Consider the following 57,457-nt stretch of genomic DNA (forward strand, 5'->3'; position numbering starts at 1 on the left):
GCACGCCTCCTGCTGCGCCGCCGTCAGCGGTGTTGCAAGCAGCTGTGGCGGCGGAACAGACCGCAAGCCTGCAACGCAGCGATGCGCTGGCATCCTTACGCAAGCTGCGCCAGCGCGATGAGCCCGGCCCACAGGGCCTGCCATCGCCGCCGCGGCCTGCGCAGACGCCACTGGAGCAGCTGTTCCAGCGCCTGCTGCAGGCCGACGCCCGCAGCAACGCGCATAGCCCGCTCAAGCGCCTGCGTTCGCGTTGATGCCTGCCCACCCGTAACGCCCGGCACGCGTAGCGCGCGTATCCCGCTGCCGTACCGCACGTCTGCCATGTTATTTTTTTGGATTGCCCGATGACCGTTGCCCACCGTCGTTCCGTCCCGCCGCTGCCCACGCTGGCAACCTGGGCGCTGTGGCTGCTGGGCGCCCTGCTGCTGATCTTCGTGGTAGCCGTGCCGATGGACGTCACCCAGCAGCTGGTGTTCTCCGGGGTGCTGTTCGCCGTGGCGCTGGCGGTGCGCAAGCGCGGCGGGCGCGTGGTCGTCCTGATGATGATGGGCATGTCGCTGGCGGTGTCGTGCCGCTACATCTGGTGGCGCATGACCCAGACCATGGGCCTGGGCAGTGCAGGGGACTTCATCCTCGGGCTGGGCCTGCTCGGCGCCGAGCTGTATGCCTTCGTGATCCTGGTGCTGGGTTACTTCCAGGTGCTGTGGCCGCTCGATCGCAAGCCGGTGCCGCTGCCGGCCGACCAGCGCCTGTGGCCGAGCGTGGACGTGTTCATCCCCACCTACAACGAGCCGTTGTCGGTGGTGCGCACCACGGTGCTGGCCGCCAGCGTGATCGATTGGCCGGCCGGCAAGATCACCATCCATCTGCTCGACGACGGCCGCCGCGACGCGTTCCGCGATTTCTGCGCCGAGGTCGGCATCAACTACGTCACCCGCACCAACAACGCGCATGCCAAGGCCGGCAACATCAATGCCGCGTTGAAGAAATGCAGCGGCGAATATGTGGCCATCTTCGACTGCGACCACATTCCCACCCGCAGTTTTCTGCAGGTGGCGATGGGCTGGTTCCTGCGCGACACCGGGCTGGCACTGGTGCAGATGCCGCACTATTTCTTCTCGCCCGATCCATTCGAGCGCAACCTCGACACGCACGGCAAGGTGCCCAACGAGGGCGAGCTGTTCTACGGGCTGCTGCAGGATGGCAATGACCAGTGGAACGCCACGTTTTTCTGCGGTTCGTGCGCGGTGATCAAGCGCAGCGCACTGGAAGAAGTGGGTGGGGTGGCGGTGGAAACCGTCACCGAAGATGCGCACACCGCGCTCAAGCTGCAGCGCCGCGGCTATCGCACCGCGTATCTGGCGGTGCCGCAGGCCGCAGGTCTGGCAACGGAGAGCCTGTCCGGGCATGTGGCGCAGCGCATCCGCTGGGCGCGCGGCATGGCGCAGATTGCGCGCATCGACAATCCCTTGCTGGGGCGCGGGCTCAAACTGTCGCAGCGGCTGTGCTATCTCAACGCGATGCTGCATTTTTTCTACGGGCTGCCGCGCATCATCTATCTCACGGCGCCGCTGGCCTATCTGTTCTTCGGTGCGCACGTGATCCAGGCGTCGGCGCTGATGATCCTGGCCTACGCGTTGCCGCACCTTCTGCAGGCCAACCTGACCAACCTGCGCGTGCAGAGCCGCTTTCGGCACCTGCTGTGGAACGAGGTCTACGAGACCACGCTGGCCTGGTACATCTTCCGCCCGACGCTGGTGGCTTTGCTCAATCCCAAGCTGGGCAAGTTCAACGTCACCCCCAAGGGTGGGCTGGTGGCGCGCAGTTATTTCGATGCGCAGATCGCCAAGCCCTATCTGTTCCTGCTGCTGCTCAACGTGGCCGGCGTGGTGGCCGGCGTGCTGCGTCTGGTGTATGTCGGCGGCAGCGGCGAGCAGCAGACCATCTGGTTCAACCTGGCCTGGACGCTCTACAACATGGTGCTACTGGGCGCCACGATCGCCACCGCCAGCGAAACCCGCCAGGTGCGCAGCGCGCATCGGGTGCCGTTGAATATCCCGGTCACCCTGTATCTGCCCGACGGCAGCGTGTTGCCGAGCCGTTCGGTGAATTTTTCCACCGGCGGCATGGCGATCAAGCTCGCGCAGCCGCAGCCGATCGAGCCCGGGTCGGCGGTGCAGATCGGCCTCAGCCACCGCGGTGTGGAGCAGACCTTGCCGGCGGTGGTGCGCCAGGACCGCGATGGCCAGGTCAGCATCCAGTTCACCGCGATGTCGATGGAACAGGAGCGCTGGCTGGTGGCATCGACCTTTGCGCGCGCCGACATCTGGCTGTCGCAATGGGGCCAGCACGACCGCGATTCGTTCTGGCGTTCGATGGGCCAGGTGCTGGCCGCCAGCGCGCGCGGGTTCGGGCGCCTGGGCCGGCATATGGCCGACAGCGCACGCCAGGGCTTCCGCCCGGCACGTGCAGTGGATCTGGAGTCGTGAGCGTGATGCCTGGTGTTTCCCTTTCCCTTGCCAAGAAACCACTGATGCGAATTTCTTCGCCGCTGTTGACCTGCGCGCTGACGTTGCTGGCGGGCCTGGCGCAAGCGCAGCAGGCTGCGCCCACCTCCACCGACGGACCGGCCGGCAGCACTGCACAGACCACCACCGCAGCGCCGCTGGCACCTGCCGCACTGGCGCCGCTGCCAGGCGGCAGCACGCGCGCGGCCTCGCTGCGCGATCTGGGCATCGACTACGAAATCACCTTGCGTGGTGTGCAGGGCAGTGCCGGCGTGCCCTTCAGCGTGCGCAGCGACGAGATCGTCACCGCCGCCACGCTCAATCTGCGATACAGCTACTCGCCGTCGTTGTTGCCGGACCTGTCGCACGTCAAGGTCACCGTCAACGGCGTGACCGTGGCGACCTTGCCCGCCGACAAGGCCAATGCCGGCAAGTTGCTCTCGGTCGATTTGCCGATCGACCCGCGCCTGATCACCGACTACAACCAGCTCAACCTGCAGCTGATCGGCCATTACACGCGCGAGTGCGAAGACCCCGACCACAGCAGCCTGTGGGCGAATGTGGATGCGGCCACCAGCCTGTCGCTGACGACCACGCCGCTGGCGCTGGCCAACAACCTGGCGTTGCTGCCGGTGCCGTTCTTCGATGTGCGCGACACGCGTCGGCTGGAACTGCCGTTCTACTTTCCGCAGCAGCCGGACCTGGCCACGCTGCAGGCGGCCGGCACGGTGGCCTCGTGGTTCGGCACCCTGGCCGGCTATCGCGGCGCGGTGTTTCCGGCATCGACCACCAGTCTGCCGGCAACCGGCAACGCGGTGGTCTTCGCCACGCCCGACACCTTGCCTGCGCAGTTCGCCACCGCCGACAGCGGTGTGGCCGATATCCGCGGCGCGACGGTAGCGGTGGTGGTCAACCCCACCGATCCCAATGGCAAGTTGTTGCTGGTGCTAGGCCGCAACACCGAGGACCTGCAACGCGCGGCCGCGGCGCTGGCGCTGCACGCGCCGTTGAGTGGTGCGGTGGCGCGTATCGGCGAGCTGTCCGCGCCGGCGCCGCGCCAGCCCTACGATGCGCCCAAGTGGGTCTCCAGCGAGCGCCCGGTACGCTTCGCCGATCTGGTCAGCCAGCCCGGCGCGCTCAACGTCACCGGCTATCACCCGGACCTGATCCGGGTCGGCCTGCAGCTGCCGCCGGACCTGTTCGTGTGGGAGCGCGACGGCATTCCGGTGGCCTTGAAATACCGCTACACGGTGCCGGAGGCAGACAACAAGTCCGCGCTCAATGTCAGCATCAACCGGTCGTTCGTGACCACGCTGCCGCTGACCGGCCGCCCGTTCGCCGAATCCACGCCGATGCGCTGGTGGAACAGCCTGGGCACGCGCGGCAGCATGCCGGTGCATCAGGACCTGACGTTGCCGGTGGGCGCGTTTTCGGCCAATAGCCAGCTGCGTTTCCACTTTTTCTTCGATCGCCCGCAGGGCGAGGCGTGCAAGAACTCCTTCCCTGATGTGTCGGGCGCGATCGATGCCGATTCCACCATCGACCTGAGCGGCTTCCATCACTACATGGCGATGCCCAACCTGGCGGCCTTCGCCAATGCCGGCTACCCGTTCACGCGCCTGGCCGACCTGTCCGAGTCGGCGATCGTGCTGCCCGACAATCCGGGCGACCAGGATCTGGGCAACGTGCTGACCCTGCTCGGACGTTTCGGGGCCTCCACCGGCTACCCGGCGCTGCATGCGCAGATCATCGCCGCCAGCGCCGTGCAGCAGCACGCCGACCGCGATCTGCTGCTGCTGGGCAGCGCCGAGTCGCAGCCGTTGTTCAAGCAGTGGCGCGCGCAACTCCCGGTGAGCCAGGACGGGCAGAGCCGGCGCATCGGCCTGACCGACTGGCTGTTCGAAAAACTGCCCGGTTTTCTGTCCTTCGATGCGCGCCGCACCGACTTGCCCACCACCAGCGAGATCGCATTGCAGCCGCAGCCCGACGACGTGCTGTTGATGGGCTTCGAATCGCCGCTCAAATCCGGTCGCAGCGTGGTCGCGTTCCAGACCGAAGACCCCGCCAACATGGGCCGCCTGTTCGATGCCTGGTTCGACCCGACCTTGCTCAAGGACTTCCAGGGCAGCGTGGTGGTGCTGCAGCAGAAGAAGGTCACCAGCCTGGTCGGCAACCAGACCTATTACGTGGGCCACCTGCCGCTGCCGACCTGGCTGCGCTGGTATTTCTCGCACCATCCGGTGTGGCTGGCCTTCACCGTGGTGCTGCTGGCGCTGCTGCTGGCCCTGGCCGCGCGCGTCCTGCTGCGCCGGCACGCCGCCGAGCGCCTCAGCGAAGGCGGCAGCGCATGAAGACCGGTGCCCACGTCACCACGATGACGCGCCGCTCCCTGCTGCGTGCCGGCGCACTGGCCGGCCTGGCCGCGGCGCTGCCGGCCGGCGCCAGGCCGGCACCTGCGCAGTGCGGCAGCTGGCCGCTGTGGAATGCCTTCGTGTCCAGGCACATCCAGCCCGATGGCCGGGTGGTGGATTTCCTCAACGCCGATCAACGCTCCACCTCCGAAGGGCAGTCGTACGCACTGTTCTTCGCCCTGGTCGCCAACGACCAGGTGCTGTTCGACAAGGTGCTGGGCTGGACCCGCCATAACCTGTGCGGCGGCCGCCCGGACCTCAACCTGCCGGCCTGGCTGTGGGGCCGCGACGACAGCGGCAGCTGGCGCGTGCTCGATGCCAACACGGCCAGCGATGGCGAGCTGTGGATTGCCTACGCCCTGCTGGAAGCCGGCCGGCTGTGGAACCGCCCCGGCTACGTCAAGGCCGGCCAGCAGATCCTGCAACTGATGCGCACCCAGGAAGTGGTTGCGCTGCCCGGCCTGGGGCCGATGCTGTTGCCCGGCCGCAGCGGATTCGTCGAGCCGGGCCGCTGGACCCTCAATCCCAGCTATCTGCCGATCCAGCTGCTGCGCCGTTGCGCCAATGCCGATCCCAAGGGCCCGTGGGCGGCGATCGCCGGCAACGCGGCGCGCGTGCTGCGCGAGAGTGCACCGGTCGGCGTTGCGCCGGATTGGACGGTGTGGGACGGCAAGGCCTTCGGTGCCGATCCCAAGCGCGGCAACCTCGGCAGCTACGACGCCATTCGCGTGTACCTGTGGGCCGGCATGCTCGATGCCGGCGAGCCGCTGCGGGCGCGGTTGTTGCAGGACCTGTCCGGCCCGTCCGACCTGCTCGCCGCCGGCACCGGCTTTGCCGAAAAGACCGACACCGCGCGTGGCGTGGGCAGCGGCACGCTGCCGGTCGGGTTTTCCGCCGCGCTGCTGCCATACCTGAGCGCGCGGGGGCAGCCGGCACTGCTCAAGGCGCAGGCGCAGCGCATCCCCGCGGCCGCCCAGCCCGCGGCCGCCGCGCTGCCGTATTACGAACGCACGCTGGCCCTGTTCGGACAGGGCTGGCTTGAGAACCGCTACCGCTTTGCCGCAGACGGGCGCCTGCTGCCCGCCTGGAGAACCCCTGCATGCTCCGCAAACACCTGACGCCGCTCTACCTCGCCGGCATGCTCGACCTGTGCCTGCTCGCCTGCCCGGCGCAGGCGCAGACCAGCGCCACCCAGCAGCTGGTGGGGCAGGGCAACTACTGGCACGACCAGGGCCGCGACGATCTGGCCGCCGATACCTGGAAGAAGCTGCTCGGCATCGACCCGGACCAGCCCGACGCCCTGCTCGGCCTGGCGCAGATCGATCTGGCACAGGGGCGCCAGTCCGAAGCGCGCAAGCGCCTGCAGCAACTGGACGCGGCCCACCCGCAATCGCCGCAGGCCCAGCGCCTGCGCGTGGCGATCGGCGCGCGCGGCAGTGCCGCCGCCGGCGAAGACCCCAACCTGCGCAACGCCCGCCGCGCCGCCGCGGCCGGGCGCTACGTGGACGCGGCGCGCAGCTACGAGGCCGTGTTCGCCGGCAAGCCGCCGCCGCCGAACCTGGCGCTGGAGTATTACCAATCGCTGGCCGGCACGCCCACCGGCTGGGAACGCGCCCGCAACGGGCTGCGCACGCTGCAAGTCAGCGAACCGGGCAACCCGTCGCTGCAGCTGGCCCTGGCCCAGGTGCTCAGCTACCGCGAGCCCACCCGCCGCGAGGGCATCGCGCAATTGCGCACGCTGGCCCAGCGTGCGGACGTGGGTGGCCCGGCGCGCAGCAGTTGGCGTCAGGCGCTGCTGTGGCTCAATGCGAGCAGTGCCGATGCGCCGCTGTATCAGGCCTTTCTCGCCGGCTCCCCGAACGATGCCGAAGTCACCGCCAAACTCGGCCAGCTACGCGAACAGCGCGCCGCTGCGGCCGCGGCACCCGCCGATCCCAATGGCATCGCGCTGGGCGAGGGCTTTCGCGCGCTGAGCGCCAACAATCTGAGCGTGGCCGAACAACGCTTCACCCAGGTGCTGCGTGCCCGTGCACGCGACCCGGAAGCGCTGGGCGGGCTGGGCTCGGTGCGCCTGCGTCAGCAGCGCTTTGCCGAAGCGCAGGAATTGCTGCGCCCGGCCGCGGCCAGCAACGGCAAATGGAAAAGCGGACTCGACAGCGCCCGCTACTGGCAGCAGCTGCAGCAGGCCGAGGCTGCGCGTGCGCGTGGCGACATCGCCCAGGCACGCCAGCTGGTGGAGCAGTCGGTACAGTTGCTGCCCAACGAACCGGCCGGCCACGTGGCGCTGGGCGGCTTGCAGGCCGCCACCGACCCGGACGCGGCCGAGGCCAGTTATCGCAAGGCGCTGTCGCGCGATGCCGACAACGCCGGCGCCTTGCAGGGCCTGGTCGGGCTGTACAGCCGCCAGGGCCGCATGCAGGAAGCCAGCGACCTGTTCAATCGGCTGCCGGCGGCCGAACGCGCCAAATCCGGCGGCCAGGCGCTGTTGCGTTCCAACGTGCAGCGCGCCCGCGCCCGCGCGTCGCTGGAGGCCGGCGATGTCGTCAGCGCGCAGGCCGAGCTGGAAACGGCCATGGTCGAACGCCCGGGCGATGCCTGGATCCGCCTGGATCTGGCGCGTCTGTACCAGCAGGCTGGTCGCCCCGACCAGGCCCGCAGCGTCATGGATGGCCTGCTTGCCGTGCATGGCGAGCAACCCGAGGCCCTGCATGCCAACGCCTTGCTCGCACAGGAAAGCGGTGACTGGCAGGGCGCCTATGACAGCCTGGAGCGCATCCCGGCCGCCGCGCGCACGCCGGAGATGACCCAGCTGCGCACCACCGCCTGGATCGAACTGCAGGCGCGTCAGGCGCGCCTGCTGGTGGAACAGGGCCGGGTGGGCGAGGCGCAGCAGTTGCTGGCGCGTACCGAAACTGCGCTGGGCAATCAGCTCGACGATCCGCAATTGCTGGCCGCCCTGGCCGGCGCGCACGCCGACGCTGGCAACACCCAGCGCGCGCTGGTGCTGGCGCAACGCCTGGTCACCGGTGCCAATCCGCGCACCGAAGACCGCCTGCACTATGCGGACGTGCTGCTGCGCGCACATCAGGACGCCGAGCTGTCGGCCGTGTTGCGCCAGCTGCAATCCATCACCATGACGCCGGCGCAGCTGCGCCGCGCCCAAGCGCTGCGCAGCGCCTACACGCTGCGTCAGGTAGATGCGTTGCGCGAGCTGGGCAATCTGGAAGCTGCCTACGATGCGCTGTCGCCGATCCTGGCGCAGCAGCCGGACAACCGCGATGCGCAGGCCGCGTTGGCCCGCCTATACGCGGCCTCCGGCGATCAGCGCCAGGCCCTGGCGATCTATCAGCAGATCCTGCAGCGTCATCCCGACGATCTGGACACGCTGACCGCCGCCGCCAACAGCGCGGCCGCGCAATCGGATCTGCGCACTGCCGAGGGCCATCTGCAACGCGCACTGGCGCAGGCACCGCAGTCGCCGGACGTGCTGGCGGCTGCGGGCCGGGTGTATCGCAGCGCCGGCAAGAACCGCAAGGCCGAGCAGTATTTCCGCGCGGCGTTGGCCGCACAGCAACGCCAGGCCGGGCAGCTCGACAACGGCCTGCCGGCCGCGCGCGGCTTGGCTGCAGTGGCCAGTTCCGGCCGCCCGCTCAATCCGTTCTCCGGCATGACCGGCGCCATGCCGCGCTCGCCGGCGGTGGTGTCCGAGCGCATGGACGCCGGCAGTGCCTATCCGCAGACCGCATTGGCGCTGCCGCCCGCGCAACCAGCCGCTGCCCGCTTCGCTGCGCCCGTACCCGCGCCTGTGACTGCCGACGCGGATGCCTACGCCGGCAACAGCGCCGATCCCCTGCCGCCGGTGAGCGCCAGCGTAGCGCCGGCCAGCCGTTCGCACCTGCCCGCACGCAGCACGCCGACGCTGGCACCGGCCGACGACCTGCGCCCGCGCGGCGCTGCGGTGCAGGCACTGCTGCCGGCCAGCAGCGGCAATAGCGTGCTCGACGAATTGCGCGCGGTGCAATCGGAAAACAGCGACAACCTCGCCGGTGGCGCGTTGTACCGTTCGCGCGATGGCGAAGATGGCCTGGGCCGCCTGGACGACATCGAAATGCCGCTGCAGGCCGAGTTAGCGGTGGGCGAGGGCAAGCTCGGCGTCACGCTCACGCCCACTGTGGTCGATGCCGGCACGCTGACCACCGACTACGCGACCGCCAGCCGCTTTGGCGCCGGCCCGCAGAGTGCAGTGAACGATGCGCTGGCCGCCGATCGCAGCCCGATCGATGCATTGGTCAGCTCGTCGGTGTACCAACTGCTGGCCACCCAGGGCGACACCGCGGCCACGCGCGAGCGCCTGCGCCGGTATGCCTTGAGTACCGGCCTGTTCGGTGAGCTGCTCACCGAGAACAACAACAGCACACCGGCCGCCCTGGCCGCACTGGCCAATCAACCGTTGCCGGCGTATCTGCTCAGCGTCAACGCGTCCAACACGTCGATCGCGCAGCTGGCACGCGACATCCTCGGCAACACCGCCATCAGCGCGCAACTGGCTGCTGGCGATGGCGCCGCACTGCAGGCGCTGGCCAGCAGCAGCGCCGCCGCGCAGCAGACGCCCACGGCGCTGGCGGCCACCCTCAACAGCATGGCCGCCACCGGCAACGGCGCGCGCCGGCTCAGCCAGGACGACACCGGCGTTGGCGTCGGCGTGCGCTACCGCAATGGCGGGTTCAGCGCCGACGTGGGCAGCACGCCAATCGGCTTCCAGGAGCAGAACGTGGTGGGCGGGCTTGGCTATCGCGGCGAACTCGGCGAGGCGGCGGGCTGGTCGGCCGATGTATCGCGGCGCGCCGTCACCGACAGCGTGCTGTCCTTCGCCGGCGCGCAGGATGCACGCAATGGTCGCGAGTGGGGCGGGGTGACCAGCAACGGCATCGCCCTGTCGGTCAACGCCGACAACGGCCTGCTGGGCGGCTACGCCAATCTTGCCGCGCATCGGGTGACCGGCAATCGCGTGGCCGACAACGACCACCGTCAGGCCGATCTCGGTTTCTATGTGCACGCGCTGGAAACGCAGAATCAGTCGCTCACTGCCGGCGTCAATCTGACCGCCATGCAGTACGACAAGAACCTCAGCGGCTTCACCTACGGCCACGGCGGTTACTTCAGCCCGCAGGAGTACCTGGATCTCGGTTTCCCGGTGCACTGGAGCGGACGCAGCGCGGGGCAGAGCGTCAACTGGAAGCTCGATGCCAGCATCGGCGTGCAGCATTTCAAGGCCGACCCCACGCCGTACTTCCCCACCGACCCAGGCCTGCAGCAGGCCGCCTACGACGCCGCATCGCTGGCCGCGCTGCTCGGTCTGGTCGACCGCTACACCGACCCGGTGTACGCGGGCGAAAGCCGCACAGGGGTGTCCTACAACCTCAGTGGCGCTGCCGAATGGCAGGTGGCCCCGCAGTTGTTCCTGGGCGGGCGCATGACCTTCAACAACGCACGCGACTACAACCAGTTCAGCAGCAATCTCTATCTGCGCTTCGTGATGGATCGTCTCGGCGCTGCGCTGGGCCGCGCACCGCAGGTGCTGACCTCGCCATATGCTGCGGATCGCTGAGTCAGGCAACGAGGTAAGGCGAGTGAGGCCAGGCGTCTTGTGATGGCATGCAACCGGGCGTGTGTGCATCAGTGAAGCGCGCATCGGTTGCCGTCGCGCAGCCGTATCGCATCGCGGCCCGGAGGTGACCTGCCATCAATGCCGTGCATCGGCGCGCGTTGCCGCAGGCAATGCCGTTCTGATTGCGGATAAACGAACGGCGCCTCCCGGCGCCGTTCGCATCTTCTCCAGCCACATGCGCCTGCGTTACGGGCGCACCTTGGTCGCGCAGACGAACGTGGCAGCCTGCTGCACACGACTGATCGCACCCTGGTCTTCCAGCTCGCGGATGTGGTCGTTCATGCAGGTCAGGTAACCGAGGCGATTGCCTGCGTTCTGCGTCTTGCACAGGCTGCTTTCGGCCGTCAGGTTCGCGCCGACGATCAAGCCGCCCGGCTCCACGGTGGGCACCAGCGTATTGCAGCTGCCCAGCCGGGTCAGGCCACGGTTCAAGGTCCAGCCGATATCGGCAAACATCGCCGGGGTCAGGTCGATGTTCAGATGTGCCTGCACCTCCGGTGTGTCGAACGGCTCCATCAACGCATTCGGCTGCAGGTCAGTATCGAAGTGCGAGAACGTCGACCCGCCGGCCACCACGCTGGGGGCGTAGAGGCGGGTGCGCCCCGCGGTGTCGGTGCCCTGCAGCAGCTCCGGGTCCTCGTACAGTCCGGCCACCACGGCGGTGCTGCCCTTCAAGCGTGCGCCGTCGGCCTGCGAGACCATGATCGCCGGAATGGTGATGTCGGTGATCGGTGGCGCGGCATTGCCCATGGTTTGCACGCCGGCGACGTTGTTGGCCACGATCACGCCCACTGCACCGTTGAGCTGGGCGTTCTTGACCTTGATGGCGAAGGAGCAGGTGCCGCGGTCGATCAACGCCACCTTGCCGGCCACCGCCGCCGCATTGACGAATGGCGTTTCGCAGCCATCGCTGCTTGATGCGGCGGCAACGCCGTCATCGACCGTGACGACCGCACGCGCCGGGAAGTTGCCCGCGGTGGCCAGCGGCCCGAAGCTGGCAAAGCCCACTTCGAACTTGCCCGCCGCAGCGCTGGGCGCGGTCACCCGCAGCAGGGTGCGCGGATCCAGGATCAAGGCCGCCTCGCGATTGACGCCGGTCCCGGCCCACACCGTGCGGCCCGGCGTGCGCATCGCTTCGGCGCGCAGGGCATTGGTCATGGCCGGGTCGTCGAAGCGCTTGTTCTGCACGTTGTCGAAGGCCTGCGAGGTGTAGACGTCGGTCAGGCCGCTGCCCGAGCCGAGCACACCGGTGGTCTTGTTGAGGAAACCGGCAGCACCCAGGCCATGGCCGATCTCGTGCATCACCACGTTGAGGAAGTTGATCTGGCCTTCCGGCGTCTTGCCGTCCAGACCCAGGTACCAGCCGGAGCCGGCCAGGCAGTCGTCCTTGCCCAGGTCGCCGTTGAACTGCGAGAACACGTCGGCCGGATCGGCCGGGTCGGGTACCAGGTCCTGTCCGGCGATTGCATCGCCAAGCGCAGACGGGTACAGCGTGTTCGGCTTGGCGCCGGGGAAATTGTTGACGATCCAGTTTGGGCCGGCCTGGCCCAGCGTGCCGCCGGTGGCAGTGCAGTTGAGGCGCGCGAACGAGGCATAGACCTTGATCTCCACGTTGCTCTGCAGCACCGCACCCCACAGGTCCATCGCGTACTGGTAGGCGATCCGGCGCTGCTCGCCCACCGAGCGCCCGGGATTGCCGCCCAGCGGCGTGGCGGCGGTCGGGTCGTTCAAGCCGACCACGGTGCCGGCATCGCCATTGATCAGCGTGACGGTGGCAGCCGAGGCCTGCAGCGGAGCGAGCGCCGCACCCACCGCCAGGGACAATAGCAACAAGGGCTTATTCATGCGGCAGCGCTCCGTGCTCGGCGTGGGCAGGTTGGGTCTGGGCGTCATCACTGTGTTCGATCACGACACGGCCATCTGCCTGGCGGGTGGCGGTCAGCGAACTCATTTGCGTGGCCGGCAACTTGCGCGCCACGGTGCCGTTGGGCAGGCGGCGTTCGGTGGCGCGGGCGGCCGCTTCGGTCTGCGGCAGCGTCGGGCCGGTCGTCGCACGACGGGACGCCGCACCGGTCTGCTGGGCCTGTTGATCCAGCGCCGCGCTTTCGGCATCGGTCAGTGGGCGCAACTTGCCGGTGACCGGGTCGATGCCGACCTTGGAACTGGCGGCGACGTCCTGCGCCCCGGCCACAGCCGGCAGGCAGGCAACGCACAAGAGGCCGGACAACATCCATCCGGGCTTGCGAAAGCTCATCATTGTTGGGGTTTCCTTGGGGTCCAACCAGAGAAAGAACGCCGTGCAACAACCGGTGTTCGGGAGAATCCTTCCGATTTAGTCTGTTCATGACTGAATCATGAATCCGTGACTTGTGTCAATCTTTTGACAGCCGGGGCGCTGGAAGCGAAGGTGTGGCCTGAAAAAGTCAGCTTGCGGCTTGTGTTTTGCTGGTTTCAAAGTCAAGCAAGCAATGCTGGGCGGGCCGGGTCAGAAATTTGGCGCCAAGGCCGGCCGACGCGCGCGTGTTACCCAGGTGCAAGACGGCTGCGCGGTGGCTCTGGCACTTTTACGGATCAGGCTGATCGCGGCGTGTGGTTTTCTGAGAGGGCGCCAGGAGCACTCCGAGCACGACCCGGAGGATGAGTGAAGAGCGCCGGAGCAGGGGGCGCGAACTCCGCCGGCGCCCCGTCTTCAACTACGCGAAGACGGGAGAGGAGCAAGGGCGAAAAAAGGAGGGCGCCCGGCGCATCAACGGATCCGCAACGGCTCCCTTCTCCCATCGGGGAGAGGCGCCCCGCATGGCATCAACGGATCCGCAACGGCTCCCTTCTCCCATCGGGAGAAGGTGCCCCGCAGGGGCGGATGAGGGTACGGGCGAAGCACTATTGGAGTTCGGGGACACGTGGGCTTCGCCCCGTACCCTCACCCCAACCCCTCTCCCGCAGGAGAGGGGCCTGCAGTCCTGCTGCATCGAGACCGTCGGCATTGAGGCAGTAGGCTGGAAACAGCAAGCAGCAAACAACTACTAACCAACGAGCTAAAAAGCGAAAGCAGGCTTCATAACGCAGACAGCAACAGCAAAGAGCAAGCAGCAAAGAGCAAAGCGATCAAGTCCCAAGCTGACAATCGTGCAAGTGCCCTTAAAAAGTGTTGGTGTTGGCGCTAAGCGCTACGAGATACGAGATACGAGCTAAGAGCTAAGAGCTAAGAGCTAAGCGATAAAAAGCGATAAGCGATGGTGCTGAGTGCTAACTACTGAGCGCCAGTGCGCGTAGCTCACGCATCCCCGTACACTGCGCGTTGAGCGTGTCGCTGCGTCATCAGCGATCGCAAATCCAGTCTTTATCGAACCAGTCAAGCCGCGCATGCACGTCGTCATCTATCACAACCCTGCCTGCGGCACGTCCCGCAATACCCTGGCCTTGATCCGGCATGTCGGTATCGAACCGCAGATCGTCCACTACCTGCAGCAGCCGCCGGACCGGCAGACGCTGCGTTCGTTGATTGCCGACGCTGGTCTGTCGGTACGCGAGGCCATCCGCCAGAAGGGCACGCCGTATCTGGAACTGGGGCTCGACGACCCCGAGCTGGACGAGGCGGCCCTGCTGAGCGCCATGCTGGTGCATCCGATCCTGATCAATCGCCCGTTCGTGCAGTCGCCGCTGGGTACGCGCCTGTGTCGTCCATCCGAGCAGGTGCTGGAGGTATTGCCGCCGGCCACCAGCCCCTTCATCAAGGAAGACGGCGAGGGCGTGCTGGACGACACCGGGCAACGGATCGTGCGCTGAACGCTGCGGTGCCCGGCAAGAGCGCGCAATCGAGTCGCGGCGTTGACGCCCAGGCCGTCATGTACCTCGCCGTGGCATAGCAGCGCGGCATGCAGCACTGTGGTTCGGCAACGGCCGCTGGATATGGCGGTACCTGTGCCTTGAGGGGCAGGCCGCTACGCTCACCTCAAGGTACGCCACACGCCCTAAGATCGCTGCATCGTTTATCAGGAGCATCCGCATGATTCGCGAGATCATCCGCATGGGCGACAAGCGCCTGCTGCGTGTCGCGCCCCCGGTGACCAACCTCGGCAGTGCCGAATTGCAGGCCTTGGTGGCCGATATGTTCGAGACCATGGACGATGCGCGCGGCGTGGGCCTGGCCGCGCCGCAAATCGCGGTGGACCTGCAGTTGATGGTGTTCGGTTTCGAGGCCAGCGAGCGTTATCCCGAGGCACCCGCGGTGCCGCGCACGGCGTTGGCCAATGCGCAGATCGAGCCGTTGTCCGAGGAGATGGAAAATGGCTGGGAAGGCTGCCTGTCGATCCCCGGCCTGCGCGCGGTGATCCCGCGTTACCGCTACATCCGCTATCGCGGTTTTGCGCCTGACGGCAGCCCGATCGCGCGCGAGGCCGAGGGCTTCCATGCGCGCGTGGTCCAGCACGAGTACGACCATGTGGTCGGCCGCCTGTACCCCTCGCGCATCGAAAACTTCGACACCTTCGGGTTCGAAGATGTGCTGTCGTACGAGCTGTAACACCTGGCGACGGCCGCAGCTTGCGGTGTTGCCGCAGGCAGCACCTGGGGGCCGGCTGCATCGCTCCAGGCGCGCAGCATCCACACCCGCGCAGCCGCCGGGACGGAAAACGACAAGGGCGCCTGACGGCGCCCTTGTTGTGCTTACTTCAGCGCCTTGAAGCGCAGGCGTTTCGGGCCGGCGTCATCGCCCATGCGGCGACGCTTGTCTTCTTCGTACTCGCGGTAGTTGCCCTGGAAGAACTCCACGTGCGAGTCGCCTTCGAACGCCAGGATGTGCGTGGCAATGCGATCCAGGAACCAGCGATCGTGCGAAATCACGAAGGTGTTGCCGGGGAATTCCAGCAAGGCGTCTTCCAGCGCACGCAGGGTTTCGATGTCCAGGTCGTTGGACGGTTCGTCGAGCAGCAGCACGTTGCCGCCCTGCAACAGGGTCTTGGCCATGTGCAGGCGACCGCGCTCACCGCCGGACAGCGAGCCGACCATCTTCTGCTGGTCCTGGCCCTTGAAGTTGAAGCGGCCGATGTAGGCACGCGACTGGATCTCCACGCCGTTGATGTTGAGGATGTCCAGCCCGCCAGCGATCTCCTGGAAGACGTTGTGGTTGCCTTCCAGCGCGTCGCGGCTCTGGTCCACGTAGGACAGCTGCACGGTGGGGCCGACCACGATCTCGCCGGAATCGGGCTTTTCCTGCCCGGTGATCATCTTGAACAGGGTCGACTTACCGGCACCATTGGGGCCGATGATGCCGACGATGGCGCCGGGCGGCACGATCATCGACAGGTTGTCGATCAGCAGGCGGTCGCCGAACTTCTTGGAGACGTTCTTGAACTCCATCACCGAGTTGCCCAGGCGCTCGCCCGGCGGGATGAAGATTTCATTGGTCTCGTTGCGGCGCTGGTAATCCACCGACTGCAATTCTTCTAGGCGCGCCAGGCGTGCCTTGCCCTTGGTGCGGCCGCCCTTGGCGTTCTGCCGCGACCATTCCAGTTCCTTCTGGATCGCCTTCTGGCGTGACTTTTCCTGGTTGTCTTCCTGCTTGAGGCGCTCGTCCTTCTGGGTCAGCCAGTCGGTGTAGTTGCCCTTCCACGGAATGCCGCGGCCGCGGTCCAGTTCCAGGATCCACTCGGCGGCGTTGTCCAGAAAGTAGCGATCATGCGTCACCGCCACCACGGTGCCGGTGTAACGCGCCAGGAACTGCTCCAGCCATTCCACCGACTCGGCATCGAGGTGGTTGGTGGGTTCGTCGAGCAGCAGCATGTCCGGCTTCTGCAGCAGCAGGCGGCACAGCGCCACACGGCGCTTCTCGCCGCCGGACAGCTTGCCCACGATCGCTTCCCACGGCGGCAGGCGCAGCGCGTCGGCGGCCACGTCGAGCTGGTTTTCCAGGGTGTGCGCATCGCCGGCGGCCAGGATTGCTTCCAGGCGCTCCTGTTCCTTGGCCAGCGCGTCGAAATCGGCGCCTTCCTCGGCATAGGCCAGATACACCGCATCCAGCGCGGCCTGGGCCTGCAACACGTCGCCCACGCCTTCTTCCACCGCTTCGCGCACAGTGTGCTCGGGGTTGAGCTGGGGTTCCTGGGCCAGGTAGCCGACCTTGATGCCGGCCTGCGGGCGGGCTTCGCCCTCGAAGTCGGTGTCCACGCCGGCCATGATCTTGAGCACCGTCGACTTGCCCGCGCCGTTCAAGCCCAGCAGGCCGATCTTGGCGCCCGGGAAAAAGCTCAGCGAGATGTCCTTGATGATCTGCCGCTTGGGCGGGACCACCTTGCTGACGCGGTTCATGGTGTAGATGTATTGCGACATGGGTGCTCCGTGGACGCAGGCAGCCCGCCGGCCGAGGCCGGAGGCAGCGGAAAAGGGATTGCGCCGATTATACCGGCAAGTGTCGCGAGACCGGCAGGCGACAGCGCAGCTAAACGGCAGCCTACCTATTACCTGAATAGGCGTTTTCGTAACCGATTCCAGCAAGAATGCGTTAAGGCTGGCGGCGTCTTAATGAAATTGCGACATCGCAAACAGGAGCTGGGCCATGAACCGCAAACGCATCGTTACCGCTGTGCTTTCCTCCATCCTGGCGCTGGGCTGCGTGGCCCCGGCGGCGTTTGCCGGCGACTGGGACCGCGACCACGACCGTCGCGGACATGACCGTGGCCATCGCGATCACCGGGGTGACCGCGGTGACTGGCGCAACGATCGCCGCGAGTGGCGGGATGACCGCCGGGCCGACCGCCGCGAATGGCGCGACGACCGCCGCCACTACAGCAGCGGCTACCGTGAAGGTTATCGCGACGCCCGCTACCAGGACCGTCGCTACAACCGCAACCGGGTCTATGTCTACGACCGCCCTGCGTACTACCGCGCCGGCCCGCCGCCGCGTCCGTACTGGGCGCGCGGTCAGCGCTATCACGGCCCGGTCTACGTGATCAATGACTACGACCGTTACGATCTGCGCCGCCCACCGTACGGCTACCGCTGGCAGCGCGACGACCGCGGCAACCTGCTACTGGTCGCGATTGCGTCCGGCATCATCGCCGACCTGGTGCTCAACAACTAAGAGCCGCCAACAACGCTGCTGCGCGGCCGTCAGGCGGGCGCGGCCGGCGCTCGGACTCCTCGTGTACCACGCGTACACTCCGGATCCGGCGCGCCGTCCACACCCCCAGACGACTGCCCGCGACGCTCCGTTAGCCGCTCTAAGCCGGCAGTGCCCGGTTCGCCTGTTGGGTAATCGGACCGGTCATCACACAAGGGCGCACGTCGGTGCGCCCTTGCTGTTTCGCGGCGCACGCCTGGCGCCGGCCGCGCGCCAGGCGCCAGGCATGCGATTGGTCACCCGTGCGGCGGGGGCTTACAATCGGCGGCCCTACTGGCTGCAGCTGCTCCGGAGCTTTGCATGTTCTCGCGCGACGTCCGACTGGAAACCTACGACCCCGAACTGGCCAAGGCCATCGCCGCTGAAGTCGGCCGCCAGGAGGATCACGTCGAGCTGATCGCCAGCGAAAACTACTGCAGCCCGCTGGTGATGGAAGCGCAGGGCAGCCAGCTGACCAACAAGTACGCCGAAGGCTATCCGGGCAAGCGCTACTACGGTGGCTGCGAATACGTCGACATCGCCGAGCAGCTGGCGATCGACCGCATCAAGCAGGTGTTCGGCGCGGGCTCCACGGAAGATATGTATGCAAATGTGCAGCCGCATAGCGGCTCGCAGGCCAACCAGGCGGTGTATCTGGCGCTGCTGCAGCCGGGCGACACCATCCTGGGCATGAGCCTGGCCCACGGCGGCCACCTGACCCACGGCGCCAAGGTCAATGTCTCCGGCAAGCTGTTCAACGCCGTGCAGTACGGCGTCAACGAGCAGGGCCTGATCGATTACGACGAGGTGCAGCGCCTGGCCACCGAGCACAAGCCGAAGATGGTCGTGGCCGGTTTCTCTGCGTATTCGCAGAAGATCGACTGGGCGCGCTTCCGTGCCATCGCCGACAGTGTCGGTGCCTACCTGTTCGTGGACATGGCGCACATCGCCGGCCTGGTGGCTGCCGGTGTGTACCCCAGCCCGATGGAGCACGCGCACGTGGTCACCTCGACTACCCACAAGACCCTGCGCGGTCCGCGTGGCGGCATCATCGTGGCCAAGGGCGCGAGCGAAGAGTTGCAGAAGAAGCTGCAGTCGATCGTGTTCCCCGGCATCCAGGGCGGCCCGCTGATGCACGTCATCGCGGCCAAGGCCGTGGCCTTCAAGGAAGCGCTGGAGCCGGCCTTCAAGACCTACCAGCAGCAGGTGGTCAAGAATGCCCAGGCCATGGCCAACACGCTCATTGCGCGCGGCTACAAGATCGTTTCCGGCGGCACCGAAAATCATCTGATGCTGGTGGACATGATCGGCCGCGATGTCTCCGGCAAGGAGGCAGAAGCCGCGCTCGGCAAGGCCCACATCACCGTCAACAAGAACTCCGTGCCCAACGACCCGCGCTCGCCGTTCGTGACCTCGGGCCTGCGCCTGGGGACCCCGGCCATCACCACGCGCGGCTACAAGGAACAGGACAGCATCGACCTGGCCAACTGGATCGCCGACGTGCTGGACGCACCAACCGACGAAGCAGTGCTCGCCAAGGTCCGCGATGCGGTGACCGCGCAGTGCAAGAAATATCCGGTGTATGGCTGAGATGCCGGGATTGGAGATTCGTGATTCGGGATGCGCTAACCGCACGTCCTTGCTTGTGCTGTTGCCAATCCCGAATCCCCAATCCCAAATCCCGGACGTCTGATGCACTGCCCCTTCTGCCAGCACAACGACACCCGGGTGATTGATTCGCGCGTGTCCGAAGACGGCACGACGATCCGTCGGCGGCGCGAGTGCGAGGCCTGCGGCGAGCGTTTCAGCACCCTGGAAACGATCGAACTCAAGCTGCCCACCGTGGTCAAGAGCGACGGTGGACGCGAGGCGTTCGATGCGCGCAAGTTGCGCACCAGCTTCGACCGCGCGCTGCAGAAGCGCCCCGTCGCCGAAGAACAGATCGAAGCGGCGGTGCGGGCGGTCGTGCATCAGCTGCGCATGTCCGGCGAACGCGAAGTGGGTTCGCTGCGGGTAGGCGAATACGTGATGGTCGAGCTGCGCAAGCTCGATCACGTCGGCTACGTACGCTTTGCCTCGGTGTATCGCAGTTTTCAGGACGTGGCGGATTTTCGCGAAGAGATCGAAAAGCTCGAACGCGAACTGCCGGTCGGCAGCGAACAACTGCCGCTGCTGGAAGCGGCACTGGAACGCGCCGGCAAACCCGGCAAGCGGTGAGCGCGATGCGCATCGCCTGCGCTGCAGAAACACCGGACGATCTGCCTGCGATTGCGCAAGCGCATCTACAGGCCTTCGGCGCGTTGTTGCCGGAGTGGAACCTCGATGAGGCGCTGAGCGAACTGCGCAGCCATACACGTGATGGCGTCATCCCGACGACCTGGGTGGCGCTGGATCGGGCGCAGTGGCTCGGCTCGGTGAGCCTGCTCGAAAACGACGACGCCCGCATGCGGCAATGGTCTCCCTGGCTGGCCTCGTTATACGTGCGGCCGCAGGCGCGCGGGCAGGGCATCGGCGAGGCACTGGTGGCGCATTGCGTGCAGGCCGCCGCGCGTCTGGGCGTGCCGCTGCTGTACCTGTATTGCCAGCCGGCCCTGGTGCCGTTTTACCAGCGGCTGGGATGGCAGACGCATACCGAATTCTCGCTGGGGCCGATGCAGATCGTGGTGATGTGCATTGCGCCGGGAGTGCAACGCAATGACTGAGACCACGACGGGCGCGAGTGCCGACGACCACCGCTGGATGGCGCAGGCCTTGCGCCTGGCCGAGCGCGGCGCCTACACCACGCGCCCCAATCCGATGGTGGGCTGCGTGATCGTGCGCGACGGCGTGTGCGTGGGCGAAGGCTTCCACCAACGCGTCGGCGGCCCACATGCCGAAGTGTTCGCATTGCGCGCAGCCGGCGAGCTGGCGCGCGGGGCGACCGCCTATGTCACCCTGGAGCCGTGCGCGCATTACGGGCGCACGCCGCCGTGTGCGTTGGCGTTGATCGAGGCAGGCGTCACGCGTGTGGTCGCGGCGATGGCCGACCCGTTTCCACAGGTCAATGGCGGCGGTTTCGCGCTGCTGCGCGAGGCTGGAATCGCGGTGCTGAGCGGGGTGATGCAAGCCCAGGCGCGCCTGCTCAACCAGGGCTTCCTGTCGCGCGTGGAGCGTGGCCGGCCGTGGCTACGGGTCAAACTCGGCGCGACTCTTGATGGACGCACCGCCCTGGCCAGCGGCGAATCCAAATGGATCACCGGAAGCGACGCGCGCGCCGATGTGCAGCGTTGGCGCGCACGTGCCGGCGCGATCCTGACCGGTGCCGGCACCGTGCTGGCCGACGATCCGTCGATGACGGTGCGGCTCGGCGACGACACTCCGTTCGTGCCGCCGTTGCGGGTGGTGCTGGATGCCGGCCTGCGCAGCTTGGCGTGCAGGAACATTCGCCACGGCGATGCACCGACGTTGTATCTGCATGGCGATGCCGTCGCGCCGACCGCGGTGGATGGTGCGGAGTGCGCGGCATTGCCGCTGCGCGCTGGTCGCTTCGATCTGGCTGCGGTGCTGGCGTTGCTGGCCCGGCGTGGCATCAACGAAGTGCACGTGGAAGCCGGCGCCACGCTGGGCGGTGCGCTGTTGCAGGCCGGGTTGGTTGATGAGCTGTTGGTCTACCTGGCCCCGGTGTTGCTGGGCGACACCGCACGGCCGCTGCTCGCTGGGCTTGGCGTCGAAACGCTGGCGCAGCGGCATGCATTGCAGCTACGCGATGTGCGTCAGCTCGGGCAGGATCTGCGTCTGCGCTACGCGCCGCTCGCGATGGCGTGAGCGCCGCAAAAAGAAAGGCCCCGCATGCGGGGCCTTCAATTGCCAGCAACGCGCGTGATCAGAAGCTGGCGCGGACACCGACGCGGTACTGGTTGGCGTTGTCGATGAACTCGACTTCGCCGACCAGGCCCCAGGTGGTGGTGAAGTTGACCTGGCCGCCGAGGGTACCGACGAATTCGCCTTCGTCCACGTCGCTGCCGTCGATGTAGCCGGCCTTGATCCAGGCTTCGGTACGCGGCGAGGGCTTGCCACGCAGGCCCAGGTTGCCGAAGCCCAGGGTGCTGGTATCGGACGAATCGCCAAGCGAACGGCCGCCGCGACGCAGATCGGATTCGACCTTGGAGCGCAGCACGCTGATGTCGGCGGTGAATTCGACGCGCTCGGTCATTTCCTGGCGGTAACCGATACCCAGATTCGCCTGCTGCAGTGTGCCTTCGAGCACGAAGCCCGCGCCCAGGTTGAAGTCCTTCTCGGCACGCTGGTAGCCAGCGAACACGTAGACGGGCTCGGCGATCTGCCAGGAACCGCGGATGTAGCCGCCATCCAGGTCGTCCGAATCATCGTTGACGCTGATCTCGGTACGGTTCCAGCCGCCTTCGATGTAGCTATAGCTCAGGCCTTCCGCATAGGCGGCAAACGGGGCGGCAGCCAGCAGGGCGGCCAGAATCAGGGTGTTGCGCATTGGATGGTTCTCTCCGAAGTGATGTCCGTGTCTCCGCCCCATTGCGGGGAGGAAAATGCGACGTCTCCCGTCGCGGTGCGTAATTTAACAGATCCTTCACAAAACTAGCTATGGGGGATTTCCCGACATGACGCAGCGTCCTGCCAGCTATGGCTTTCAGACAGCTAAGGGCAGAACAGGCACTGCTAAACTGCGCGAGCCGGTTCGCCGGCACTTACGAACGTCTTCAGGGCGGGGTGCGATTCCCCACCGGCGGTAGGCACGCGCAAGCGTGCGAGCCCGCGAGCGCTTCGCCGCGATGGTTGGCACTGCATGTGTCGGGCATCGCGCGAAGGTCAGCAGATCCGGTCCAATGCCGGAGCCGACGGTATAGTCCGGATGAAAGAAGACGGCCACCGCGCAGCCTTGCGGCTGTGCGCGCGCCTGTTTGCTTTGCCTTGTGGCGTTTTTCGCTCAACTCCTGCGAGAAACGACTATGTCTTTGCATCACCCGCTGCGCTGTAATGCACCTGTCCACCGCCCGACTTCCGCGCAGCGCTCGCTGCAGAAGGGGGCGCGCTGATGTTCACCGGAATCATTGAAGGCGTCGGCCGCCTGGCCGCGCGCCAGCCGCAGGGCGGCGATGTGCGTTTCACCTTCGCCACCGGCAGCCTGCCGTTCGACGCCGTGCAGCTGGGCGAGAGCATCGCGGTCAATGGCGTGTGCCTGACCGTGATCGCGTTCGACGCAACCAGCTTCCAGGCCGATGCGTCCACCGAAACCTTGTCGCTGACCACATTGGGTGCGTTGCCCGAAGGCGCGGTGCTCAACCTCGAACGCGCGATGCGGCCCACCGACCGGCTCGGTGGGCATCTGGTCAGCGGGCATGTGGATGGTCTGGGCCAGGTGCAGTCGGTGCATGGCGATGCACGGGCGCAGCGCTGGCGCTTTGCCGCCCCGTCCTCGGTATTGCGCTATGTGGCCAAAAAAGGCTCGATCTGCGTGGACGGCGTCAGCCTGACCGTCAATGAAGTGGACGAAGACGGGTTCGAGGTTGCGCTGATCCCGCATACGGTGGCGAACACGGCGTTTTCCGCAACCGCGGTGGGCGCGGCGGTGAATCTGGAAATCGACCTGGTGGCGCGCTATGTCGAACGCCTGCTCGACGCGCGGGGTGCGGCATGAACTTCGCACCGGTTCCCGAGCTGATCGAAGAGTTGCGTGCCGGACGCATGGTGGTGATCGTCGACGACGAAGACCGCGAAAACGAGGGCGACCTGATCATGGCCGCCGAGCTGGTCAAGCCGTCGGACATCAACTTCATGGTGACCCACGCGCGCGGGTTGGTGTGCCTGTCGCTGACCCGCGAGCGCTGTGCGCAGCTTGGGCTGGCGCCGATGGTGCGCAACAACACCGCGCAGTTCCAGACCAACTTCACCGTCAGCATCGAGGCGGCCGAGGGCGTGACCACCGGTATTTCGGCCTACGATCGCGCGCACACCGTGCGTACCGCAGTGCGCCCGGATGCCCGGCCGCAGGATCTGAGCCAGCCGGGCCACATTTTCCCGCTGATTTCCCAGCCCGGGGGCGTGCTGACCCGTGCCGGCCACACCGAGGCCGCCAGCGACCTGCCGATGCTGGCCGGGCTGGAGCCGGCCGGCGTGCTGGTGGAAGTGCTCAACCCGGACGGCAGCATGGCGCGTCGCCCGCAGCTGGAAGTGTTCGCACGCGAGCACGGGCTGAAGATGGGCTCGATCGCCGACCTGATCGCCTACCGCCTGGCCAACGAGCACACCGTCGAGCGGGTGGATGCGCGCGAGATCAGCACCGAATTCGGCCCGTTCCAGCTGGTGACCTACCGCGACCGCATCGCCCACGACCTGCACTTTGCCCTGGTGCGCGGCGCTGCTGATCCGGCCACGCCCACGCTGGTCCGGGTGCAGGTGGAAAACCCGCTGGCCGACCTGCTGCACTGGCAGCGCGAGGATTTCGGCGTGGCCGCCACCGATGCCTTGCGCGCGATCGCCGCCGAAGGGCAGGGGGTGATGGTGGTGCTGTCGGCCCCGCGCGACAGCGAATCGTTGTTGGCACGGCTGCGCCAGCAGCCCGAAGCTGCGGCCAACGCCAAGGATGTAAGCCAGTGGCGGCGCAATGGCGCCGGTGCGCAGATCCTGGCCGAGCTAGGCCTGGGCAAGCTGCGCGTGCTCGGCACCCCGCGCCGGCAGGTGGGTCTGGCCGGGTTCGGGCTGGAGGTGGTGGAGTACCTGGAGTGCCATCCCGGCGAAGGCGTGCGCTCAGTGCCGCCGTCCGCGGTCCCCTGAGCTGACGGCGAGCCATTGCCGCCGTCAGCTGATCCGCCCCGAAGACCCCGGCCGCTGCCGGTGCTGAGGCCGGGCTGGCGGCGCGCGCCGTCAGTCGTGTCCCGGCCCGGTGTCGGCCGCCGGTTCCCGCCGTGGGCTGCGCCAGCTGGCGCACCGGCGGCGAGTCGCCGCCCCGTCTGTGTCTTGAACCGGATGGCCGGGTCTGCTTGTGCGGGACCCGGCCTGCACGCGGCGGCCGGGCCTGGCGCGGCAGCTGTTAAACTTCCCGCCCCCTCGAGGTTCCGACCCGCATGACCCACTACGAAGGCGATCTCCGCCCCACCACCGCGCGCTTTGCGATCATCGCCAGCCGCTGGAATGCCCGCATCACCGACGTGCTGGTTGCCGGCGCGCGCCAGAGCCTGGCCGGCAACGGCATCGGCGAGGACGCCATCGACGTGATCCGCGTGCCCGGCGCCTGGGAAATCCCGATCGCCGCCAACCGCGTGGCGCAGTCCGGCCAGCATGGCGCGATCATCGCACTGGGCTGCGTGATCCGTGGCGATACCCGCCACTACGAGCACGTGGCCGACCTGTGCGCCGAAGGCCTGATGAGCGTGCAGTTGCAGACCGGCGTGCCGGTGCTCAACGGCGTGCTGGCGGTGGAGCGCGTGGAGGATGCCGAGGCGCGTGCCGGCGGCAGCCACGGCAACAAGGGCGAGGAATGCGCGCTTGCGGCGCTGGAACTGGTGAATCTGATGGAGTTGTTGCCATGAGCAAGTCCGGTGGACATGCCCGCCACGGCCGTCGCGACGGCATCGACCCGGTGCTGCGCTCGCGTGCGCGCCGCCGCGCCCTGCAGGCAGTGTATGCGTGGCAGATTTCCGGCGGATTCGCCAAGCAGGTGATCGCGCAGTTTGCGCACGAGCAGGCGCACGAGGTGGCCGATCTGGCGTACTTCGAAAGCCTGGTTGATGGCGTGATTGCCAATCGCGCGGAGCTGGATACCGCGCTGACGCCGTACCTTGACCGCGGCGTGGAAGAGGTCGATGCGATCGAGCGTGCGGTGCTGCGCCTGGCGGCCTACGAGCTGCTGTACCGGCAGGACGTGCCGTACCGCGTGGTGATCAACGAAGCGATCGAAACCGCCAAGCGCTTCGGCTCCGAACATGGGCACACCTACGTCAATGGCGTGCTCGATCGCGCGGCGGTGGAGTGGCGCAAGGTGGAGTCGGGTGCCTGAGGCGCCGAGATTCGGCATTGGTGATTCGGGATTGGCAGGGAGCGACGGTGCCCGTAATGCAAGGTGCTAGCGCCTTCGCTTGAGCGGCCCAGCCGTGGCTTGAGCGATGCCACCCCGCCCTGCCGCATCCATCGACGGTGCAGCTGGTCGGCTGTCGTTCCGCACCTCGCAAAGCCCGCTGTCACCAATCCCGAATGCCCAATCCCAAATCCCGGCCCTTCAAATGCCCGAATTCGATCTGATTGCCCGTCTGCGCGCGCGCATTGCCACGCGGGCCGACGTGCCGTTGGGCATTGGCGACGACGCGGCATTGCTGCAACCGCCGGCAGGCGAGCAACTGGCCATCACGGCCGATACGCTCAATGCCGGGGTGCATTTTCCGCTTGAGACGCGCGCCTACGATCTCGGCTGGAAAACGCTGGCCGTCAATCTGTCCGATCTTGCCGCGATGGGCGCGCAGCCGCGCTGGTGCACCTTGTCGCTGTCGTTGCCGCACGACGATCTGGCCTGGGTGGAGGCATTTGCCGATGGCTTCTTCGCGCTGGCCGATGCGCACGAGATTGCCTTGGTCGGCGGCGATACCACGCGCGGGCCGCTGTCGTGTGCGGTGACTGCCATCGGCAGCGTGCCGCCAGGTGCGGCGCTGCGTCGCGATGGCGCGCGCGTGGGCGATGACGTGTGGGTGACCGGTGCGCTCGGCGAGGCGGCGGCGGCGTTGTCGTTATGGCAGGGGGGCCAGTTGGATGTCACGCGCGTGGCGGCTGATCCGGTGCACGAACGCTGGCGCGGCCGGCTGCTGCGTCCGCAACCACGGGTGCAGGCCGGCCTGCGCTTGCGGGGTCTTGCGCACGCCTGCGTGGATGTCTCGGACGGTCTGCTGGCCGATCTGGGCCACTTGTGCGAGCGCAGCGGTGTGGGGGCACAGTTGGCGTCAGCGGCCTTGCCGGCGATGTCGCGCAACGCGGGAATCAGCGCACTGCAATGCACCGGCTGGCAATTGGGCGGCGGCGACGATTACGAGCTGTGTTTCACCGCCGCGCCACAGCACCGCGACGCCGTGCTGCAGGCGCTGGCATTTGCCGACGTCGCGGCCACGCGCCTCGGCCGGATCACGGCCGCGCCGGGCGTGGTGGTGCACGACGCCGAGGGCCATGCCTGGCAACCGCCGCAGCGCGGATACCAGCATTTCGTCGGCTGACCCGTAAGGATTGCTGCAGGGCGAATGCTGCGCTGCTCGATGCGGCAGCGGCGGCGGGGTGATGCGGCGCGCCGCATCGGGTGCTTCGATCATCGCACCGAGTGACATTATCTCGACGATTTCGTGGCCCTCACCGCGCGGCTGCAGCGCCAATTTCTCCGCTGCTTGCGCAGCAACCGCAGGCACGATTGCCCGGCAGCGACGCGCTTGCGAGTAGAGTCGGCTCGGCATTCGAGAATTGCGAATGCCGTGTTCGCCACATCCGCTCGTTGACACTTCTCCCGCAGGCAAGAAGTGGACGTGCCCCGCCGTGCCGATCCGGATCTGAGGCAGGCGATTGCCTGCGCCAATGAGGACCAGGCTGGCACCTATCTTCGCCTCCCCATTCCCCATTCCCGACTCCCGACTCCCGACTCCCGACTCCCGACTCCCGATTCCCGATTCCCGATTCCCGATTCCCGATTCCCGATTCCCGATTCCCGATTCCCGATTCCCGATTCCCGGCCCTTGAGCCCCACCGTACCGTCTGGTACGTTCGCTCGGCGTTCTCCCCCGAACCACGGATGCATGGCAATCGCCGCTGGGCCATCCCGGCCCTGCCTCGCGTGGGAGAGAGCAGCATGAACAGGGTTTGGATCCGAGGCATCGCCGCCATCGCGTTGCTGGTGGCGGCGGCGTCAGCAACTGCGGGCGCTTTCAGCAAGACCTACGAGCGCATCCCCGGCTGGGATGGGGCGCCGATGGGCGCACTGGTGCTGGTGCCGCAAGGGCAGGGGAGCGGGCCGTTTCCGCTGATCGTGATGCCGGCCAGCTGGTCGTTGCCCAACCTGGAATACCTCGGCCGGGCCACCCAGCTGGCCAGCGATGGCTACGTGGTCGTCAGCTACACCTCGCGCGGGTTCTGGGACTCGGCCGGGCAGATCGACATTGCCGGGCAGGACACCGTGGAAGACGTCAGTGCGGTGATCGATTGGGCATTGGCCCGCACGCCCTCCAATCCCGAGGCGATCGGTGCGTCGGGCATCTCCTACGGCGCGGGCATCAGCCTGGTGGCCGCCGGGCGCGACCCGCGCATCAAGGCAGTGGCGGCGCTCAGTGGCTGGGCGGACCTGGAGGCGTCGCTGTACTCCAATCGCACCGTCAGCCAGCAGGGCGTCGGTCTGTTGGTGGGCGCAGGCGCGCTGACCGGGCGACCGGGGCCGGATCTGGCGCAGATCGGCACACGCGTTGCGCAAGGCGATTACGACGGCGCGGTGCAGGGCTTCCTGCCGCAGGCGGCCTCGCGCAGCCCGGCCACCGAGGTGGCGGCCCTCGACGCGCGCGGCACCGCCGTGCTGCTGGGCAATGCCTTCAACGATGGGCTGTTCCCGCCGAACCAGACGATTGCCTTCTTCAATCAGCTGCGCGGCCCCAAGCAGTTGCTGCTCAGCCAGGGCGATCACGCCACCACGGAGTTGCCCGGCGCGCTGGGGCTGCCGAACGAGGTCTATACGGCAGCCACGCGCTGGTTCGATCGCCATCTCAAGCAGCTGCGGAACGGCGTGGACGCCGAGGCACCGGTGCGGCTGTCGCCACGCGCCGGACAATGGCTGGCATATGCGGATTGGGCGGTGGTGCAGCAGGGCAGCACGCGCCTGGGACTATCTGCACCGACCGGCGTGCTCAGTCCGACCGGTGGGTTGATCGGCGGCACTGCCAGTGGCTGGCAGTCGCGCATCGCCACCGATGTGCCGACGGTGGCAGACTCCGGCGTGGTGCTGGTCAGCGGCCTGCTTCAGGGCATCGGCGTGCCGGTGACCACCTCGATTCCGCTGGTCAACCGCGCCGGTGCTGCGGTGTGGGTGGGCTCGCCATCGAGCAGTACGCGGCGGCTGGCGGGCAGCCCGTCATTGCGAGTGACCGTAGTGCCCAGCCAACCGAAGGTGAGCCTGTTCGCGTATCTGTATCGCATGGACGCCCTGGGCGTGGCGCAACTGATCACGCATGCGCCGTATTCGCTGCGCGATGCAACGCCCGGCCGCGCGGTGACGCTGGACTGGCAACTGCAAGCGGCAGCAACAGAGATTCCTGCGGGGCAGCGGCTGGTGCTGGTGATCGACACCCGCGATGCGCGTTACGCGGATGCCAGCGACGGCGGCGGCACGGTGACATTCTCCTCGCCGGTGGCGACGCCTTCGGTGTTGAACGTGCCGCTGCGTTAATGCGTCGACCAGCGTGCGGCGCATAGCATTTTCGAGGAGTGGGATTGCCTGGGTTCCGCATGCGGAGGTACCGGATGACACGCCATGGTTCGGAGCCAAGCAATGCCATGACCTCAAGAACCTGCCGCTGGCGAATGATTGCTAGCCTGGATGATTGAGCTTCAGAGCTTCAGAGCTTGAGAGCTTCAGAGCTTCAGAGCTTTTAGAGCGTCAAGGCTGCAGCTCTGCACCGTTGCTGCAGGGCCCTTGCCCGCCCACCATCGCGGGACACGCTGCAAGTACGTCCATGTAAGCTCCGTGGCGGCATCCATGCCGCCAAGGGTCCCGCGACGGTGGGCGGGCAAGGACCAGTCAAGTTGTTCGGTGTGCAGGCTTTCAACAGAGCAACCAGCCAACCGTGCGACGCGGTGTCTTCGCTCTTCAGTGAAACCACCAACCAACTGTCTGGCGTGGTGTCCTCGCCGCTTGCGGGACCGTGTGGCGGCATGGATGCCGCCACCGAGCCTCCACGGACGGATTCACGGCGTGTCCCGCGAGCGGTGAGGGCACCGCGCGCTCGACCAGACTTGAAGATCGCCAAGTGATCGCGATAGGCGCGATGCAGTTGTCGCTACCTGATTGCTCAATAACGGCAGATCAGGCGGAGAGCGGATCATCTGCGCCTTTACTGCAGGGCCCTTGCCCGCCCACCATCGCGGGACACGCTGCAAGTACGTCCATGTAGCTCCGTGGCGGCATCCATGCCGCCAAGGGTCCCGCGACGGTAGGCGGGCAAGGACCAGTCGAGACGGTCGGTGCGCAAAGTTTTTCAACGAGCAACGGCAAGCCGCGACACGCTGGGTTGATTCTTCAACAAAACCACCAGCCAACTGTCTGGCGTGGTGTCCTCATCGGTTGCGGGACCGTTAGCGGCATGGATGCCGCCAACGAGCCTTACTCTGTTCGGAATGTGGCAACGTAGGTGTCTAGGGCCGGCGTAGGCACCGCACGCTCGCAGGCCTCGGCTCGACCTGGCAGGAACGTCCTGCAGCGCATCCGCATTGCATCATTTATGCGGAATTTACGCGGCGGCCAATTCAGGTCCATAGCGACTTTACGCCGGGCAGGCAGAGACTGCGCGCAGTGGCGGAGCGGTTCCGCCGTGGACGATCCTGATGCATCCCTTGACCTGTCTGCTCCATCGGCGCGGCGCGCACGGTGCGGCAGCGCTTTGCCGTATTGGCACGTACCCGTTGCCTGCGCCGTCGCATCTCGCATCCATCGCGCCGCGCTGTGCGCGTCTTGGGGAGTAGCCCATGCCTGCCTGGATGTCCCTGTTGTGCGGCGTGGCCGTACTCGTTGCTGCGGCCTACCTGTTGTACGTGGTGCTGCGGCCCGAAGACTTCTGATGCGAGTGCGCTCCAATGAGTGAAACCTTTCTTGTCTATGCGCTGGCCATCGTGCTGGCGTGGCCCCTGGGCCATTATCTGGCTGCGGTGATGCGCGGCGCGCCGATGCGCGGCGATACGTTATTCGGCTGGATCGAGCGTCCGGTGTATGCCTTGCTCGGCACGCGTCCGCAGCAGGGCATGTCCTGGCGCGGTTACAGCGTGGCCTTTCTGCTCAGCAATCTGGCCGTCGGCGTGCTGACCTGGGTGGTGTTCATGACCCAGGCCTGGCTGCCGTTCAACCCGGACGGCATCGCGAACCTGCGCTGGGATACGGCGCTGCACACCATGGTGTCGTTTGTCACCAACACCAACCAGCAGCATTACTCCGGCCAGGCGCAGCTGTCGTACCTGTCGCAGATGACGGGGATCGTCGGCCTGCAGGTGGTGACGCCGATGATGGGCCTGGCGTTGGCGGTGGCCACCTTGCGCGCGTTGTTCGGTGGGCGAGTGGCCGCAGGTTTGCCCGATGCCTTGCCGGCATTGGATACGACGGCGAGCACACGGATGCAGATGGTCGCTCAGCCCGATCCGGACGCAGCACCGATGCGGCAGGGATGGCAGCAGCCGACGCCTGACGCAGTGCTTTCGCCTGACGCCGACGTGGGCAATTATTGGGCCGACGTCATCCGCGCCAGCGTGCGCGTGCTGTTGCCGCTGTGCCTGTTGTGGAGCGTGCTGCTCGGCTGGCAAGGCGTGCCGTCGACCTTGCAGGGCGCGGCAACCGCCACGCCCCTGGATGGTAGTGCCAGCATGCCCAGCCAGACCATTCCGGTCGGCCCGGTGGCGGCGATGGTGGCGGCCAAGCAGCTCGGCACCAACGGCGGTGGCTGGTATGGCCCCAACAGTTCGGTGGCGCTGGAAAACCCCACGCCATTGAGCAATCTGCTCGAAACGCTCGCATTGGTGTTGCTGCCGATGAGCGTGGTGTTCATGGTCGGCTCCCTGACCGGGCGCAAGCGCCTCACCGCGTTGGTATTCGGCACCATGTTGACGATGTCCGCGGCGTCCACTGCATTGTTGCTGTGGTCCGAAGCGCACTCGGCCAGCGCGGGCTCGCCCGCACTGATGGAAGGCAAGGAAGTGCGCATCGGTGCGGATGCTTCGGCGTTGTGGGCGGCATTGACCACGCAGACCTCCAACGGCTCGGTCAACGCGATGCACGATTCGCTGGCGCCGTTGAGCGGCCTGGTCACGTTGGTCGACATGCTGATCAACGCCATCTGGGGCGGCATTGGCTGCGGCTTGCAGCAGTTCGTGGTGTATCTGTTGCTGAGCGTGTTTCTGGCCGGTCTGATGACCGGACGTACGCCGGAATTGTTCGGCCGCAAGATCGAAGCGCGCGAAGTGCAGTTGCTGGCACTACTGATCCTGCTGCAACCGCTGGTGGTGCTGGGCTTCACCGCAGTGGCGCTGGCCGTGCCGGCATTCACGGCCAATTCCAATCCTGGTTTCCATGGCATCAGCCAGGTGTTCTACGAGTACACCTCGGCGTTCGCCAACAACGGGTCCGGTTTTGAAGGCCTGGGCGATGCCACGTATTGGTGGAATCTGAGCTGCTCGGCGGTGTTGGCGCTGGGGCGCTATCCGGCCTCGATCCTGCCGCTGATGGTGGCCGCGCGCATGGCAGTGAAGCGGCGCGCGCCGGAGTCGGCCGGCAGCCTGCAGGTCGAGACGCCTACCTTTGCGCTGACCCTGCTGGCCATCGTGCTGGTGCTGACCGTGCTGCAGTTCATGCCGGCACTGGTGCTGGGCCCTATCGCTGAACACCTCGCCCTGGCGGCGTCCTGAGAGTCTTGAGCAATGTCTACGATCGATACGACTGAAAAACGCGCGCGCGGCGACGCGGCGTTGTTCGACGCTGCCGTGCTGGTGGCGGCGATGCGCGCGGCCTTCATCAAGCTGTCGCCGCGGCATCTGCTACGCAGCCCGGTGATGGCGGTGGTGATGGGCGGCACGGCGCTGGCGGCGGTGATCACCGCCAGCGGGCATGGCAATGCAGGCTTCGGTTGGGCGGTGACGGCGATCCTGTTCGTCACCGTGTTGTTCGGCAATTTCGCCGAGGCCATTGCAGAAGCGCGTGGTCGCGGCCAGGCCGCCTCGTTGCGGCGTGCGCGCAAGGATCTGGTGGCACGCCGGGTGGAAACCGCCCTGGGCGGGCGCGAGACGCGCGTGCCCGCCGCCGAGCTGCGGCCGGGCGATTACGTGATGGTGTCCGAAGGTGAATTCGTGCCGGCCGATGGCGAAATCGTGCGTGGCGTTGCAACGATCAACGAAGCGGCGGTGACCGGCGAATCGGCGCCGGTGCTGCGCGAGGCGGGCACCGACCGCAGCGGCGTGATCGGCGGCACGCGCGTGCTCTCCGACGAGATCGTGTTCAAGGTCACCGCCGAGCCGGGGCATAGTTTCCTGGATCGCATGATTGCGTTGGTGGAAGGCGCCAACCGGCAGAAGACGCCCAACGAAATCGCGCTGACCTTGTTGCTGGCCGCGATGACGCTGACCTTCCTGATCGTGGTGGCCTCGTTGCCGGCGATTGCCGGATTTGTCGGCGTCACGCTGGATCCGTTGCTGCTGATCGCGCTGCTGGTGTGCCTGATCCCGACCACCATCGGCGGCTTGTTGCCGGCGATCGGCATTGCCGGCATGAACCGCGCGCTGTCGGCCAATGTGCTGGCCAAATCCGGCAAGGCCGTGGAAGTGGCCGGCGACGTGGACGTGTTGCTGCTCGACAAGACCGGCACCATCACCTACGGCGACCGGCAGGCCACCGCATTCCATCCGCTGGCCGGCATCGACCGTGCGCAACTACGCGATGCGGCCATGCTGGCCTCGTTGGCCGATCCGACGCCGGAAGGCAAATCCATCGTCAAGCTGGCACGCCAGCAGGGTGCCGTGGCGGTTGAGCCGGATAGTGCACATTTCATCGGCTTCACCGCGCAGACGCGCATGTCCGGCGTGGACCTTGTCGGGCGCAGTATCCGCAAGGGGGCCGGCGATGCGATCGTGGCCTATGTGCAGGCGCAGGGCGCCACGGTGTCGCCGGAATTGCAGGGGCGTATCGAAGAAGTCGCGCGTGGCGGCGCCACCCCGCTGGTGGTGGCCGAAGGCCGGCATGTACTCGGTGTGGTCGAACTGAGCGATGTGGTCAAGCAGGGCATCAAGGAAAAGTTCGCGCAGCTGCGTGCGATGGGCATCAAGACGGTAATGATCACCGGCGACAACCCGCTCACCGCCGCTGCCATTGCCGCCGAAGCCGGCGTGGACGACTACATCGCCCAGGCGCGCCCGGAAGACAAGCTCGCGCGCATCCGCGCCGAGCAGGCCGGTGGGCGGCTGGTGGCGATGGTCGGCGATGGCACCAACGATGCACCGGCGCTTGCCCAGGCCGACGTGGGCCTGGCGATGAACTCCGGCACGCAGGCGGCCAAGGAGGCCGGCAACATGGTCGACCTGGATTCGGATCCGGCCAAGCTGCTGGCGGTGGTGGAAGTGGGCAAGCAGCAGTTGATCACGCGTGGCGCGTTGACCACGTTTTCGCTGGCCAACGATGTGTCCAAGTATTTCGCGATCCTGCCGGCGCTGTTTGCGGCAGCGATTCCATCGATGGCCGCGCTCAACGTGATGCAGTTATCGAGCCCACGTCATGCGGTGCTGGCAGCGTTGATCTTCAATGCCTTGATCATCCCGGCGTTGATTCCGCTGGCATTGCGCGGCGTGCGCTTTCGTCCGTCCAGCGCCACCGCCTTGTTGCGCCGGAACATGCTGATCTACGGGCTGGGCGGCGTGCTGCTGCCGTTTGCCGCCATCAAATTGATCGACCTGGCGCTTGCCGCCACCCTGGGTGCCTGAGCCATGACCACATCTTCCATCACCACTGCCACCACGCCAGCGTTGCGTGATGATGGCGCAGTACGCGCCTCGGTCGTGCTGGCGCTGTTTATCTTGTTGGGATTGGGCCTGGCCTACTCGCTGATCGCCACCGGCATCACCGGTGCGCTGTTTCCGGCCCAGGCGCACGGCTCGCTGCTGCGCCAGGACACGCGCGTGATCGGGTCGGCCCTGGTCGCCCAGCCCTTCAGCGATGCGCGCTACTTTCAGCCGCGCCCGTCAGCGGCCAAGTACGACCTCACCGCCGCCGCCGGCAGCAACCAGGCGCGTTCCAACCCGGACCTGCAGGCGCGCATTGCCGCCACCCGTGCCGAGGTCGCTGCGCGCGACGGCATCGCCCCGGACGCAGTGCCCGGTGAATTGCTGACCCAGTCCGGCAGCGGCCTGGACCCGCACCTGAGCCCGGCCGGGGCCCAGGTGCAGGTCCGCCGCGTCGCCGCCGCCCGCGGCTGGCCGGAACCACGCGTCAGCGCGCTGCTGCAGGCGGCTATCGAGCCACCCCAGTTCGGCCTGCTCGGCCAGCCGCGGGTGAATGTGCTCGCGCTGAACCTCGCATTGGATGCGGCGGGAAGCGGGGAAGCTGGAAGCGACGGCAAAGCAAAGCACCCGCATTAGAAGCGATGCTTGTAGCCTTTACGAATCTCCAATCCCCAATCTCCAATCCCGGCCTCCATGCCCGACGCCCGCACCCAGCAAGCCGACGCGCTGATCGGCGAATTACAGCGCGAACACGGCGGGCGCCTGACGGTGTTCCTGGGCGCAGCCCCCGGCGTCGGCAAGACCTACGCCATGTTGTCGCGGGCGCGCGAGCGGCTGCGCCAGGGCATGGATGTGGTGGCCGGGGTGGTGGAAACCCACGGGCGTAGTGAAACGGCCGCCTTGCTGGACGGCTTGCCGCTGCTGCCGCGCGCCCGCGTGAGCTATCAGGGGCGGCTGCTGGAAGAACTGGACCTGGATGCACTGCTGGCGCGCAAGCCGCAGCTGGCCCTGATCGACGAGCTGGCCCACCGCAATGTGCCGGGCAGCCGGCATGAGCGCCGCTGGCAGGACATCGTGGAACTGCTCGATGCCGGTATCGACGTCTACACCACGGTCAACATCCAGCACCTGGAAAGCCTCAACGACATCGTGCTGCGCATCACCGGCGTGCGCGTGTCCGAAACGGTGCCCGATGCGGTGTTCGACCGCCTGCGCGATATCGTGCTGGTGGACCTGCCGCCGCGCGAACTGATCGAGCGCCTGCAGCAGGGCAAGGTGTATCTGCCCGAACAGGCCACGCAGGCGCTGCAGGCGTTCTTTTCGCCGTCCAACCTCACCGCATTGCGCGAGCTGGCGATGCAGACCGCCGCCGACCGTGTCGACAGCGATCTGCGCAACACCCAGGCCGCACGCGGCCTGCCCGGCACCGCTGCGTTGCGGCGACGCGTGGTGGTGGCGATCGATGGGCGTGGCAGCTCGGATTATCTGGTGCGGGTGGCGCGGCGGTTGTCGGAGCGCCGCGATGCACCCTGGACGGTGGTGACGGTGCAGACACGCACCGTGGCCGATGCCCACTGGCAGCTGGAGATCGACCGCGCCTTCGCGCTCACGCGCCGCCTCGGCGGCGATACCGCGCTGCTGCATGGCGCCAATGTCGCCGACGCCTTGCTGGATTTCGCCGCGCAGAACGGCATCTCCACCCTGGTGCTGGGGCGCACCCGCGAACGCCCGCTGGCGCGCATGTTCAACCGCACTCTGACCCAGCAACTGCTGCAACGTGGGGCGCATTACGAACTGGTCATCGTCAGCTCCGCCGATGCGCGCGCACGTGCGCGGCAGCGCTGGCGCAACCCGCGCCAATGGCTGCAGCGGTACGACCTGGCGTTCGCCGCAATCGCTGCGGCGGGCGCGGTGGCGGTGGCGTGGTTGCTGCAACGCTGGACCGACATCGACGACCTGTCGATGGTGTTCATCGTGGCAGTGGTGCTGGTGGCGTCGCGCACACGCATGGCGGCCGCCGTGATCGCCGCGCTGCTGAGTTTTGTCGCTTACAACTTCTTCTTCATCGAACCGCGCTTCACCCTGCACATCAGCGCGCGCCAGGGCGTGGTGACGGTGTGTTTGTTCCTGATTGCCGCGCTGGTCGCCGGCCGGCTGGCCTCGCGCCTGCGCAGCCAGGTGCTGGCCTTGCGCGCGGCCAATGCGCACGCCAACGCGCTGCAAGCGCTGGGCCGCCAGCTCAGCACCGCCGCCGATCTGGGCCAGGTGCTCGAAGCCGGCCGTCGCGCCCTGGCCACCGCGCTGGATGCCGAGGTCTGGCTGCGCCTGGAACAGCGCGAGAGCGACGCACCCACCAGCTTCGGTGCGCTCGATCGCAGCGCAGCGGACTGGGCCCAACGCCATGGCCAACCGGCCGGCCGTTTCACCGACACCCTGGCCGGTGCGCAGTGGTGGTGCCTGCCGGTGCGCCACGAACGCGGCACTCTGGGCGTGGCCGCGCTGCGCTTCCGCCAGAGCGTGCAGCGGCCCGGCCTGGAGCAACGCCGCCTGGCCGAAGCGATGGTGGAAGACATCGGGCAGGCCGCGCTGCGCACGCGTCTGGTCGCCGATCTGGAAGGCGCACGCGTCAGTGGCGAAACCGAGCGATTGCGCTCTGCCTTGCTGTCGTCTGTCTCGCACGATCTGCGCTCGCCGCTGGCCTCGATGATCGGCTCGGCCAGCAGCCTGGCCAGCTACGGCGATGCGATGGACGCGCAGGATCGCCACGCGCTGCTCGACACCATCCAGCTCGAAGGCGAGCGGTTGGATCGCTACATCCAGAACCTGCTCGACATGACCAAGCTCGGCCACACAGGGCTCACCTTGAATCGCGACTGGATCGGCGTGGACGAATTGATCGGCTCGGCCACCCGCCGCCTGCAGCGCTACCAGCCGGAAGTGCGCCTGCAGCTGGAACTGGCGGCCGAGCTGCCCGCCATCTGGGTCCACCCGGCGCTGGTGGAACAGGCCATCTTCAACGTGCTGGAGAATGCGGCGAAATTTTCGCCAGCCGGTGCGGCAGTCACCGTGCACGCGCGCCTGCAGGCCGGCGCCTTGCAGATCGATATCGGCGACCAGGGCCCGGGCATTCCCGAAGACGAGCGTGCGCGCATCTTCGACATGTTCTACAGCGTGGAGCGCGGCGACCGCGGGCGCAACGGCACCGGGCTGGGCCTTGCCATTTGCCAGGGCATGATCGGCGCGCATGGCGGCAGCGTGCAGGCATTGGCCGGCGCACATGGTCACGGCACCACGATCCGCATTACGCTGCCGTTGCTCGTCCCTGCCGCGCCACCTCGCCCCGATGCCGACTGACCCTACTGCCATCCCGCCCGCCCGCGTGCTGATCGTCGACGACGAGCCGCAGATCCGCCGTTTTCTCGACATCAGCCTGCGTGCACAGGGTTACCGCGTGCTGCAGGCCGGCACCGCCGAAGAAGGCCTGACCACGCTGGCCGGGCAGGGCGCCGAACTGGTGGTGCTGGACATCGGTCTGCCCGACCGCGATGGGCACGAGGTGCTGCGCGAAATCCGCCAGTGGTCCAACGTGCCGGTGATCATGCTCACCGTGCGCGCCGGCGAAACCGAAAAGGTCGCCGCCCTCGACGCCGGGGCCAACGATTACGTGACCAAACCGTTCGGCGTGCAGGAACTGATGGCACGCATCCGCGCGTTGCTGCGCCAGGCCGGCGCTGGCAGCACGGTGGAAGAAAGCGTGTTCGACGATGGCCGCCTGCATATCCATCTGGGCCTGCGCGAAGTCACGCTGGCAGGCGAGCCCGTGCCGCTGAGTCGCAAGGAATACGCCTTGCTCGCCCTGCTGCTCAAGCACGCCGGCCGCGTGGTCACCCAGCCGCAACTGCTACGCGAAGTGTGGGGCCCCACCCACGAAGAAGACACCCATTACCTGCGCATCCTGGTCGGTAAACTGCGCCAGAAACTGCACGACGATGCCGCCGACCCGCACTACATCGTCACCGAACCCGGCGTCGGGCTACGCTTTATCGGTGTGACGCGCTGAGGCAGGTGTACTGCCATCCTCGCCGCACCACGCTGTTGCAAGCAGCAAGGTGGCGTCTTTCCCGGTGCTGTCATTGCGAGTGAGCCGATGCGAGCGGCGCAGTGCGGTGCGTCGATAGCCGCATCAACGCAGACGCCGTGTGCATCGCGAGCGCATAGCTCCGCGCTTGCCAGTACGCGTTGCAGTGTCGCAGGCGCGCAACCTCACTCCAACGGCGGCAGCACCTTGCCCGGATTCAGGATCCCATCCGGATCCAGCGCGGCCTTGACCGCGCGCATCGCCGCCAGCGTGGGCGCGCTGAATGCCTGCGTCATGAAATCGCGCTTGGCCACGCCAATGCCGTGTTCGCCGGAGAGCGTGCCTTCCAGCGACAGCACCAATGCGAACAGCCGCGGCAATGCCGCGTGCGCGCGTGCGTCTTCGCTGGCATCAGCCGGGTCGTACATGATGTTGACGTGCAGGTTGCCGTTGCCTGCGTGGCCGAAGGCGACGATGGGCAGCGCGAATTCTGCAGCAAGCGCTTCCACGCCGGCCACCAGCGCAGGAATGCGCGACACCGGCACCACCACGTCTTCGTTGATCTTGCCGGGCTTGATCGTGCGTAGTGCGGGCGACAGCGCGCGCCGCGCGGCCCACAACTTGTCGCGCGCGCTGCCGTCGGCGGCGATGTCCAGACTCAGCACGCCCTCGCCATTGGCGGCGTCATGCAGTGCCTGCAATGCGTAGGGCAGGGTGTCGTGATCGCCATCGGCTTCGATCAGCAGCATCGCGCCGGCCTCGGGCACATCGCTGCCATTGCGGCGTAGCAGTGCAATGGCACTGGCATCCATGAATTCCAGCATGGTCGGCGTGGTCGGCTGCGCCATGATGCGCGACACCGCGGCCGCAGCGCTGGCGGCATCGCGGTACAGCGCGCGCAAGCCGGCCTGTGCGATGGCGCGTGGCGTCAGTTTCAAGGTCGCTTCGACGATGATCGCCAGGGTGCCTTCGCTGCCCACCAGCAGATGGGTGAGGTCGTAGCCGGTGGAATTCTTGGTGTATGCGCCGCCGCAGCGGATCACCTCGCCGGTGCCGGTCACCGCCACCAGGCCGAGCACGTTGTCGCGGGTGGCGCCGTACTTCACCGCGCGCGGGCCGCCGGCATTGGTGGATAGATTGCCGCCGACACTGCAGATCTCGGCACTGGAGGGGTCCGGTGGCCAGAACAGGCCGTGCGGCTGCAACGCCTGTTGCAGATCGCCATTGAGCACGCCGGGCTGCACCACCGCGCAGCGGTCGTCCGGACGCAACGCCACGATGCGGTTCATACGCGCCATCGACACCACCACGCCGCCGGAAAACGGCACTGCCGCGCCGGTGGTGCCGGTGCCGGCGCCGCGCGCCACGATCGGCACGCCGTGCGCGCGGCAGGCCTGCACAATGGCCACCACATCTGCGGTATCGCGCGGCAGGGCGACGGCGGCGGGCAATGCCCAGCGGCGCGAATCGTCTTCGCCATAGCGGCGGCGCGCATCGTCGCCGGTCAACCAGCCCTCGGCACCGAGGCGCGTGGCCAGCAGATCGGCCAGTGCAGCGGGAAGTACGTCGGTCATCGCATCTGATCCTGTGGTGGCGTGCGCTGGATGCATCTCCAGCCCAGCACGGCGACGGTGAGCGGCAGCCAGACCCAGCGCAGCTCGGAGCGCAGCGTGTCCAGGCCGCGCGCATTGAAAAAGCCGCTGGCGAACGGCGACACGCGAATGGGCCGCCACGGTGCAAACCAGCGTGTCTGGTCCCACGGCCAGCCCAGTGCCACGCCCAGGCCGCCGGAGGTCATTGCATCCAGCAGCGGGTGCGATGCGGCGCAGACGAACAAAAACACAGCCGCCTGCACGGCCTCGGCACGCAACAGGCGATGCGCCGCGCCACCGAACAATGCCATCACTGCGGCGAACAACAGCGAGTGGCTGGCACCGCGATGACCGAACGCGTCGGCATACGGAATGTGCAACGCAAAGGCCGCCACGTCGGCGTCGGGCAGCATCGCCGCCAGCACACCGGCAGCCAGCAGGCGTGGCGAGATGCGGCCGCGTTCACTGGCGCACCAGAGCGCCAGCGGCACCGCAGCGTGGGTCATGATGGTCGGCATCGAATGTCGGTAATGGCGTGGGTAGCGAGCGTCGGGCGTGGTCAGCAATCGTCGGCGCGGAACGCGTCGCGGATCCAGTGCAACACCGGCGGTTCGCCACGGGCGTCGACCACATCGAAGCGGCACGGCAGCGCCGCAAGCGCGGGGTGATGGACAAGAAACAATTGCGCGGCCAGTACCAGCTTGCGGCGCTTGCGCACATCCACCGAAGCCGCGCCGCCGCCGAACCGGTCGTCGCGCCGGTAACGCACTTCCACAAACACCAGCGATTGCCCGTCGCGCATCACCAGATCCAGTTCGCCGCCGCGGTAGGTGGCATTACTCACCACCAGCCGCAAACCGGCCTGCTCCAGCATGACGCGTGCAGCCGCTTCCACCGCCGCACCGCGCCGCTGACGCGCCGCCGGCATGGTCTCAGCGGCCGTCGGCGATCGGCGTCGGGCGGCCACCGTTGAAGGTGGACCAGGCCGGCGTGCGCAACACATTGCCGAAGCCATCCAGATGCAGGGTGCCGGTGGCGCCGCGCAGGCCGCCGTCGGTGCCGGTGGCGAGTTTTTCCAGATACGCGCTGATCTTCCAGGCGTCGTAGCCGAACGCGAACAGGCGGGCGGCCGGGCCGCGTGCGCTGGGCAGGGTGCTGGCCACCTGGCTGGCTGCCGGAAGACCGGAGACACCGAGCGCAGTCCAGGTTTCGCTCGGGTAGACGATGCCATCCAGCGCCAGGTCGTCTTCGACCTTGCCGGTACCAGCCACCAGCTGCGAGGTGCCCACGCGCGATTTGCCGGCAAACCCGCTCAGCGCCAGCTGTGGGGCCAGCGCACGCGCGGTGTTGCCGCGTACCGCCAGGAACACCGCATCGGCGGTGCCGTAGTTACGCAATTGCGCGCCGATGTCGCCGGGCGCATCGGCCACGCTGATGCTGCCGGCCACCGTGCCGCCGCGTTCGCTGAAACGGTCGCGGAAGGCCTTGATGGTGCGCTTGCCGTTGTCGTCGCTGGTGCCGACGATCAGCACGTTGCGGCGCTCGCGCGAGAGCAGGTATTCGGCGGCCATGATGCCGTCGTCTTCCGGCGCCAGCGAGAAGCCGGCACTGCCGGTGGGCGGCGCCTTGTTGTCGGTGGGGCGGTTGAGCGCCAGCACCGGCACGGCGAGTTGGCCGCGTGCGAACAGGGCGCTCACTTCGTCGCGCCCCAGCGGGCCGACCACGTAATCGACACCGGCGCTCACCGCTTTGTCGTACGCGGCATTGGCACCGGCCGCAGTGCCGGCGGTGTCGAAGAACTGCACTTCCGGGCGGCGGCGGGTCTCGGCGTAATAGCCAGCCAGCAGGCCGTCGCGCACCGGGGCTGAAGCGGTGGCCAGGCTGCCGGTAAGCGGTAACAGCACACCCAGCTTGACCGGTGGGCGGTAGCCGTCGCGTTCGGCCGGCGGGCGCTTGCTGGTGTCGAAGCCCCACTGCGCATCGCGCTCAAATGCGCGCGGCAGCCCCAGCCCGCGGCTGATCAGCGCGCGGCCGGCAAAGTTGTAGAGCGGGTCGCCGGCCGGCAGCGCGGCGGTGCGGCCCTTGAGGGTGGCATCGTCCAGTGCGGCCAGCAGGCGCACGATGGCGCGCTGGTTGTCGCTGCGCGCGGCGCCGGTCAGGCTGGCATCGGCACGCGCGCGGTCGGCGGCGGCGCCGAACAGGTCGCCGGTGGCTTCCAGCGCGGCAGCGCGGGCCAACAGCCAGCGCGTCTGCAGCGGCTGCGGCAATCCGTGCGGGCTGTCGCCCAACGCCTCCAACGCCTGCGCGCCCTGCTTGTCGAGCACCGCCAGCTCGCCGGTGAGCAGCCCGAAGCGGGCACGCTCTTCGCCGCTGAGATGGCGCGCGTTGACCTGCGCCAGCAGCGTGCGGGCACGCGCATCGTCGCCGGCGTCGTGCCAGCCGAACGCGGCGGCAGCCAGTAGCCGGCTGCGCTGCGCGCCACTGGCACCGGCGGCTTCGGCTTCCAGCTGCTGCGCCGCTTCGCGCGGCTTGCCCTGGTCCAGCAGCGCCAGCGCCGCGCTCTGCGTGGGCGAGGCGGTCTGGGTCACGCTGCTGGTGGCGCAGCCGGCGGCCAGCATCACCAGCAGCGACAGGGCGGAGATCCTTGCAACACGCTTGTTCATTTCAGATCCATTGGACAGGGGCCGCCTTGGCGGCCCGTTGAAAACCGCTACGATTCTACCCTTTGCCCCCGGAAGACCGCTGATGACGTCCCCTGGAACCCTGCACGTGGTCGCCACGCCGATCGGCAACCTGGCCGACCTGTCGCCGCGCGCGCAGGAGGTGCTGCGTGGCGTGGCCGCGATCTGCGCCGAAGACACCCGCCACACCCGGCAATTGCTCAGCCATTTCGGTATCGACCGCCCGCTGCTGGCCCTGCACGACCACAACGAAGAAGCGATGTCCGAGCGCATCGTGGCGCGCCTGGGCGAGGGTGAATCGCTGGCCATCGTCAGCGACGCCGGCACCCCGCTGGTCAGCGACCCGGGTTTCAAGCTGGTGCGCGCCGCCCGTGCTGCCGGCATCAAGGTCAGCCCAGTGCCGGGCGCCTGCGCGGCGATCGCCGCGCTGAGCGTGGCCGGCTTGCCCAGCGACCGCTTCGGCTTCGAAGGCTTCCTGCCGGCCAAGAGCGCCGCGCGCCGCGAGCGCCTGGCGCGGCTGGCTGGCGAGACCCGCACCCTGGTGTTCTACGAGTCGTCCCACCGCATCGTCGAGTCGCTGGCCGACCTGCGCCTTGCCTTCGGCGACGAGCGGCTGGCGGTGATCGCCCGCGAGTTGACCAAGTTGTTCGAAACCGTGCTCGACGGCACCCTGGCCGAACTGCAGGCCCGGGTCGAAGCCGACGACAACCAGCGCAAGGGCGAGTTCGTGGTGATGGTGCAGGGCGCCGCCGACGCCGCCGACGGCCAGCTCGCCGAAGGCCGCCGCGTCTACGCCAAGCTCGCCGAACACCTGCCGCCGTCCACTGCCGCCAAGCTGGCTGCCGAATTGACCGGCGCGCCGCGCAAGGCGTTGTATGGCGGCTGATGTTGTCCTCGCGGGAACATGCCTGGAAGCGACGGTGGTTGGTCGGTACCGCCTCTCGCGCCCGGGTGCGCTCCTACAAGACAATGGTCGGCTTGAAATCGCCGTGCCGTTTCGCATGGCGGCGATAGCGTAGAATGCGCCCCGGCGGAGTCGGCCAGACAGTCGCGTCACTCGCAAGAGTGCCGAGGAAAGTCCGGGCTCCATAGGGCAAGGTGCCAGGTAACGCCTGGGCGGCGCAAGCCGACGGAAAGTGCAACAGAAAGATACCGCCTACGTCCCTCGTCACCCCTCTGCCGCCACTGAAGCATGTCGGCGATGCGCAGCATCGCCAAGTGCGTTCGGAGGCTGCAGAGGGGTGGCGAGGGGCCGGTAAGGGTGAAATGGTGCGGTAAGAGCGCACCGCGAGTCCGGTAACGGACCGGCACGGCAAACCCCACCTGGAGCAAGACCAAATAGGGATCCATTGGCGTGGCCCGCGCTGGATCCGGGTAGGTTGCTTGAGCGCTGCGGTGACGTAGCGCCTAGACGAATGACTGTCCACGACAGAACCCGGCTTATCGGCCGGCTCCGCCGCCTTGCTTTGGGCATCGCCCAAAGCGAAGGCGCCCACGCTTCGTACCGCCGCAGGCGGTACAAAACGCGGGTCCCGCTCCGGGCCTTCCACATCCCCGCGGCTGTCGCCGCGCCCCCTTGACTCAAGGGGGCTTGCAGATAGGTCGTCGGCGGGAGTGCCTGCACGTGACCTGGATCAACTCCCTCCCACCGCTTACAACGGTAGGTGCTCGGCTCCCTTCCACCGCTTGCGGGGAAGGTGCCCGAAGGGCGGATGGGGGCAGCATTTCGTGCCGCCTGCGGCGGTACACAACGTAGGTCCCGCTCCGGGCATGCCACATCCCCCGCGGCTGTCGCCGCGCCCCTTGACTCAAGGGGGCTTGCAGATGGGTGGTTGGCCGGGGTGCCTGCACGTGACCTGGATCAACTCCCTTCCACCGCTTGCAGCGTTAGGTGCCCGGCTCCCTTCCACCGCTTGCGGGGAAGGTGCCCGAAGGGCGGATGGGGGCCAGCATTCCGTGCCGCCTGCAGCGGCACACAACGCGGGTCCCGCTCCGGGCATGCCACATCCCCGCGGCTGTCGCCGCGTCCCCTTGACTCAAGGGGCTTGCAGAAAGGTGGTTGGCCGGGGTGCCTGCACGTGACCTGGATCAACTCCCTTCCACCGCTTGCAGCGGTAGGTGCTCGGCTCCCTTCCACCGCTCGCGGGGGAAGGTGCCCGAAGGGCGGATGGGGGCAGCATTTCGTGCCGCCTGCGGCGGTACACAACGTAGGTCTCGCCCCGGGCATGCCAGATCCCCGCGGCTGTCGCCGCGCCCCCTTGACTCAAGGGGGCTTGCAGATGGGTGGTTGGCCGGGGTGCCTGCACGTGACCTGGATCAACTCCCTTCCACCGCTTGCAGCGGTAGGTGCTCGGCTCCCTTCCACCGCTTGCGGGGGGACGGTGCCCGAAGGGCGGATGGGGGGCAGCATTTCGTGCCGCCTGCGACGTTACACAACGTAAGTCCCGGTCTGGGCATGCCAGATTCCCGCGGCTGTCGCCGCGCCCCCTTGACTCAAGGGGCTTGCAGACAGGTGGTTGGCCGGGGTGCCTGCACGTGACCTGGATCAACTCCCTTCCACCGCTTGCAGCGGTAGGTACTCGGCTCCCTTCCACCGCTTGCGGGGGAAGGTGCCCGAAGGGCGGATGGGGGCGAGCTTTTCGCTCTGGCGTCCTGGCGGTAAATCGGGCGTCACGCGCTGGGATGCTGGATCAGCCGATGATTCAGCGTGCGCAACCTGCCGTGATCTGCGTCATGGGCGTCTCGCTCACGCTGCGGTTGCCAGCGTGCCACCTAGCCAAACGAGCGGGTGAACAGCTCGTCCAGGGCGTCGACGATGCGTTGCCCTTCGTCCCTCAACGAACCCGCCGGGTGGCTGAGTACCGAGAGCGGTACCGAGGTCATTTCCAGTGGTTGCAGTACGACGCGCTGGCCGGCGACGACGAATTCGGGGGTGAAGCGGGAGGGAGTCGGGGAGTGCGTGGAGGCGATGACCAACGGGACGACGACGCGGCGGGGGGAGGCATCGAAGATTTTCGATTGGACGACCACAACATAAGGAATGTTCTTGTTGCGTCCGACGTTGGCGTATACATCGAACTGGTCGGTCACAGGGTGGAGAACTCGTCGGCGAAGGCGCCGTGCGCGTCGGTGAAGGCCTTCCATTCGCTTGCAGCGCGTTGCAACTCCATCGCCCGGGCGCTGTGGCTGTCGCGCTCCTTCGTCACGTACTCGGCCAGCAGTTCCTCCACCTTTGCCGACAGGTTGCCGGTCATGGCGCGGGCCTGGGCGGCCAAGTCGGCATTGATGGTCAGGTTGAGGGGCTTTTTTGGTGCGGAGCTATCGTAATAACGGCTCATGACGGGCCTCCTGCGGTCATGCGCACGCTATGCGCATGATTCCGGGCTGTCAATGCGTGCCAGAGATGTCCAGCCGTGTTTCGCCTTGGAAGATGCCGTTCGGGCCGAAGCGGCGTTCGTGGATGAAGCCGCGGCCTTGGTGGTCCACGGCAACGATCGTGCTGGCGCGGGTGCCGTAGCCGACGCCACTGATAAAGGCCGCCGAGAGCAGGCGCTCGGTGGCCAGGTCCACGCCGGTGTGGGGAAGGGCGTGGTCGGGCGCAGTGTCCGGGTTGCCCAGGGCCGTCCACAGCGGCTGCAGATCGCCGCTGGTGTCGTCGCACCAGGCGCGCAAGGCATCGGTCAGGGCGTTGGTCTTGGGCCAGTGCGCGTCCAGCGGCCCGTTGGACATGCCGTGGATACCGGGTGCCAGGTGGCGCGCCAGCGGCGGATGATTGCTGAGGTGCTCGCAGTGCTCGGCATCGCACAGCAGCAGGTTGAACGGTGGGAACTCGTGCGCCGCGGCGGCCAGGTCGCCCGCGTAGGCGCGGGCATCCAGGGTACCGCCCAGGTAGTCGGCAATCAGATGTCCGCGCGAGCGCCCCGAACTGGTGGCCAGCGGGTCGCGCACATTGGTCACTACCGCGACACGGCCGTCGCTGCCCAGCCCGACCCAGCTGCCGCCCGAGCGCAGATCGCGACCGGCCAGCACGCCGTCGGCCGGTGCGGCCCAGCGCGCCAGGGCCGCAGTGGGACGCTCGTGGAATTCGTCGCGGTTGCCGGCCAGCAGCAGGCGCCAGCGCGGGTGGGTTTTCCAGGCGAGAGCGACCAGGCACATGGCGTCGATTGTCCACTGTTTGCGCAGTCGAGATATGCGGCTGGCGCAATGTGAAGTGAGACGAGGGTCGGGTTTACATGCCCTTCACGCCCCTGAATTTTTGTTCAATCTCAAAATCTGAGACGAAACAGCAACTTGTGGATAAGCTTTGAACAAGTCTCTAAAGAGTGCTGCAACTCATTGATGCGACTGGCGATTTGTGACCCGGAAAACTGTTGACAACCTTTGACGCGCTGCTAAGGTGGGCATCGGAGGGAAAACCAGGTGTTTTGTGGTTTTTCGTGGTTCAATGATCCCCCAGCGGGTATTCGAGGTTGCATTCGGTGTTTCAGGGCGAGACTGCCATCACGGTGGACGACAAGGGACGCATGGCGGTGCCAACCGCATATCGCGACCTGGTCGCGCGCGTGAGCGGCAACCGCCTGGTACTCACCTACAACCCGTTCGAAGCCGGTTGCCTGTGGCTGTACGCGGAGAAGGAGTGGGAGCGGGTGCGCGACGATGTGATGTCCAAGCCCAACACCCAGCGCGTGGTCCGCACGCTGCAGCAGAAACTGGTGGGTTCCTCGGCCGTGCTGGAGCTGGACGCCAATGGCCGTCTGAGCATCCCGGCCAGCCACCGCAACGCGGTCGGCATCGAAAAAAAGGCCGTGCTGCTGGGCATGGGCGACAAGTTCGAACTCTGGAGCGAGCAGGCACATCGCGCACTGATCCAGCAGACATTGTCTGACGGGGATCTGGGCGATGAATTGCTCGATCTCAGGTTGTGAGCCGGGGTGCCCGGATGCGCGGTGAAGCGCAGCCCGGTCACCCGGTGTCGCAGCCGCCGGCGGCCCACGTGCCGGTGCTGTACACGCAGGTTCTGGATGGCCTGCAGGTGACCGAAGGCGGAACCTATCTCGATGGCACGTTCGGGCGTGGCGGACACGCACGCGGCGTGCTGGAACACCTTGGCCCGGGAGGTCGACTGCTGGTGATGGACAAGGACCCTGATGCGATCGCAGTGGCCGAACAGGCGTTCGGTGGCGATGCGCGCGTGTCCATCCATCGCGGCAGCTTTGCCGGCCTTGGCCAGGTGGTTGCCGCAGCGACCGTCGACGGCATCCTGCTGGACCTGGGCGTGTCCTCGCCGCAGCTGGACGTGGCCGGGCGCGGTTTCAGTTTCGGCAAGGACGGCCCGCTGGACATGCGCATGGACCCGGACAGCGGCCAGAGCGCAGCCGAGTGGCTGGCCCACGCCAGTGACCGCGAGATCGCCGACGTGCTGTGGACCTATGGCGAAGAACGCCAGAGCCGCCGCATCGCGCGCGCCATCGTGGCGCGTCGTGCCGAGCAGCCGCTACTGCGTACCGCGCAGCTGGCCGACCTGATCGCCTCGGTGATGCCGCGCGGCGACAGCAAGACCCACCCGGCCACACGCAGCTTCCAGGCGATCCGCATCCACATCAATCGTGAGCTGGCCGACCTGGAAGCCGGCCTGGACGCTGCGCTGGGCGCACTCAAGCCGGGCGGCCGGCTGGTGGTGATCAGCTTCCATTCGCTGGAAGACCGCATCGTCAAGCAGTTCATGGCCCGCTACGCCAAGGCCCCACCAAGCAATCGCCGCCTGCCCGAAGCGCAACCCTTCGTACCGACGCTGCAACTGGTCAGCGGCGCGATCAAGGCCGACGACGCCGAACTGAGCGTCAACCCGCGCGCGCGCAGCGCGGTGTTGCGGGTAGCCGAGAAGCTGGGATTCGGGAGTCGTGATTCGGGATTGGAGGAGCGCTCTGCGCGAATCCCCAATCCCCAATTCCCCATCCCGGCGTCTCAAGGAGACGCTGCATGAGCCGCTTGCTGCTCATCGTGCTGCTGGCCTGCAGCATCGCCTCGGCGATCGGGGTGGTGTACATGCGCCACATGCATCGCAAGCTGTTCGTGCAGCTGTCCAAGCTCGAACACACGCGCGATGAATTGAACATCGAATTCGGCCGGCTGCAGCTGGAGCAGGCCACCTGGGCGGAAAGTAACCGTGTCGATCAGGTCGCACGTGCGCGCATCGGGATGAAGTTCCCGGAGACCAACGACATCGTGGTGGTGCGCCCATGACGAATTCGCGCGACAGCCGTTTTGCACGGCCAAGCATTCTGCAGGGAGGTGTGCGGTGAAGGCTGGTCGCAACCGCCCCCGCAGCAATTTCAACCTGCGCGGCCGCCTCACCTTGGTGGGCGTGGCGCTGGGGCTGTGCTCGGTCACCCTGATCGGCCGGGCGGCCTATGTGCAGCTGGTCAACCGCGATTTCTATCAGCGCCAGGGCGAAGCGCGTTACCTGCGTGAACTGCCCATCGCCACCTCGCGCGGCATGATCACCGACCGCAACGGCGAGCCGTTGGCGGTGTCCACGCCGGTGGAATCGATCTGGGTCAATCCGCAGGAACTGCTGCGCAACCCGGACCGCATTCCCGAGCTGGCCAAGGCACTGGGCCAACCGCTCGATGAGCTGAACGCCAAGCTGGCCCAGAAGGCCGGCAAGGAGTTCATGTACCTGCAGCGCCGGATCAATCCGGACAAGGCGCATGCGATCGTCGATCTGAAGATCCCGGGCGTGTTTTCGCAGCGTGAGTTCCGTCGCTTCTATCCGCAAGGCGAAGCGATGGCCCACGTGCTGGGCTTCACCAACATCGACGACCGCGGCCAGGAAGGACTGGAGCTGGCGTTCGACGAATGGTTGCGCGGCAAGCCCGGCTCCAAGAAGGTGGTGCGCGATGCGCGCGGCGCCATCGTGGAGAGCGTGGATCTGGTGCGTCCGGCGCAGCCGGGCAAGGACCTGACCCTGAGCATCGACCGCCGCATCCAGTTCCTGGCCTACAAGGAACTGCGCAACGCGCTGGTCGAAAACAATGCGGCCGGCGGGTCGATGGTGGTGATGGACGTGGCCACCGGCGAAGTGCTGGCCATGGTCAACCTGCCGACCTACAACCCCAATTCGGTGACCGGGATCAACCCGTCGGCGCGGCGCAATCGCGCCGTCACCGACCTGGTGGAGCCGGGATCGACGATGAAGCCGCTGACCGTGGCCACCGCGCTGACCGCCGGCGTGGTGACCAAGGACACCGTCATCGACACCAATCCCGGCTTCATGTCGGTGGGGCGCTTCACCATCCGCGATGTGCCGCGCAACAACGGTGTGCTCAACGTCACCGGCGTGATCACCCGCAGCTCCAACATCGGTGCGGCCAAGATTGCCGCCAAGGTGCCGGACCAGACTTTCTACCAGTCGATCCGCAACTTCGGGTATGGCAGCGCACCGCACAGCGGGTTCCCCGGCGAATCGTCCGGTGTGGTGCTGCAGCCGGCACGCTGGAGCGGCCCGTCCAAGACCACGATGTCGTACGGCTACGGCCTGTCGGTGACGCCGCTGCAGATCGCGCAGGCCTACGCCACGCTGGGCAACGGCGGCAAGCTGACACCGCCGACCTTCGTGCGCGGCCAGCACAACGAAGCCCGCCAGGTGGTGACGCCGGAAGTCGCGCGGCAGGTCATCGACATGATGGAAACCGTGGTCACCCAGGGCGGCGCCAAGGGCGCGGCGATCCTGGGCTATCACGTGGCCGGCAAGACCGGTACGGCACGCAAGAACGGCGCCAACGGCTACGAACGCGGGCATTACAACGCGCTGTTTGCCGGCCTGGTGCCGGCCACGCGCCCGCGCTTTGCCACGGTGATCGTGATCAACGATCCGCAGGGCAAGGTGTATTACGGCGGCCTGGTCTCCGCGCCGGTCTTCCATCGCGTGATGGAAGGTGCGCTGCGCCTGATGGACGTGCCGCCGGACGATATCCAGTCGTGGCTGGCCGCGCAGGCCGCCGGCAAGACCGGCCAGCCGATCGTCAAACCGCAGCCGGTGGATCTGGATCCGGCGCTGGTGCCTGATCCGGTGGATGAAGTCTCGGCCGGTATTCCGACCGCCGTCGCGCCGCCGCCGGCAGCGCCTGCATCCGCGCAACCCGCGCCGCTGCAGGAGAGCCGCCAGTGAGCCGCTCGCTGCCGCTGTCGCAGCTGTTGCCGGACCTGACGCTGGCGCACGACGTGCAGGTGTCGGGCCTGGTGATGGACAGCCGCGCGGTCCGTCCGGGCGATGCCTTCGTGGCCATCGCCGGTTTCGGCGCACACGGGTTGGGCTTTGTCGAACAGGCGCGTGCCAATGGCGCGGTGGCGGTGTTGTTCGAGCCGCCCGCACCGGCCGATCTGCCGGCGCCGGCCGATGCGATCGCCGTGCCGGGCCTGCGCGCGCGGCTGGGCCGCATGGCCGACCAGTTCCATGGCCATCCGTCGCGCGCGCTGCGCATGCTCGGCGTCACCGGCACCAACGGCAAGACCTCCACCGTGCAGCTGCTGGCGCAGGCGCTGACCCTGCTCGGCACACCCACAGGCACGCTCGGTACGCTGGGCGTCGGCCTGTACGGCGCTGCCGTGCCCACCGGCTTCACCACGCCGCTGGTGCTGTCCACGCATGCGCTGCTGGCGCAGCTGCGCGATGAGGGTGCGCAGGCGGTGGCCATGGAAGTCAGCTCGCACGCGCTCGACCAGGGCCGCGTGGATGCGGTGCATTTCGACGTGGCGGTGTTCACCAATCTCACCCGCGACCATCTCGATTACCACGGCGACATGGCGCAGTACGGCGCCGCCAAGGCCAGGCTGTTCACCCGTGCCGGGCTGAAGGCGGCGGTGGCGAATCTGGACGATGGCTTCGGCCGCACGCTGTTTGCCTCGCTCGATCCTGCGCTGCGCGCGATCGGTGTGAGTTCACGCGGGCAGGCCGATGCCGGCGTACATGCCAGCGATCTGCAGCTGGACCACACCGGCATCAATTTCGCGCTGCACATCGCCGGTGAGGCGCATGCGGTGCGCTCGCCGTTGCTGGGGCGCTTCAATGTGGACAACCTGCTGGCAGTGGCTGGCGCGTTGTCTGCGCTGGACCATGCGCCGGCGCGGATCGCCGACGTGCTTGGGCAGCTGCAGCCGATCCACGGCCGCATGAACCGGCTCGGCGGCGCGCACGGCGCACCGCTGGTGGTGGTGGATTACGCGCACACCCCCGATGCGCTGGAACAGGCCTTGGCCAGCCTGCGCTCGCATGCGCAGGACCGGTTGATCTGCGTCTTTGGTTGCGGTGGCGAGCGCGATACCGGCAAGCGCCCGCAGATGGCGGCGATTGCCGAGCTCAACGCCGACGTGGCGATCGTCACCGACGACAACCCGCGCGGCGAAGACGGCGATGCGATCGTGGCCGACATCCTGCGCGGCTTTGCGCACCCGGACGCGGCCATCGTGCAGCGCGATCGCGCGGCCGCGATCCATCAGGCCATCGGCATGGCCAGCGCCGCCGACATCGTCTTGATCGCCGGCAAGGGCCACGAGCCCTACCAGGAAGTCGCCGGCGTGCGGCATGCGTTCGACGATGCCGCCGTGGCCGCGCAGGCCTTGCTGCCGCGCACCACGCTGGGAGTGCGCGCATGAAGCTCACCCCGTTGTCGTTGATTGCGCACTGGGCGGGCGGCGAGCTGCAGGGCGACGACGCCATGATCGATGCGGTGAGCAACGACACGCGCACGCTGTCCAACGGCAGCCTGTACGTCGCGCTGCGTGGCGATCGTTTCGATGGGCACGACTTTGCCGCGGACGCAGTGGCGCACGGCGCCAGCGGGTTGCTGGTGGAGCGCCTGTTGCCGGCGCTGCGCGTGCCGCAGGTGGTGGTGGATAATGCCGAGCTGGCGTTGGCGCGGATCGCCGCCGGGATGCAGCGCGACCGCGCCACCCGCGTGGTTGCGCTGACCGGTTCCAACGGCAAGACCAGCGTCAAGGCCTTGCTGCTGTCGATCCTGACCGAAGCCGGGCGCGTGGACGGCACCACCGTCTATGCCACGCCGGGCAACCGCAACAACGAAATCGGCCTGCCGCTGGCGGTGATCGCCGCGCCGGACGATGCGGACGTGGCGATCTACGAAATGGGTGCCGGCAAGCCGGGCGATATCGCCTATCTCACCGACATCGCGCGGCCGCAGGTCGCGCTGGTCAACAATATCGCGCCGGCGCATCTGGAGCGCCTGGGCAGCCTGCTCGGCGTGGCGCAGACCAAGGGCGCCATCTACGCCGCGCTGCCGGCCGATGGCGTGGCGGTCATCAACGCCGACGACGCGTTCGGCGCCTGGTTCGAGCAGCAACTGCTGGCGCAGCCGCTGCAGGGCCGTGGCGTGTTGCGCTATGGCCTGCAGGCCAGCGCCGACATCAGTGCACGCCAGCTGCGGCTGCAGGCCGACGGTGCAGACTTCACGCTGGTGACGCCGCAGGGCGAGGCGCAGATTGCGCTGCCGCTGCCCGGTCGCCACAACGTACTCAACGCCCTGGCGGCCACCGGCCTGGCGCTCGGCGCCGGCATCGCGTTGCCGGTCATTGCCGCCGGCCTGGCGCAGGCGCGCCCGGTGGCCGGCCGGCAGATCACGCATCGGCTGCCCGGCGGCGCGTTGTTGATCGACGACAGTTACAACGCCAACCCCGGCTCGCTGGACGCGGCCATCGATGCACTGGCTGCCGCACTGGGCGATGGCTGGCTGGTGCTAGGCGACATGCGCGAACTCGGCCCGGAAGGTGCCGCGCTGCATGCCGCTGCCGGCCGGCGCGCACGCGCGGCCAAGTTGCAGCGTCTGTATGCATTGGGCGAACTCAGTGCAGCCGCCGCGCAGGCGTTCGGTGAAGGTGGCCGGGTGTTTGCCACGCATGCGGAACTGATCGAGGCGTTGCGGGCGGATCTTGCCGAAGCCGGGACCGGGGACCCGGGACCGGGGACCCGGGAACAGCAACAGCAACAGCACGACGCATCAGAAAATGCGCAGGAACACGCTTTGATAGAACAACAACAGTCGCAGCCCGCGCCCGCTTCTACGGGTCCGGGGTCCCGGGTCCCGGGTCCCCGCGCCATCACGCTGCTGGTAAAGGGGTCGCGCGGCAGCGCCATGGACCGCATCGTCACCGCGTTGCTCGCACCGGCGGAGGATGCCTCCCATGCTGCTTGAGTTGGCGCGCTGGCTGCAGCAACTGGAGAGCCTGTTCGGGCTGTTCAACTATCTGACCTTCCGCGGCATCCTGGCTGCGCTGACCGCGCTGTTCCTGTCGTTGTGGATGGGCCCTGCGGTGATCCGCAAGCTGGCCCAGTTCAAGGGCGGCCAGCCGATCCGCCAGGACGGCCCGCAGACGCATTTTTCCAAGGCCGGCACGCCGACCATGGGCGGCTCGCTGATCCTGCTCACCGTCACCTTGTCGGTGCTGCTGTGGGGCGACCTGCGCAACCGTTATGTGTGGCTGGTGCTGGCGGTGATGATCTGCTTCGGCGCGATCGGCTGGTACGACGACTGGATCAAGATCGTGCGTCGCGATCCCAACGGCCTGAAGTCGCGCTGGAAGTACCTGCTGCAGTCGATCTTCGGCCTGGCGGCCGGCCTGTTCCTGTACTACACCGCCGACGTGCCGGCGGCGATCACCTTCTACATTCCGATGTTCAAGTCGATCGCGCTGCCGCTGGCCGGCGTGAGCTTCGTGGTGATCGCCTATTTCTGGATCGTCGGCTTCTCCAACGCGGTGAACCTCACCGACGGCCTGGACGGTCTGGCGATCATGCCGACCGTGCTGGTGGCCTGCGCGCTGGGCGTATTCGCGTATGCCTCGGGCAATGTGGTGTTTGCCGAATACCTGAAAATCCCGTTGATTCCAGGCGCTGGCGAGCTGATCATCATCTGCTCGGCGATCGCCGGGGCAGGGTTGGGCTTTCTGTGGTTCAACACCTATCCGGCCATGGTGTTCATGGGTGATATCGGCGCGCTGTCGCTGGGCGCGGTGCTCGGCACCATCGCGGTGATCGTGCGCCAGGAAATGGTGCTGGTGATCATGGGCGGCGTGTTCGTGATCGAAACCCTGTCGGTGATGATCCAGGTGGCCAGCTTCAAGCTGACCGGCAAGCGCGTGTTCCGCATGGCGCCGATCCATCACCACTTCGAACTCAAGGGCTGGCCGGAGCCGCGGGTGATCGTGCGCTTCTGGATCATTTCGGTGGTGCTGGTGCTGATCGGCCTTGCCACGTTGAAGGTGCGCTGATGAACGACATGTCCCGCCAGGCCACGCGACTGGACGCCATCGGCGGTCGTTACGACCCGTGGTTGCTCGGCGCGGCCGCCACGCTCGCCTCGCTGGGCGTGGTGATGGTGGCCTCCAGCTCGATCGAGTTGTCGGATAACCCGTTCTATTACCTGACCCGTCACCTGCTGTTCCTGGGCATCGGCATCGGGCTGGCGTTCTGGGCAATGCGTACCGAGCTCAAGACCATCGAGCAATACAACCAGGTGTTGCTGCTGGCCTGCTTCGGCCTGCTGATGGTGGTGTTCGTGCCGGGGCTGGGCAGCAGCGTCAACGGCGCCAAGCGCTGGATCAACCTGGGCGTGTCCAAGTTCCAGACCGTCGAAGCGGTCAAGGTGCTCTACATCGTGTGGCTGTCCAGCTACCTGGTGCGCTTCCGCGATGAAGTCAACGCCACCTGGCCGGCCATGCTCAAGCCGCTGGGCGTGGCCATCGCACTGGTTGGCCTGTTGCTGATGCAACCGGACTTCGGCTCGTCCACGCTGCTGCTGGCGATCACCGCCGGCATGCTGGTGCTGGGCGGGGTGAATCTGCCGCGCATGTCGATGCCGATCGTGTTCGGCCTGCCGGTGTTCGCCTTCATCGCGATCCTGGAGCCGTACCGCCTGCGTCGTATCACCTCGTTCCTGGACCCGTGGGCCGACCAGCTCGGCTCCGGTTATCAGCTGTCGAATGCGTTGATGGCGGTTGGCCGTGGCCAGTGGACCGGCGCGGGCCTGGGCGCCTCGGTGCAGAAGCTCAACTATCTGCCCGAGGCGCATACCGACTTCATCTTCTCGGTGATCGCCGAAGAGCTGGGCTTCGTCGGCGTCTGCGGTGTCATTGCGCTGTACGCGCTGCTGGTCGGCCGCGCGTTCTGGCTGGGCATGCGCTGCGTGGAAATGAAGCGCCACTTCTCCGGCTATATCGCGTTCGGCATCGGCCTGTGGATCAGCCTGCAGAGTTTTGTGTCGGTGGGCGTCAACTTGGGCATCCTGCCGACCAAGGGCCTGACCCTGCCGCTGATTTCCTCCGGCGGTTCGTCGGTGCTGATGACCTGCGTGGCGATGGGCCTGTTGCTGCGCGTGTCCTATGAAATGGATCGCGCCGAGCGCCTGCGCAGCAAGTTGTCGCCACAGGGTGCGGGCACTGCGGCTGCCGAGCCGGCCGAACCTGTCGCCGACGCGGCGGCGCCGACGTATTCGCCAGCGCGCAAGCCGCAGCGCGAGACCGCTGCGGCCGCCGCGCCGGTGGCCGCCGCGCCGGTGGCCGCCGCACCGGTCGCTGCCGCTTCGGTGGCACCGGCATCAGCGATCTTGCGCGGTACCAGCCGTATGCAGCCGCGTGTGGAACCGACGTTCGGGAGGATCGCATGAGTGTTGATGCGACTGCCTCGCAAGCATCCGCAGTGTCTGCCGGAGCTCGGCCTGTGATGATTCTGGCTGGCGGCACCGGCGGGCATATCTTCCCGGGGTTGGCCGTGGCCAAGGTATTGCGCGCGCGCGGCGTGCCGGTGACCTGGCTGGGCGCCGATGGCGCTATGGAAAACCGTCTGGTGCCGCAGCACGACATCCAGATCGACACCCTGGCCATCAGCGGCCTGCGTGGCAAGGGCGTGGTGAAGTTGCTGGGTGCACCGGTGCGGGTGATGCGCGCGGTGCGCGCCGCCGGCTTCGTGCTGCGCAAGCGCCAGCCGCGTGCGGTGATCAGTTTTGGCGGCTTTGCGGCCGGCCCGGGCGGCCTGGCCGCGCGCCTGCTCGGCACGCCGCTGCTGGTGCACGAACAGAACCGCGCGCCCGGCATGACCAACAAGGTGCTGTCGCGTTTTGCGCGCCGCGTGCTGACCGGTTTCCCGGGCAGCTTCGCCGGCGAGGAAGCGGTCGGCAACCCGGTGCGTGCCGACATCGCCGCACTGCCTGCGCCGGCTGCACGTCTGGTGGGTCGCGATGGCCCGGTGCGCCTGCTGGTGCTTGGCGGCAGCCAGGGCGCACGGGCATTGAATCAGGCCGTACCGGCCGCGCTGGCTGCACTCGGTCACCCGGGTGTCGAGGTGCGCCATCAGTGCGGCGAAAAGCTGCGCGCCGAAGCCGAAGCGTCGTACGCACAGGCAGGGGTCAACGCCAGTGTCGAACCCTTCATCGCCGACATGGCGGCTGCTTATGCCTGGGCCGATCTGGTCGTGTGCCGCGCCGGTGCATCCACGTTGGCCGAACTATGCGCCGCCGGCATCGGCAGCGTGCTGGTGCCATTCGCCGCAGCGGTGGACGACCATCAAACCCGCAATGCCGAATACCTGGTCAGCGCCGATGCCGCCGTGCTGCTCAAGCAGGACGACAGCCTCGCGGTGCGTCTGCAACAGCTCCTGCAGACCCTGCTCAACGACCCGGCCCGTCGCCTGTCGATGGCGCAAGCCGCCCGCA

The 57,457-nt window shown here is 67.4% G+C and carries 45 protein-coding genes, 2 other RNA genes and 1 riboswitch (2 of these 48 only partly in view); of the genes, 36 read left to right on the top strand and 11 right to left on the bottom strand.

The genetic code is table 11. From position 1 onward, the window contains the following. The 5 genes from ABQZ09_RS10660 to ABQZ09_RS10680 form a co-directional block, all read left to right on the top strand. On the top strand, positions 1–254 hold the 3' portion of the coding sequence (locus ABQZ09_RS10660; protein WP_184552905.1) for a hypothetical protein. It extends 232 nt beyond the left edge of the window; only the last 254 of its 486 coding nucleotides appear in the window; the start codon falls outside the window, past its left edge; it ends in the stop codon at positions 252–254. A 90-nt stretch (positions 255–344) separates the two neighbouring features. Beyond that, positions 345–2,489, top strand: a complete 2,145-nt coding sequence (gene bcsA / locus ABQZ09_RS10665) for a UDP-forming cellulose synthase catalytic subunit (protein WP_184552903.1) — start codon at positions 345–347, stop codon at positions 2,487–2,489. Positions 2,490–2,494: 5 nt separating this feature from the next. Next, a complete protein-coding gene (gene bcsB, locus ABQZ09_RS10670; RefSeq protein WP_503018956.1) occupies positions 2,495–4,858 on the top strand; it encodes a cellulose biosynthesis cyclic di-GMP-binding regulatory protein BcsB in 2,364 nt (787 codons plus the stop codon). After that, positions 4,855–6,036, top strand: coding sequence for a cellulose synthase complex periplasmic endoglucanase BcsZ (gene bcsZ / locus ABQZ09_RS10675; RefSeq protein WP_349776859.1), 1,182 nt, complete (start codon positions 4,855–4,857; stop codon positions 6,034–6,036). Before bcsB ends, bcsZ begins: the two co-directional genes overlap by 4 nt. Next, positions 6,018–10,526 (top strand): cellulose biosynthesis protein BcsC, encoded by a 4,509-nt coding sequence (locus ABQZ09_RS10680; protein ID WP_349776860.1) that lies wholly within the window; start codon positions 6,018–6,020, stop codon positions 10,524–10,526. The genes bcsZ and ABQZ09_RS10680 overlap by 19 nt, the downstream gene beginning before the upstream one ends. A 246-nt stretch (positions 10,527–10,772) precedes the next feature. On the opposite strand, the gene ABQZ09_RS10685 is transcribed toward ABQZ09_RS10680, so the two are convergent. Both ABQZ09_RS10685 and ABQZ09_RS10690 read right to left on the bottom strand, forming a co-directional pair. Then, positions 10,773–12,431, bottom strand: a complete 1,659-nt coding sequence (locus tag ABQZ09_RS10685; RefSeq protein ID WP_039408268.1) for a PA domain-containing protein — start codon at positions 12,429–12,431, stop codon at positions 10,773–10,775. After that, positions 12,424–12,843, bottom strand: a complete 420-nt coding sequence (locus ABQZ09_RS10690; RefSeq protein WP_039408266.1) for a post-PEP-CTERM-1 domain-containing protein — start codon at positions 12,841–12,843, stop codon at positions 12,424–12,426. The genes ABQZ09_RS10685 and ABQZ09_RS10690 overlap by 8 nt, the downstream gene beginning before the upstream one ends. Before the next feature lie 1,106 nt (positions 12,844–13,949). Between ABQZ09_RS10690 and arsC the strand changes: the two genes are divergently transcribed. Both arsC and def read left to right on the top strand, forming a co-directional pair. Beyond that, a complete protein-coding gene (arsC, locus tag ABQZ09_RS10695) occupies positions 13,950–14,372 on the top strand; it encodes an arsenate reductase (glutaredoxin) (protein WP_228314350.1) in 423 nt (140 codons plus the stop codon). Between the two features lie 220 nt (positions 14,373–14,592). Next, on the top strand, positions 14,593–15,108 hold the full coding sequence (def, locus tag ABQZ09_RS10700) for a peptide deformylase (RefSeq protein ID WP_349776861.1): 516 nt from the start codon (positions 14,593–14,595) through the stop codon (positions 15,106–15,108). 143 nt (positions 15,109–15,251) lie between these two features. On the opposite strand, the gene ettA is transcribed toward def, so the two are convergent. Continuing rightward, entirely contained in the window at positions 15,252–16,913 is a 1,662-nt protein-coding gene (ettA, locus tag ABQZ09_RS10705; protein WP_039408257.1) for an energy-dependent translational throttle protein EttA, read from the bottom strand. A gap of 226 nt (positions 16,914–17,139) precedes the next feature. Here ettA and ABQZ09_RS10710 point away from each other — a divergent pair, with 226 nt between their 5' ends. The 6 genes from ABQZ09_RS10710 to ribD all read left to right on the top strand — a co-directional run bounded on the left by ABQZ09_RS10710 (position 17,140) and on the right by ribD (position 21,486). Further along, positions 17,140–17,664, top strand: a complete 525-nt coding sequence (locus ABQZ09_RS10710; RefSeq protein WP_039408254.1) for an RcnB family protein — start codon at positions 17,140–17,142, stop codon at positions 17,662–17,664. Between the two features lie 61 nt (positions 17,665–17,725). Next, a non-coding RNA gene (locus ABQZ09_RS10715) (sX9 sRNA) lies at positions 17,726–17,800 on the top strand. 203 nt (positions 17,801–18,003) lie between these two features. After that, positions 18,004–19,272: a serine hydroxymethyltransferase gene (gene glyA / locus ABQZ09_RS10720; RefSeq protein WP_039408252.1), complete on the top strand. Its 1,269-nt coding sequence runs from the start codon at positions 18,004–18,006 to the stop codon at positions 19,270–19,272. A gap of 102 nt (positions 19,273–19,374) precedes the next feature. Then, a complete protein-coding gene (gene nrdR / locus ABQZ09_RS10725) occupies positions 19,375–19,899 on the top strand; it encodes a transcriptional regulator NrdR (protein ID WP_003490311.1) in 525 nt (174 codons plus the stop codon). Continuing rightward, positions 19,896–20,384, top strand: coding sequence for a GNAT family N-acetyltransferase (locus tag ABQZ09_RS10730; protein WP_349776862.1), 489 nt, complete (start codon positions 19,896–19,898; stop codon positions 20,382–20,384). Before nrdR ends, ABQZ09_RS10730 begins: the two co-directional genes overlap by 4 nt. Then, positions 20,377–21,486, top strand: a complete 1,110-nt coding sequence (gene ribD, locus ABQZ09_RS10735; protein ID WP_349776863.1) for a bifunctional diaminohydroxyphosphoribosylaminopyrimidine deaminase/5-amino-6-(5-phosphoribosylamino)uracil reductase RibD — start codon at positions 20,377–20,379, stop codon at positions 21,484–21,486. The genes ABQZ09_RS10730 and ribD overlap by 8 nt, the downstream gene beginning before the upstream one ends. Before the next feature lie 58 nt (positions 21,487–21,544). On the opposite strand, the gene ABQZ09_RS10740 is transcribed toward ribD, so the two are convergent. After that, a complete protein-coding gene (locus tag ABQZ09_RS10740) occupies positions 21,545–22,168 on the bottom strand; it encodes a hypothetical protein (RefSeq protein ID WP_184552889.1) in 624 nt (207 codons plus the stop codon). A gap of 218 nt (positions 22,169–22,386) precedes the next feature. Beyond that, positions 22,387–22,562: riboswitch (FMN riboswitch) on the top strand. Between the two features lie 167 nt (positions 22,563–22,729). Between ABQZ09_RS10740 and ABQZ09_RS10745 the strand changes: the two genes are divergently transcribed. The 12 genes from ABQZ09_RS10745 to ABQZ09_RS10800 all read left to right on the top strand — a co-directional run bounded on the left by ABQZ09_RS10745 (position 22,730) and on the right by ABQZ09_RS10800 (position 38,446). After that, positions 22,730–23,332: a riboflavin synthase gene (locus ABQZ09_RS10745; RefSeq protein ID WP_349776864.1), complete on the top strand. Its 603-nt coding sequence runs from the start codon at positions 22,730–22,732 to the stop codon at positions 23,330–23,332. Next, the gene (gene ribB, locus ABQZ09_RS10750; protein WP_104579080.1) at positions 23,329–24,468 is read left to right on the top strand and encodes a 3,4-dihydroxy-2-butanone-4-phosphate synthase; all 1,140 of its coding nucleotides are present in this window, start codon (positions 23,329–23,331) and stop codon (positions 24,466–24,468) included. Before ABQZ09_RS10745 ends, ribB begins: the two co-directional genes overlap by 4 nt. A gap of 290 nt (positions 24,469–24,758) precedes the next feature. Further along, positions 24,759–25,223 (top strand): 6,7-dimethyl-8-ribityllumazine synthase, encoded by a 465-nt coding sequence (gene ribH / locus ABQZ09_RS10755; protein WP_003490334.1) that lies wholly within the window; start codon positions 24,759–24,761, stop codon positions 25,221–25,223. After that, the gene (nusB, locus tag ABQZ09_RS10760; RefSeq protein WP_029219036.1) at positions 25,220–25,690 is read left to right on the top strand and encodes a transcription antitermination factor NusB; all 471 of its coding nucleotides are present in this window, start codon (positions 25,220–25,222) and stop codon (positions 25,688–25,690) included. The genes ribH and nusB overlap by 4 nt, the downstream gene beginning before the upstream one ends. A gap of 223 nt (positions 25,691–25,913) precedes the next feature. Then, the gene (thiL, locus tag ABQZ09_RS10765) at positions 25,914–26,888 is read left to right on the top strand and encodes a thiamine-phosphate kinase (RefSeq protein WP_349776865.1); all 975 of its coding nucleotides are present in this window, start codon (positions 25,914–25,916) and stop codon (positions 26,886–26,888) included. A 620-nt stretch (positions 26,889–27,508) separates the two neighbouring features. After that, entirely contained in the window at positions 27,509–29,089 is a 1,581-nt protein-coding gene (locus ABQZ09_RS10770) for a CocE/NonD family hydrolase (RefSeq protein WP_349776866.1), read from the top strand. A gap of 1,295 nt (positions 29,090–30,384) precedes the next feature. Beyond that, entirely contained in the window at positions 30,385–30,477 is a 93-nt protein-coding gene (locus tag ABQZ09_RS10775) for a potassium-transporting ATPase subunit F (protein ID WP_039408212.1), read from the top strand. A gap of 15 nt (positions 30,478–30,492) precedes the next feature. Next, the gene (gene kdpA, locus ABQZ09_RS10780; protein WP_349776867.1) at positions 30,493–32,307 is read left to right on the top strand and encodes a potassium-transporting ATPase subunit KdpA; all 1,815 of its coding nucleotides are present in this window, start codon (positions 30,493–30,495) and stop codon (positions 32,305–32,307) included. A gap of 12 nt (positions 32,308–32,319) precedes the next feature. Continuing rightward, positions 32,320–34,368 (top strand): potassium-transporting ATPase subunit KdpB, encoded by a 2,049-nt coding sequence (gene kdpB, locus ABQZ09_RS10785; protein WP_184552878.1) that lies wholly within the window; start codon positions 32,320–32,322, stop codon positions 34,366–34,368. A 3-nt stretch (positions 34,369–34,371) separates the two neighbouring features. After that, positions 34,372–35,022 (top strand): potassium-transporting ATPase subunit KdpC, encoded by a 651-nt coding sequence (gene kdpC / locus ABQZ09_RS10790; protein ID WP_039566229.1) that lies wholly within the window; start codon positions 34,372–34,374, stop codon positions 35,020–35,022. Positions 35,023–35,079: 57 nt separating this feature from the next. Further along, entirely contained in the window at positions 35,080–37,740 is a 2,661-nt protein-coding gene (locus ABQZ09_RS10795; RefSeq protein ID WP_349776868.1) for a DUF4118 domain-containing protein, read from the top strand. Next, on the top strand, positions 37,730–38,446 hold the full coding sequence (locus tag ABQZ09_RS10800) for a response regulator (RefSeq protein WP_039408198.1): 717 nt from the start codon (positions 37,730–37,732) through the stop codon (positions 38,444–38,446). Before ABQZ09_RS10795 ends, ABQZ09_RS10800 begins: the two co-directional genes overlap by 11 nt. A gap of 203 nt (positions 38,447–38,649) precedes the next feature. Here the strand turns inward: ABQZ09_RS10800 and ABQZ09_RS10805 are convergent, their stop codons facing one another. The 4 genes from ABQZ09_RS10805 to ABQZ09_RS10820 are packed head-to-tail and all read right to left on the bottom strand — an operon-like array spanning position 38,650 to position 42,719. Next, entirely contained in the window at positions 38,650–40,038 is a 1,389-nt protein-coding gene (locus ABQZ09_RS10805) for an FAD-binding oxidoreductase (RefSeq protein ID WP_349776869.1), read from the bottom strand. Continuing rightward, positions 40,035–40,574 (bottom strand): metal-dependent hydrolase, encoded by a 540-nt coding sequence (locus tag ABQZ09_RS10810; protein ID WP_349776870.1) that lies wholly within the window; start codon positions 40,572–40,574, stop codon positions 40,035–40,037. Before ABQZ09_RS10810 ends, ABQZ09_RS10805 begins: the two co-directional genes overlap by 4 nt. Positions 40,575–40,615: 41 nt before the next feature. After that, on the bottom strand, positions 40,616–40,984 hold the full coding sequence (locus ABQZ09_RS10815; RefSeq protein ID WP_349776871.1) for a YraN family protein: 369 nt from the start codon (positions 40,982–40,984) through the stop codon (positions 40,616–40,618). A 4-nt stretch (positions 40,985–40,988) separates the two neighbouring features. After that, the gene (locus ABQZ09_RS10820) at positions 40,989–42,719 is read right to left on the bottom strand and encodes a penicillin-binding protein activator (RefSeq protein WP_349776872.1); all 1,731 of its coding nucleotides are present in this window, start codon (positions 42,717–42,719) and stop codon (positions 40,989–40,991) included. Between the two features lie 82 nt (positions 42,720–42,801). Here ABQZ09_RS10820 and rsmI point away from each other — a divergent pair, with 82 nt between their 5' ends. Both rsmI and rnpB read left to right on the top strand, forming a co-directional pair. Beyond that, positions 42,802–43,623, top strand: coding sequence for a 16S rRNA (cytidine(1402)-2'-O)-methyltransferase (gene rsmI / locus ABQZ09_RS10825; RefSeq protein WP_349776873.1), 822 nt, complete (start codon positions 42,802–42,804; stop codon positions 43,621–43,623). A gap of 146 nt (positions 43,624–43,769) precedes the next feature. Next, positions 43,770–44,196: RNase P RNA component class A (rnpB, locus tag ABQZ09_RS10830), an RNA gene on the top strand. Positions 44,197–45,509: 1,313 nt separating this feature from the next. On the opposite strand, the gene ABQZ09_RS10835 is transcribed toward rnpB, so the two are convergent. The 3 genes from ABQZ09_RS10835 to ABQZ09_RS10845 are packed head-to-tail and all read right to left on the bottom strand — an operon-like array spanning position 45,510 to position 46,892. Further along, the gene (locus ABQZ09_RS10835; protein ID WP_184552866.1) at positions 45,510–45,827 is read right to left on the bottom strand and encodes a CcdB family protein; all 318 of its coding nucleotides are present in this window, start codon (positions 45,825–45,827) and stop codon (positions 45,510–45,512) included. After that, positions 45,824–46,075, bottom strand: coding sequence for a type II toxin-antitoxin system CcdA family antitoxin (locus ABQZ09_RS10840; RefSeq protein WP_047697619.1), 252 nt, complete (start codon positions 46,073–46,075; stop codon positions 45,824–45,826). The genes ABQZ09_RS10835 and ABQZ09_RS10840 overlap by 4 nt, the downstream gene beginning before the upstream one ends. Before the next feature lie 49 nt (positions 46,076–46,124). After that, a complete protein-coding gene (locus ABQZ09_RS10845) occupies positions 46,125–46,892 on the bottom strand; it encodes an NRDE family protein (protein ID WP_184552864.1) in 768 nt (255 codons plus the stop codon). A gap of 323 nt (positions 46,893–47,215) precedes the next feature. Between ABQZ09_RS10845 and mraZ the strand changes: the two genes are divergently transcribed. The 9 genes in view from mraZ to murG are tightly spaced (at most 55 nt apart) and all read left to right on the top strand, a layout consistent with a single transcriptional unit that may run on beyond the window. Next, entirely contained in the window at positions 47,216–47,662 is a 447-nt protein-coding gene (gene mraZ / locus ABQZ09_RS10850; RefSeq protein WP_003485296.1) for a division/cell wall cluster transcriptional repressor MraZ, read from the top strand. Positions 47,663–47,676: 14 nt separating this feature from the next. Next, on the top strand, positions 47,677–48,720 hold the full coding sequence (gene rsmH, locus ABQZ09_RS10855; RefSeq protein WP_349776935.1) for a 16S rRNA (cytosine(1402)-N(4))-methyltransferase RsmH: 1,044 nt from the start codon (positions 47,677–47,679) through the stop codon (positions 48,718–48,720). Continuing rightward, positions 48,717–48,980, top strand: coding sequence for a cell division protein FtsL (ftsL, locus tag ABQZ09_RS10860; RefSeq protein ID WP_005991913.1), 264 nt, complete (start codon positions 48,717–48,719; stop codon positions 48,978–48,980). The genes rsmH and ftsL overlap by 4 nt, the downstream gene beginning before the upstream one ends. Before the next feature lie 55 nt (positions 48,981–49,035). Further along, the gene (locus ABQZ09_RS10865) at positions 49,036–50,907 is read left to right on the top strand and encodes a peptidoglycan D,D-transpeptidase FtsI family protein (RefSeq protein ID WP_349776874.1); all 1,872 of its coding nucleotides are present in this window, start codon (positions 49,036–49,038) and stop codon (positions 50,905–50,907) included. An 8-nt stretch (positions 50,908–50,915) separates the two neighbouring features. Further along, the gene (locus ABQZ09_RS10870) at positions 50,916–52,391 is read left to right on the top strand and encodes a UDP-N-acetylmuramoyl-L-alanyl-D-glutamate--2,6-diaminopimelate ligase (protein WP_349776936.1); all 1,476 of its coding nucleotides are present in this window, start codon (positions 50,916–50,918) and stop codon (positions 52,389–52,391) included. Further along, positions 52,388–53,944, top strand: coding sequence for a UDP-N-acetylmuramoyl-tripeptide--D-alanyl-D-alanine ligase (locus ABQZ09_RS10875; RefSeq protein ID WP_349776875.1), 1,557 nt, complete (start codon positions 52,388–52,390; stop codon positions 53,942–53,944). Before ABQZ09_RS10870 ends, ABQZ09_RS10875 begins: the two co-directional genes overlap by 4 nt. Beyond that, complete coding sequence (mraY, locus tag ABQZ09_RS10880) at positions 53,934–55,019, top strand: phospho-N-acetylmuramoyl-pentapeptide-transferase (protein ID WP_010367638.1); 1,086 nt, start codon at positions 53,934–53,936, stop codon at positions 55,017–55,019. Before ABQZ09_RS10875 ends, mraY begins: the two co-directional genes overlap by 11 nt. Beyond that, entirely contained in the window at positions 55,019–56,413 is a 1,395-nt protein-coding gene (gene ftsW / locus ABQZ09_RS10885; RefSeq protein ID WP_184552860.1) for a putative lipid II flippase FtsW, read from the top strand. Before mraY ends, ftsW begins: the two co-directional genes overlap by 1 nt. Further along, a protein-coding gene (gene murG, locus ABQZ09_RS10890) for an undecaprenyldiphospho-muramoylpentapeptide beta-N-acetylglucosaminyltransferase (RefSeq protein WP_349776876.1) crosses the window boundary here: on the top strand, positions 56,410–57,457 show its 5' portion. Its footprint extends 215 nt past the window's final position; the window shows 1,048 of its 1,263 coding nt (coding positions 1–1,048); it begins with the start codon at positions 56,410–56,412; its stop codon lies beyond the right edge, outside the window. Before ftsW ends, murG begins: the two co-directional genes overlap by 4 nt.

The organism is Xanthomonas sp. WHRI 6106, from assembly GCF_040202405.1.
Lineage (GTDB): Bacteria > Pseudomonadota > Gammaproteobacteria > Xanthomonadales > Xanthomonadaceae > Xanthomonas > Xanthomonas cannabis.

Excerpts from the sequence above, each read along its gene's own strand:
- bcsA (WP_184552903.1), top strand. The coding sequence starts at position 345 with ATGACCGTTGCCCACCGTCGTTCCGTCCCGCCGCTGCCCACGCTGGCA.
- bcsB (WP_503018956.1), top strand. The coding sequence starts at position 2,495 with ATGCCTGGTGTTTCCCTTTCCCTTGCCAAGAAACCACTGATGCGAATT.
- bcsZ (WP_349776859.1), top strand. The coding sequence starts at position 4,855 with ATGAAGACCGGTGCCCACGTCACCACGATGACGCGCCGCTCCCTGCTG.
- ABQZ09_RS10680 (WP_349776860.1), top strand. The coding sequence starts at position 6,018 with ATGCTCCGCAAACACCTGACGCCGCTCTACCTCGCCGGCATGCTCGAC.
- ABQZ09_RS10685 (WP_039408268.1), bottom strand. The coding sequence starts at position 12,431 with ATGAATAAGCCCTTGTTGCTATTGTCCCTGGCGGTGGGTGCGGCGCTC.
- ABQZ09_RS10690 (WP_039408266.1), bottom strand. The coding sequence starts at position 12,843 with ATGATGAGCTTTCGCAAGCCCGGATGGATGTTGTCCGGCCTCTTGTGC.
- arsC (WP_228314350.1), top strand. The coding sequence starts at position 13,950 with ATGCACGTCGTCATCTATCACAACCCTGCCTGCGGCACGTCCCGCAAT.
- def (WP_349776861.1), top strand. The coding sequence starts at position 14,593 with ATGATTCGCGAGATCATCCGCATGGGCGACAAGCGCCTGCTGCGTGTC.
- ettA (WP_039408257.1), bottom strand. The coding sequence starts at position 16,913 with ATGTCGCAATACATCTACACCATGAACCGCGTCAGCAAGGTGGTCCCG.
- ABQZ09_RS10710 (WP_039408254.1), top strand. The coding sequence starts at position 17,140 with ATGAACCGCAAACGCATCGTTACCGCTGTGCTTTCCTCCATCCTGGCG.
- glyA (WP_039408252.1), top strand. The coding sequence starts at position 18,004 with ATGTTCTCGCGCGACGTCCGACTGGAAACCTACGACCCCGAACTGGCC.
- nrdR (WP_003490311.1), top strand. The coding sequence starts at position 19,375 with ATGCACTGCCCCTTCTGCCAGCACAACGACACCCGGGTGATTGATTCG.
- ribD (WP_349776863.1), top strand. The coding sequence starts at position 20,377 with ATGACTGAGACCACGACGGGCGCGAGTGCCGACGACCACCGCTGGATG.
- ABQZ09_RS10740 (WP_184552889.1), bottom strand. The coding sequence starts at position 22,168 with ATGCGCAACACCCTGATTCTGGCCGCCCTGCTGGCTGCCGCCCCGTTT.
- ABQZ09_RS10745 (WP_349776864.1), top strand. The coding sequence starts at position 22,730 with ATGTTCACCGGAATCATTGAAGGCGTCGGCCGCCTGGCCGCGCGCCAG.
- ribB (WP_104579080.1), top strand. The coding sequence starts at position 23,329 with ATGAACTTCGCACCGGTTCCCGAGCTGATCGAAGAGTTGCGTGCCGGA.
- ribH (WP_003490334.1), top strand. The coding sequence starts at position 24,759 with ATGACCCACTACGAAGGCGATCTCCGCCCCACCACCGCGCGCTTTGCG.
- nusB (WP_029219036.1), top strand. The coding sequence starts at position 25,220 with ATGAGCAAGTCCGGTGGACATGCCCGCCACGGCCGTCGCGACGGCATC.
- thiL (WP_349776865.1), top strand. The coding sequence starts at position 25,914 with ATGCCCGAATTCGATCTGATTGCCCGTCTGCGCGCGCGCATTGCCACG.
- ABQZ09_RS10770 (WP_349776866.1), top strand. The coding sequence starts at position 27,509 with ATGAACAGGGTTTGGATCCGAGGCATCGCCGCCATCGCGTTGCTGGTG.
- ABQZ09_RS10775 (WP_039408212.1), top strand. The coding sequence starts at position 30,385 with ATGCCTGCCTGGATGTCCCTGTTGTGCGGCGTGGCCGTACTCGTTGCT.
- kdpA (WP_349776867.1), top strand. The coding sequence starts at position 30,493 with ATGAGTGAAACCTTTCTTGTCTATGCGCTGGCCATCGTGCTGGCGTGG.
- kdpB (WP_184552878.1), top strand. The coding sequence starts at position 32,320 with ATGTCTACGATCGATACGACTGAAAAACGCGCGCGCGGCGACGCGGCG.
- kdpC (WP_039566229.1), top strand. The coding sequence starts at position 34,372 with ATGACCACATCTTCCATCACCACTGCCACCACGCCAGCGTTGCGTGAT.
- ABQZ09_RS10795 (WP_349776868.1), top strand. The coding sequence starts at position 35,080 with ATGCCCGACGCCCGCACCCAGCAAGCCGACGCGCTGATCGGCGAATTA.
- ABQZ09_RS10800 (WP_039408198.1), top strand. The coding sequence starts at position 37,730 with ATGCCGACTGACCCTACTGCCATCCCGCCCGCCCGCGTGCTGATCGTC.
- ABQZ09_RS10805 (WP_349776869.1), bottom strand. The coding sequence starts at position 40,038 with ATGACCGACGTACTTCCCGCTGCACTGGCCGATCTGCTGGCCACGCGC.
- ABQZ09_RS10810 (WP_349776870.1), bottom strand. The coding sequence starts at position 40,574 with ATGCCGACCATCATGACCCACGCTGCGGTGCCGCTGGCGCTCTGGTGC.
- ABQZ09_RS10815 (WP_349776871.1), bottom strand. The coding sequence starts at position 40,984 with ATGCCGGCGGCGCGTCAGCGGCGCGGTGCGGCGGTGGAAGCGGCTGCA.
- ABQZ09_RS10820 (WP_349776872.1), bottom strand. The coding sequence starts at position 42,719 with ATGAACAAGCGTGTTGCAAGGATCTCCGCCCTGTCGCTGCTGGTGATG.
- rsmI (WP_349776873.1), top strand. The coding sequence starts at position 42,802 with ATGACGTCCCCTGGAACCCTGCACGTGGTCGCCACGCCGATCGGCAAC.
- ABQZ09_RS10840 (WP_047697619.1), bottom strand. The coding sequence starts at position 46,075 with ATGAGCCGTTATTACGATAGCTCCGCACCAAAAAAGCCCCTCAACCTG.
- ABQZ09_RS10845 (WP_184552864.1), bottom strand. The coding sequence starts at position 46,892 with ATGTGCCTGGTCGCTCTCGCCTGGAAAACCCACCCGCGCTGGCGCCTG.
- rsmH (WP_349776935.1), top strand. The coding sequence starts at position 47,677 with ATGCGCGGTGAAGCGCAGCCCGGTCACCCGGTGTCGCAGCCGCCGGCG.
- ftsL (WP_005991913.1), top strand. The coding sequence starts at position 48,717 with ATGAGCCGCTTGCTGCTCATCGTGCTGCTGGCCTGCAGCATCGCCTCG.
- ABQZ09_RS10875 (WP_349776875.1), top strand. The coding sequence starts at position 52,388 with ATGAAGCTCACCCCGTTGTCGTTGATTGCGCACTGGGCGGGCGGCGAG.
- mraY (WP_010367638.1), top strand. The coding sequence starts at position 53,934 with ATGCTGCTTGAGTTGGCGCGCTGGCTGCAGCAACTGGAGAGCCTGTTC.
- ftsW (WP_184552860.1), top strand. The coding sequence starts at position 55,019 with ATGAACGACATGTCCCGCCAGGCCACGCGACTGGACGCCATCGGCGGT.